The following is a 40,938-nucleotide window of genomic DNA, read 5'->3' on the forward strand; positions in this document are numbered from 1 at the left end:
TGTTTGTGGGAGAAGAAACAGTCGAGGAGATGGTTACGGTAGGAACTGTGACATCCACCGTCACCCCGTCAGACGTAACGACTGAGCTTGTGTTGCCTGCGGCGTCCTTGGCACGAACCGACACGTAATACGTCGTCCCATCTGTTAAGCTCAGGGAAGACGCCGAGGCGGAAGTGCTACTACCTGCGCTAGTCCAGTCCTGCACGTCTGTCCCACCGGAGGTTGTGCCGATGGCCCACTCATACGAGGTAACACCCACGTTGTCGGTGAAACCGCTCCAGTTCGCCTGAATCGTTGAGGCCGAGTTCTGGTAGTCAACGTCCGCAGCCACGCCGTCAGATACCACCGCGGAACCTGCCGATGGAGCACTCTCCTCCACTGGATTCAGCTTCAGCACGAAGACGTCGTCTTGGCCGTTGTGGAACCTATCATAGGCCCCGGACGTTGTCGGAAAGTCGGTCGAATACACATCCCCGGTCACGTACACATTGCCACTGGCGTCCAATGCCAGTGAATAGCCAACTTCGTTACTACCACCTCCTACAAGGGTGGAGTAGACAAGGCCGCTGCCACTTGAATTCAGCTTGGCTACGAAAACATCGGCCGTCCCGAAGAGAGTCGTGTCATAGGCTGCAGATGTGGTCCCGAAGTCTGTGGACTGTGTGGACCCAGTCACGTAGGCGTTTCCACTGGAGTCCACCGCCAGCGAACGTCCAGTATCTGTTGTGCTCCCCTTTAGGAACGTAGAATAGATCAGACTGGTGCCGGTTGAGTTCAGCTTCGTCACGAAAACGTCCCTGGGACCGCCGAAAGATGTCTGATAGGCCCCGGATGTGGTGGGAAAGCTTGAGGACTCGGTGTATCCGCTCACATACGAGTTTCCGCTTGTGTCCAATGCAAGGGAAAGGCCCCAATCTACACCACTCCCCCCCAGGAAGGTGGAGTAGGTCAGGCCAGTTCCGGTTGAGTTCAGCTTCGCCACGAAGACATCGTAGGCGCCGTTGTGGGACGTGTCATAGGCTCCGGATGTGGTCGGAAAGTCGGTGGAATTCGTATAGCCAGTCACGTAGGCGTTGCCGCTAGTGTCCAACGCCAGCGACTGACCAAGATCGTTACTGTTTCCCCCTAAGAAAGTAGAGTAGATGAGGCTCGTGCCGGTTGAGTTGAGCTTAGCTATGAAAACATCCTGACTTCCGTTGTGGGAGGTGTCATAGGCTCCGGATGTGGTCGGAAAGTCGGTGGAATTCGTATAGCCAGTCACGTAGGCGTTGCCGCTAGTGTCCAACGCCAGCGACATAGCAACATCGCCACTGCCGCTCCCTAGAAGAGTAGAGTAAATGAGGCTACTGCCGGTTGAGTTCAGCTTGGCTACGAAAACGTCGTACGACCCACCGTTCCAGGACGTGTCATATGCACCGGACGTGGTGGGAAAACCTGAGCCGGCCCAACCAGTGACGTAGACGTTACCGCTGTTGTCCACCGCCAGCGAACGACCGAAATCACTACCGCCGACCCCCAGGAAAGTGGAGTAGACAAGGCTGCCGCCGGTTGAACTCAACTTAGCTACGAAGGCATCGTAACTTCCACCCGGGTGCGACGTGTCATAGGCCCCGGATGTGGTGGGAAAGCTGCTTGAATACGTATACCCGGTCACGTAGACATTGCCACTGGTGTCCAATGCCAGGGACTGGGCCTTGTCGGATGCACTACTCCCCAGGAAGGTGGAGTAGATAAGGGGATCAATGACAAGAGCCAGATGTGGGTAAGCGGTCTCCACTTCAAATCCAACAGAACCATCCTCCCTCAACACAAACCTTCCTGGCACTTCTTCCTTTCCACCGCTTGCTTCCTGGTATGCCAATAGCTGACCGTGTATAACGACACCAAGGCTCGTGCCCAGAGCCAGGTCCCCTTCCCGGGTCATCCAGACATCCTCAGGCCCATCAAAACGCAGCCTCACCTGGGCCAGGTCCGCGCCTGGCTTTACCACCAAGTCATACCTCAGGTACCCACCGTCCATGTGTACCCTCGCACTGATGCCCGGGTAGACCTCCTCCATCACCACCTCTTGAAACAGAGGAACGAAACTGGCCCACCTGGAGGGGTCGTTGCCGATGAAGTAATTGTGATAGGCCTGGGAAAGACCACGGCCTGCAACCTCGCTAGCCAGCCCTCCTTCAAACTCCATCCTTACCACATGACCGACCCGGCGGATCCCCTCAAGAGTCTCACGTTCCCACGGTGGACTGTGCGAATGCTTTAGATCACCCGCTTCTCCTCCACTCTCCACACGGTAGAAGTCATACACGATTCCCGAATCGGTGATCCAGGCAACCATACCCCCAAGTCTAACCTGATATCTCACCACTTCAGGCCATTGGCCACGGTTTTCCACGAAGACAGGCCTGTTTGCATGACTCAACTGGTCCGTTACTTCAGGGATCACATCCCTAGGCCTTTCCGGTATGGACCATCTCATCGTCTCTGGGGGGATCCACCTGGGCTGCTTGATACCGAGTAGAGTGGGTAATGGAAAGTAGTTCTTCCCTATTTCCGCTGTATTGCGTAGGGCGTCCTGATCTGCCGGCTGCAAGAACGACAGGAACGCTTCGTGCGGGATGCTCGCATCCTCCGTCGATCCGAGCGCCATGGAACCTACAGTCAGGAGCCAGACGAGAACCGCTATCCTACCTTGCAACGATCACCCCCTTACCAAAACCCAGAATCTCGATAACGTCACCATCCTGATCTACGAGTTCACACACCTGGGTGTACTGAAGGGTCGACTCGCCCTGCGCCGTCGTGCCGAACACAAGGTTCGCCAGACTACCCGTGCCCGAAACAGAAGCGCTGTCGGTTCCCAGGTAGATCGTATGGATGTCAAGAATGCCTGATGCCGGGTCATCTTCATAGAAGAACAGCGGAGGGCCGCTTCCCTCAAGGAAATCCCCGGGCTTCACAGAGGTCAATGACAGGTTCGCATTGTCATAGGTTAACTGGATGTGAGCACCCGTCATGCTGTCTACCTCCATGGCAAACACCCGGATACTGACACTGTTGCCCGTGTTGACAGAGATACTATCGGGAAAGAAAACAAGAGCAGGGGGCAGGATCCCTTCTTCTTCAGCTGCCTCAATATCCAGAGGGTTCTCAAATTCCCCTGTGGGAACCTCGCAGCTGAGAATGAGAACCACCCCGGCCGGCAATGCCCACTTAATCCAGCGCAATGGACAGCCTCAGTTGTGCTTGTTGATGTTTGGGATCAAAGGCGAATTGAAGAGAGGTAGACGAGTTGGCCTGATCAGTTAATCTTGGTCCAACCAAATAGGCATGGATCACATTCCCCAGCCAAAGACCTGCTGCAGCGTACGCCAGCATCGTTATCTGGTCATTAGCTGTTGTCATCTCGTTAAGGCTGTCTTTTGCCTTAGCCTTGTAGTCGGCAACGAGTTGTGGGTCAGTTGCATTGTTATATTCGGTTTGAAAGACATCATAATCATCGTTTGCTGACTGATAAGCGGTGTAACTGACATAAGTAAGTCCACCTACAGCGAGCTCGGAGAGTATCCATCCAAACGCCCACATTGTCTTCTCTGCATAGAACTGTCCAAGCCCTGGGAAGACCAGCGATCTCATCATGGCTCCCATTCTCGTCTTTACCACAGGAACCGGCTGGGCACCTGCAAAAGATTTGGCTCCTAACTTTCGGCGTTCTATCAGCTCCTCAGGTGGCTCCATATCAACCATCTGATATGCAAGGAATTCAATCTCAATGATCAAACCATCCACCTGGCCTACGTAAGAGACATTTCTCGTGCGAATAGACTCACCCGTTTCTACTGAGATCATTCTGGCATCGATTGTGAAAGTCTCACCAACCTTCCCAATGGCGCCACCAAACATCTGCTGGACGCCGAGAAGTTGTCCCACTTCAACAGCGCATTCATCGCTAGTACAGCCCGTTTGCTGAAAGCCCTGCTCCTGAAGAACCTCCTCCATCATTCTCCGTTCGACTAACCGCACGCCACCGGTATTGGCGATTGAGCTCCTGAAGCGGTCCGTCAATGTCTGGGCTTCAAGCTGGGAGATACCCCTCCCCTCAAAATCCACCACAGCCACAGTGGGACGGGTATCTTGGGCACAAACAGCCGAAAAAATGAGTGTGAGCACAGGCAGAATGGACGTAGCTGGTCCGAGCGGGCCTCTCCAAAACACCGATGACCAGATGTCCTTGAAATATTTCATGAGATCAGAACTAATGAAAGCACCCTTAATTGAAGTTTAAACACGAGTAATTCAAACGCAACAAAAAACTGTCCGCACGATCGGTGCTAAAACACGCCAGAGTCACGGGAGAGATATGCAAAATCGGTGTATCCACGCGCCACAAAATCGATAGTCTTCGTGGGAGTGCTAACCTGCAACCCGGTGTGGTGTTCCCCAAAAACCGCTACAAGTCTGGCGTCATTACGAGAGGAAGGATCATTCCTTGTTTCTCTTAACGACCACCAGAGTAATATCATCCATCTGGGGGGCGTCGCCAGCATGGGACCGAACAGCCGAGACAATTCCATCAATGAGCTCCTCCGAGGAAACGTCCAAGTTGTCCTTCACAACCTCCTCAAGACGTTCTTCCCCGAATTCTTCCTCATGGGCATCCATGGCTTCAGTCACTCCGTCTGAATAAACCACAAGCACGTCACCGGGAGCAAAGGAGATCGAGTCTTCTTCAAAGGATGAATCCTGCATAAACCCCAGGACAATTCCCCCCGTAGCCAGACGTCTGGGATCATCCTTACGTGAAAAGAGAATGGGATTATCGTGACCGGCATTGACGTAACGCATTCGACTCTCTTCGGGATCGAGAATCCCGTAGAACAGGGTCACAAATTTTTGAACGTCTGTAGACTGCCAGAGCAGTTCGTTTGACCGCTCGATGCACTCAGCACAAGAGTGAGTGGGACGCGTGAGACCCCGGAGCGTGGCCTGAACGTTTGCCATGAGTAGCGCCGCTGGAAATCCCTTCCCGGATACATCGCCCAAACAGAGTGCCAGTTCCCGGTCATTCACGGGAATGAAATCGTAGTAGTCACCCCCCACTTCCTGGGCCGGGATACTCTTACCGGCAATGTCATACCCGGCAATTCGCGGATTTTCATGGGGCAGCAAATGCATCTGAATCTCATAGGCAACCCTCAACTCCTGTTCCATGCGGAGGAGCTGCTGTTCTTCTTCATATAAACGGGCATTCTCAATGACCTGCGCAGATTGGGTGGCAATGATGGATAGCAGCCGCTGATCTTCCGCACTGAAGCCTTCTTCCCCCCGCTTGTTGAACACATTCAACAGACCGATCATATGGCCTTTCAGCCGAAGCGGGACGCTCAATAGCGATCGAACTGGAAAGTCCTGTTTAGCCGTGCCACGAAAGCGATCATCCTTCTGAAAGTCAGTAACAAGAAGGGGGACCTGATTTTTCAGCATCCAGCCCGAAAGTTGAACGCCGAAATGGTAAGGAACTATATCTGACCTGGACTCCATCTTGCGGACCATGGTTCGGAAAGGACTGTCTGGTACTTCCTCGTCAAGCAATAAGACTGCACCCTGTTCCACCTTCAGGTGCTTCACACACTTCTGAATAATGAGTTCCACCACATCGTCCAGCTCCCGGGCGCTACCGACAGCAAGGGCGATTTCGTTCAATATGGCGAGTTCCTCTACTGCTTTGCGCAGTCGCTGGAGTTCGTCAAGCCGTGTGGTCATTTCCCTTCTCCCTGGTGAACGGGTCGCTCAACCGCCTACTCTTTCTTATAACTCTCCACAGCCTTCTCCACCGTCTCGAAGCTCTGGAACACCTGGATGAGTTGCGTTGCCATGAAGACGCTGTAGATCTTTCTGGTAGGACGGGCGATCTTCAAATCCCCCCCTGCATTACGCAGGGAAGTGTAGGAAGCAAGCAACGACCCGAGCCCGGTACTGCTAAACCATTTCACCTTTCCCATGTCCACCACGATCTCCTTTTGACCTTTTTCAATGAGATCCTTTATGTACGGATGCAAGAGGACGCTCTGCGGACCGTTAATCATCCTGCCGGAAAGGGTCAATACAGTAACATCGCCTTTAGTGCTCTCTTTTATTTTCATCCCGATCTCTTCCTCTCTTTTTTGGTCCTTGGCTTAAGGTATTTAATCAACGTGAGCTCATTTATGTTCTCTGGTTTTCTCTCATAGCGCACATCATCCATCAACACTTTCATGAGGGGAATTCCAAGTCCGCCATTCTTGTATTGCATGAAGTCCTGGTTGATGTCAAACGGTTCAATACTATCAAATTCAAATACCTCTCCCTTGTCTCTAATTACTGCCTTGATGGATTTTTCGTCGATCCGGATCTCCAGATGACACCGGGCTTGATCTTCCGTGGTGCTGCCGTGACGCAACACATTGTGACAGGCTTCCGACACGGCCATCTCCACCAGGTCCGCGTCCGAATTACCCAGACCGTGCTGCCTTGAGATAAAATGGATCAGTTCCCGGGTTTGATGGAAGTGCTTCCGGCTTGACGAAATGGTGATCCTGTAAACGGGACTAGCCGACATATATCACCTGGACCGTAATGTTGTCAGCCCCACCGTTCTGTCTGGCGAGGTCGATGAATTCCGCCACAGCATCATCAGGCCCCTCATGAGCCAGAATCTCATGGAGTCGATTCCTGGAGACTGAGCCCCATAGTCCGTCCGAGCAGAGGAGAAACCGGTCGCCGGGAGACAGGCTAAGGGACTCTTCCCTGATGTTAACATTGACGTCGGCCTGAGCCCCCAGCGCTTCCGTGACAATATTCTTGTTGGGATGACTTTCCGCCTGTTCTTTCGAAATAAGCCCCTCATCGACCATTTCCTGAACCAGGGACTGGTCCTTGGTAAGTTGCATCAATTCACCATCGTGTAAATAGTAAGCCCGGCTGTCTCCCACATGGGCAAGGTATGCACTCTCCTCCTGAATGACCAGCGCCACGCAGGTCGACGCCATCATAGCTTTACGGTAAACACCGACTTTTTCTCGGAAAATCGCTTCATTTATCTCTGTGAGGACTTTCTGGAGAAAACCGGGTGTGTCTTCAGGATCTCTTTCGGAGAATCTTTCTTTCAATTGATCAACCGTTGACTGGCTCGCAAATTGTCCCCCCTCTTCATGACCCAATCCATCGGCTACCACGAAGAGATCGCCCCAGTCACAGTGAATGTGGGACCACCGATCCTGGTTCACTTTCCTAACGAGACCGATGTCAGAATTGCCGGAAAACGACAGCCTCATTTCATCCTTGAAGTCTCATTATGCGCGATAGGCGCCTTCTGGTGTCCTGTAGTTCCACTATTTCCTGGTCTGCATACTGCCAGAGGCCCAGCAATTTTTCATAATTCTCTCTCGCCAGATCGAGCTCTCCCATTGCTTCGTAAATCCTCCCTCGCGCGTAGAACACTACGGGATAGACGAAGCTATGCACGTTTCGGGAGACGGACGGCTCCTCCATCTCCCGCGTTATGGTAAGAGCCTGACTGTAATTCTTTCTCGCCAGATGGAGCATAGCCTGTTTGTGAAGATAGAAGTCCCGCCAAACCTTGGAATTCTTCAGATTATCACATTCCAGGAGGGCCCGATCCACCTCCCCCAGAAGTTCAAAACGCTCTATGAGCAACGCATTGTATGTGAATTTGGTCCAGGAAGTAATGTCCTCTCGTTCAATGATTTGGCTTACCGTATCAATAACATCAGATAACGCCTTAACCTTTCCCCACCGTGCATGGAGTGCTCCTTCCCAGTAGTAGGCGAGAAGTACCAAATCAAGCCCCGGATTCACTGCCAGGGCACTGTCCAGCAGAGTTAGAGCAGTGGTTGTATCTCCCAGGAAATGGAATAACAGAGCCTGCCAGATAATTGTGTTGGCCTCAGTATCTTTACCGATAGATTTGGAAATGACAAGAGTTTCACTCAAATCCTCCAGTGCCTTCCTGTACTGTCCCTGTTCTTGATAGAGATCACTGATCGAGTTTCTTCCTGTTTCCTGCCAGGTGAGGGGAACTTCGGGCCGAACCATCCTGGCATACTGCTTCAGTGCCTGATCATACTGACCCGTAAGTTGGTACGCATAACCCAGGCCATTGATGAGAGAATACGCTTCCGGATCCAATGAGAGACCTCTTTGGTAAGCTTCGCGTGCCAATTCAAACTCCCCTTTGCCGCGATACATAAGGGCAACCTGACCGTAGCCCGATGGTTCGTCAGGGTACAGACTGATATAGTGCTCGACCACCTCGATACCCCGGTCAAACATTCCCGATTGGTAGTAAATATCAAAGATATGGCGGTACGCCAGCTTGAATTCGGGGTCTAATTTGAGAGCCTGTTCGAAGGCATCAAGTGCCTTCAAATTCTCTCCGGACCCGTGAAAATAGGCCTCGCCCAAACCATACCACCCCTCTTTCTCGTCAGGATAGTCCTTGACCAATGTCTTAAAGATGGACTCACCTTCGCTGATGCGGCGTCTTATGAATGCCAGCACTCCCTCAACAAGCAGTCTATCCTTTCGAGGAATGTCTCGGCTGCCGGAAAGGATGTGGGAAAGGGATTCTTCTGCCTGTTGGTCCGTGGCCACTCCTAATCCTGAAGCAGACCACCACTGGGCAATGGCCATCTTGTAGTATGCCTGATTGAAAGTGGCGTCGACGGAGACAGCTTTCTGGAACCGAACGATAGCATCATCAAACTCTAGTCTGTTGAGTAAATCAACGCCTTCCAGATAGTGTTGGTACGCCTCGACCGAGGAAGTTGTCTTTTCTTTCACGGCGACATCCACTCTATCCACCGTCGTAGCTGGCAGATTCAAATCGTTCCGTATCTGTACCGCCAGGTCGTCCACCATTGCAAAAATGTCGGTCCCGTCAGCCCGTTGGGACCTAGCTACTGTCCCCGTCAGGACATCCACGAGTTGAGAGGTCAAGATCAGTTCCCCGCCGGCTTGTATCAACTTTCCCATGAGCATCGTCTCCGCTTCGGCCTGTTTTGCCACCTCCGTGGCGATCTCTGGATCGATCTTCCTTCGATCTCTTGACCCCAATTGTTTCTGTATGTCAAAAAGCCGCTGACTGCTGAATACCTTCAGGGACGCGACTTCTGATAGATCGGCTATAATGAGCTCCTGCAGGATTTGACCCAGCCGCTGACTGTCTTCAGGATCTCCAAGGTTCTCGAAGTATAGTACTGCCAGAGAATTCTCTTGAATAGCAGTTATTGGTTCGACACCTCTCTTTAATAGTCTCTGTATCCCAAATATCAGTAGAACTGCAACCACAGCTGCAGCAAGGATATAGGCGGGAGCACGCCTAACTGGTTTTTTCTCCTCGACCCTGGGCACGGGAATCGCTGTGGTAATAGTAGTTGTTTTCCCCGTTTCAATGTCTTTTTTCAACTTCTTCAAATCTGCCGCCAGGTCGTCTGCGTGTTGATAACGATCTTCCGGATCCTTCTCCAACGCCTTGTGGATGATCCGATCGAGCTCATTGGGAATGTTGGGATTCAACGTACTGACAGGCAGAGGGGCCTCGTTCACAATCGCATAAAGAATAGCGGCATCATGCTCTCCTTTGAACGGAAGCTGACCAGTGGCCATTTCGTACATCACCACGCCAAACGAAAAGAGATCACTGCGATGATCTACTTCAGACCCTTCTGCCTGTTCAGGGGACATGTAAGCTAATGTTCCCAGAGTAGACCCTTCCTTCGTTACTCTTGTCTCCCCTTTCCGCCTGGCCAAACCGAAATCCATGATCTTAACCAGACCGTCTTTGGAAATCATAATGTTCTCAGACTTGATGTCCCGGTGGACAATCTCCTGGTTATGAGCCGCATTTAGACCGTCTGCCACAGAAATGGCAATCTTTAAGACCTCCTTAGTCTTGAAAGGCCCTTTTTCCAGCTTGTCTTTGAGAGTTTCACCCTCCACGTATTCCATCACGATGAATGTTTCCTCATCCACTTCGTCAATCTCATGAATGGTCATGATATTTGGATGACCCAAGGCAGATGCTGCCTGGGCTTCGTGAAGGAAGCGAACCCTATCGTCTTCACTGGCAAGAAGATGATGTGGCAAGAACTTCAGAGCGACGGCGCGCTTGAGTTTGGTGTCTTCGGCCTTGTACACTACACCCATCCCGCCACGGCCCAGTTCTTCTAGTATCCCGTAGTGGGATATTGTCTTACCGATCATAGATCATTATCACCGTGTTTCCTGCGGGGCCTGCGGGATCCCGCAACGGCGGGATTCCCCCCTCACCCAGCTTCTGGAGGATCTCATAATGGGAAACAGTTTTGCTGACCTGTCCCCTGTCTTCTTGGTGGATCATCGTTTCCGACCAGGGGTCCTCACCGTTCGCCACAGTCGGGCATCGGACCCTAATTGCATAATTCCTGGGGAAAAGTTTACAATGTTCAGAGGAAATATGGAACCAAGTCAGCTAAAACACAACAAATTCAAAGATGGTTTTCGCTTTCACGAAAAGCGTTGTGAGGGGTTCTTTGAGGGTAGGATGGAATAAAGGAGAGAGACTTAACGCATCATGCAAGATGTTGAGGTTTCGTTTTCATTGACACGAGGGCATAAGATACCCCGAGTACTTCAGCCAGCTTTTTCTTGCTGTGCTGGTATTTTCCCAGAAGGAATAAAAACAGATCAGCCTCAAACCTCTTGTTTGCCTGTTTCCAGGTGAGCGAGCCCAATGATTCGATATACTCATCGAAGTAGACATCCCCTTCAAAGGGGCGATCCAGAGGCTTCCCTCGCTTCAATCCCAACTTCTTCTGATAGAGGAAGTATGTGCGTGTATTGATCTTGAGAGTTCGACACAGCTCGGGAGCATGTTTTGTCCGGAGAAGCTGCAAACTGAAGAGATTCTTGTGGAACACGTTGCGAATTTCTTTCAACGTCTTGCCCATGGCGAAGTCAAAGATTTTTTCCTGCACGTCAATGCGTGGAATCTCTTGATTTCTCCTCAAGAATTTGACGTAGGTTTCCAGTAAACGTTTCCGGTAACCCAGGACGGGCAGTCCCAGATCAAGTTCTTTTTCCAGTTCCCTGTATCCCAGGGAATAGAAGTGATCAGCCAGGCCGATATCTCCTAACATTTCATGACAGAGCCCAAGCTTATAATAGTCTTCAAATGCCATATCGCGCATTTCATATCGAGTGGTAAGCTGGAGTGACTGGCCGTGGAATTTGATGGCTTCACGATAGTTTTGACGTTCGAATTCGAGGAAACCAGTATTCTGCAGGGCAAGTCCCAGGAGGTAGGGGGAAAGTCCATTACGAATATACTTTTCAAAAAGCGCCTTGGCCTCGTCATAGGATCCCTGCTGAATCAACATCCATCCTTTATCGTTGATGACTTCGTGTTGATGATCAGTCAGGCCGTGTTCCACGGCAACGGACATAGCTTCATCGAGGTACTTCTCCGCTTCCTTGAAGTCTCTAACGTGCACACATATTGACCCCATATGCCTCAGAACCGTACTGAGTCGGAAATTCTCACCGGTTTCCTTGTAATGGTCCACAGACTTCGCGAGTAGCTGTAACGACCGGTCGGGATCGGTGTAGTTGATGGACAATCCGATGTAAGTCCTAATGCGCCATTTCAATCTTGGATTCCTGGTCATCGTTAAGGCAGTTTCCAGAAGAGACACTGCCTCCCTCAAATACCCGAGTTTTCGTAACAAGTTGGAAAGCTCCGTAAAAACATATGCCTTTACATCATTCACGACCGATTGGTCCAGTGAAATATGAAACGCGGCGAAGGCCTTCCTGTAATTGCCGTTGAAGGTATGTATTCCCCCGAGACAAGCCCACGCAACGCCGCTGAGATTAGGATCGTCCAGTTCCAGCACATGAATTAGGTCACCCAGCGCATTTTCCTTCGTCAGAAGGTTTAACCGATAGGCTTCCTCCGTCTTATCCAGATACAGATTTATGTGAAATCCTTCGATCAATTCCTGGGGCGGAATGGTTACTTTTTTCCAGGGGATAAAGTTTCTGATATCACTAATGACGAGACTGTCCGTTGTCATGATTCCTCCTCGGGGTCTGGTATGACCCCGGTCTTAATTTACTCCCATAAACAGTGTTGCTTCTGTCACGCCTCTGGCGTGCTTTTTCCGCATAACTTCAAAAGTGCCATAGTATAACGAAAAATTAGTTTATGAACAAGCATCATGATAACCTTTGATTATCTCTTTCGCAGTCTAATGAAGAAATCCTTACGTCAGGACTTCTAACCTGGATAATCCACCAATTGGTCCCGCAGTTATGCGGGAGGTTAACCCCGCCTGTCTGACCGCCAGGCAGGCAGTCCCGAGAGTTTTCGGGACATGCGGCCCATCGAAGATCCCGTAGAATGCGGGGAAGGGTGATTAATTCATCCCGACGCTTCGGGATGAATTAATCAGGCTAAAGGAATAGGAATGCGACACTGCATACCTTTCCCGCACTGCCGGTCACGGAACCGCAAATTTACACCCTCTGTTCCGTCACAGAACGGCACATACTCGTCCCGCTGGGCGCCAGACCCTGGACGCAGACAGTTAAGCGGGCAAAGGGCCCAATTATCTATCTGTAGATAAAGACGTTATGGTGAAGATTTTACCACCGCTCGCTGGTACCTGAACTCATAACATCCTCCTCATAGTTTTTCCGGTAAGTTGAATTGTGACACGAAACATCGTTGCGCAATGCCCTCAAACTTGAGATCACCCGTTTTGGCTGGGTCCCGATCCATTCTGGCTTGGTCCTGATCCATTCTGGCTGGGTCCCGATCCATTCTGGCTTGGTCCTGATCCATTCTGGCTTGGTCCTGATCCGTTCTGGCTGGGTCCCGACCCGTTCTGGCTTGGACCTGAATCAAAGGTCTGAGAGGGATCGGTTGACAGTGGGTTCGCGAAATCGGAGCATGCCGTAGCTCCGAACAGTAGCGCCGATAGTACCACGATGATTCTTTTCTTCATGACTACCTCCTTTATGTATTTCAAGATGGGGGATAGTATTGCATAAGAAAGAATAAATCAAGTAAAATCATGTAAGTTCTTAAAAAACTATCTCTTATGATTCGTTATATTGCGTTGGTTCCTTCTCTTTCGCCTATCCAGACAGCTTCCTCCAGCTGTTGCAACTTTCTTGATTCCGCCGACCGACCGTTCAGACGGAAAAAGGTGCATTCCCGGCGACGGGTCAGCGTCCTTTTCTCAGATTTCTCGACCAGTTCGCTGGTGTAACTTTCCTTCATGCCATAAGGTCTTCGAGAATTGTGTTCCGAAGAAGAGGTGGCTCCAGAGAGGTTTCATGATTAATGTTGCACCGGAGTTCATCGTGGTTGAGGGATGAAAATGAAAGGGATGCTCATTCCGGCGTTAAGCCTGTCTCTGCTGACACAGTCTTCATACGCACAACTGGGATGGGCACATCATGAACCCGACCTGAACTGGCGAACCATCCCGTCGGAACACTTCTTCGTTCATCATCCCGCAGGTTACGAGGAATTGGGAATGAGGGTGACCGCGCTTTGTGAAGAGGTCTATCACCCTATTTCCCAGTCCCTCAATTACCATCCCGGCGTAACCCATGTGGTGGTGCACACGAGATCTGACATTCCAGGAGGGGTTGTCTCCTCTCTCCCCTGGAGAATTGAATTATATCCCCCGGAGCCTCATAGTAACACCTTCGGTTCAGGAAGCGATTGGCTCCGACTGCTCATCATTCACGAGTTCACCCATATCGTCCATCTGCGAAAACGGGAAGGCCTTTCCAATCTTGCCTATCCTCTCTTTGGCGATTTCGGTGCTCTCTTTCAGGAGACTGTGCCCAGATGGTTTACCGAGGGGATTGCCACTCTCAATGAAACGCGCTATACGACCGGAGGCAGGGGTAGAACACCGTTTCATTGGATGCAGATGGCGGCTCCCATAAGGGCTGGAAACCCATGGCCACTGGAAAACACGAGCTATCCCAGTCGTAAACGAGCCCCACAGACCTCTATGCAGTATATCTCAGGCTATTACCTGTCGTTCTATGTGACCCGGCAATACGGCTCCCAAGCATGGGCCGGGATACTGGATCGATATTCAAAATTCCCATTCTTGGGATTTGGCCACGCAGTGAAATCGGTCACAAAAAAAAGACCGCAACAGATATATGAAGAACTAATCACACAATTCCATGACCCTCAGGCTTTTAGAGAAACACGTTATCCGGAAATCGATATCTGGCAGCAGCCTACCATTCCTGAAGACCAGCTTTCACCCAGGTGGCGCGATGAGAACCATCTCGTGTTCTATCGAAGGAGTCTCGATGACTTAGAGGAGCTCACCGAGGTCAACCGCACCGGCATGAAGCGGCGGATCGTACAAAGAATTCTCGCCAAGCAAGACAATAGCTTTACCCTGGGAAAGGATGTCATCGTATGGTCAGAACTGCATCCACACCCTCGGTTTATGGCAACAGTCTATTCGGATCTCAGAGTATTTGATCGTGGAACCAAGGAGATGCAAACGCTGACAGAAAAAGCCCGAATATTCAATCCGGACCTATCGCCTGACGAATCTCAAGTCGTGGCCGTTCAAACGTTACTACCCATAACTCGACTCGTCTCAGTCGATCTGGAGAATGGGAATATCAAGACTCTTCTGGAGATTCCCGGCGCAACCCTTTTGAATCCCCGATGGTCACCCGACGGAGAACACATCACCCTGGCAGTAAAAGATTCCGCCCACAGACAAAATATCGCGGTTCTGAACACAAAAACAGGATACTGGGACCACCTCTATTCCCCCAATCGTCACCACGACAATAATCCTTGCTGGTCCACCGATGGTAAATACGTTTTGTATGCCTCCGACGAATCGGGAGTTTTTAATATCTGGGCCGTTGAGGTTGCTTCCGGGAAAAGATGGATGGTGACCGACGCCAACCTGGGAGCCTTTACTCCCGACGTCTCCCCTGGGGGGGATGAATTGGCCTTTTCAGTCTACACCCACACCGGTTTTACCATTGCTACCATGTCACTCGATTCCACGCGTTGGATCAAGAGAGCGAATGTTGAACCAGCGGCCAATCCCATGATTTTCCAGGGGAAGCTAACCTCTTATGAAGATTCCACTCGACCCGGAATAGTGAATAAGCAAACTTTGGCTTACCGGCCGTGGACACAGTTGGTTCTCCCACAGGCATGGTCTCCTTATTTTCTTAACCTCGAACAATTTCAGGCATTGTGCTTGTATGTGACGAGCAGGGATGTTCTTCACCGTCATGCCTGGCAAGGCAGTCTGGGCTTCACCGCCAATGAGTTCCGCCCCCTCATCGACTGGTCTTACACTTACAGTCGTTTCTGGCCAGAATTCCAGCTGAGAACATACGCGTTTCCAGAAGGGGGTAACCGAAACAATGACGACAAGTTGTGGGTGAAAAAAGGCGCTGAAGTGGCCCTGTCGTTGCCCCTGTTCCTCGAAAGAAATGTCTATACCACCTTTTTCCAACCCTTCTTCCGGATGAGGCACCAATCTCTGGAAGAATCACAAACCTACCGGGGGATACGACTGGGGCTCAACTGGACAAGAACCGGACAGGCTCCGCGGGACATCGCGCCTCACAAGGCTCTATTCCTATCCCTGTTTGCTGGATGGTCGATCCCCGCTTTGGGAAGCGATTTCACCGGACGACAATTCTTTAACCAGGCAGACATATTCTTTCCTGGCCCGGTACCCCATCACCAGATCCACCTGTCCCAAAGATATCACAATCGAGACAACAGGGGAGGAAACTTCAGTTATCCGTTCTACGGAGCTTTACCTACAGGGTACAATGACGATAAAAGGAGCCATCAACTCCGCTTGCGGCTTGCCTACGTCTTTCCGGTGGCCTATCTTGAATGGAGCATTCCTATTCTTCCCATATATGTGGACTTCCTGGATGCTGCGCTCTTTTATGATTGGGGATCGAGCTGGAACAAAGTGATGGAACCAGATGATTTACTTAAAGGAGAGCGGTCCTCGAAGGGGGTCCAGGCAACGATGGTCAGTTATCTGTTCCAGAAGGTGCGGGTGCGCCTGGGCGTTGCAGTTTTTTATCACTCGAAAGACCGGGAATGGAAAACTGTTCCGGTACTGCAATATAAGCTCGGGTTGTGAAGTTGATCTGAAAGTCCTACACCAGAAGAAGGGGACTCACCGCCGTGGCCATGAGATAAATGAAGATCCACCAATCGGCTACACCAACTCTGGTTTTTTGTCTGAACTGACTCATGAATTTCTCCTTCCTGCCAGTTAGACAGAAGAGGTCTCAAATAGTTGTCAGAGGAAAAGTAAAGAACAGGAGATCCAACCGGTCGCTGCAAGTGCTCTGAACTATCGTTACGTGAATTCTCTCCTCAAATATTTGTCCAGGGCAGACACACGTCTCTCCAGTTCTCCGTATTGGTGTTCGTCAAGGAGGGACACACAGATCCTTATCCCTTCGCGGACGGTGCCGGTGGGTTTGAGAGGAATTCCGGCAAGTCCGAAACAGAGCATGTGGTATAGCAGTTCCTCCCCGGTCATGTTTTCACGACAGATCGTGAAATAGAACCCATCTGCGATTGGCTCTCCCAGGTCGTCCTTATACAGGAGATCAAATCCGTAGGACTGAAAAACCTGCTTCGCCTTGTGGGCTCTTTCTCCATACTGCCGCACTTTCTTGAGGAAATTGTATTTTCTGTCACAGGCTGCCTCCATAAAAGCCGCAAAGGCATGTTGCGGTGCCTGAGGAACGCCGGCAGTGGTCGCGTAAACTCCTCCATAAATAAAGGCATATCCAAGTATGTCCGTATCATAGTAGTGCTTGAGGTTCGCGTATCTTCTATTCATCAATCCCGGTGAAATGATGGTGACTGCAATGCGTTGCCCTGCGTAGCTGAATATTTTCGAGCTCGAAATAATAACGAAATAGTTATCGGTGTAATGGGCCACCGTTGGCTGGAATGGAGGTTCACCAGGGACACTGTAATCGGACCGGAAATCCATTCCGAAATAGGCGGCATCTTCAATTCCAATAACATCATATTCTGTCAGGAGATTTCCTATTCCCTTGAGTTCCTCATCTTTCAGGCATGACCAGGTTGGATTGTTTGGATTTGACCAGAGAAGGGCCCCTATTTTCCGGGATGAAAGAGTCTCTTCCAGCTTTTTCAATAGCTTTGTGCCCCTGCAATCATAAAGATCGATGGATTCGGAATTCAATCCAAGAAACTTGGTCTGCAATTTGTTCACAGGGAAGCCCGGATCGATATAGAGAATGGTGCTGGATTCTTTCTTTCTGCGACCGGCAACGGCCTGACTGATAAAGCCTCCCTGCATGGCACCCACCGTTGGTACACAGTTCTCGGGGGAAACATCTATGTTAAGGAATTTCTTTGCGAAAACTGCCGATGCCTTTTTGAGCCGGGGAATTCCATCGAAGGGGGGATACGTGGAAGGGAGTCTTTCATTTTCCTTTAGTACCTTGATCTCTTCTTCAGGTCCAATCCTTTCCGCAGGAAGTCCCGGAATCCCGAACTCGAAGCGAAGATACTCGATCCCCGACTGCGCCGACAGTCTATCTACCAGTGAACGGAGTTCCCTTATTCCAATACGGGCAAGATCAACGGCTCCTTCCCCGAGCACTCCATCAACAAGAGATCGATCCAACGGAAGTGAAAAGTTGCCGGTTTTCATCCCCTTCTACCCGTCATCGAAATGCTTCGATTCCCGTAATATGGGATCCCAGGATCAATGTGTGAATCTCATGGGTCCCTTCATAGGTGTACACCGTCTCCATATTCATAAGATGCCTCATCACGTCATAATCTTCCATAATGCCATTTGCTCCAAGGATTTCCCTGGCGGAACGGGCAATGTCGCGGGCCACGGCCACATTGTTCATCTTCGCCATCGATACCTGCTCGTGTTGCGACCGGTCTTGATCTTTGAGCCTGCCCAACTGGAGGACCAGAAGCTGAGCTTTGGTGATCTCCGTGACCATTTCCACAAGCTTCTTCTGGGTGAGTTGAAAAGCGGCAATGGGCTTGTCGAACTGAATTCGATCCTTGGCATAGGACAGAGCCGTTTCATAGCACGCCATGGCAGAGCCCAACGCTCCCCATGCGATGCCATACCTCGCCTGTGTCAAGCATGAGAGGGGACCCTTCATGCCTTCCACTCCAGGCAGCATCTGTTCTTTGGTAACACGGCAGTCGTCCAAAACCAACTCCGCCGTATCGGAAGCCCGCAGAGAAAGCTTGCCCTTCATCTTTCTCGCCGTGAAGCCCGGCAATTCCTTCTCCAAGAGAAAGCCGCGAACCGTATCATTCTCGTCTTTCGCCCACACCAACGCTATGTCGGCAAGACTGCCGTTGGTAATCCACATCTTGGAACCGTTCAAGATGTATGACGACCCGTCTCTTTCTGCCCGGGTCATCATGCCGGCAGGATTGGAACCGTAGTCTGCCTCTGTGAGTCCGAAACATCCCACAGCTTCCCCGCTTGCCAGACGAGGGAGCCAGCTATTCCTCTGCTTTTCACTGCCATATTGGAAAATGGGATACATGACAAGAGCCCCCTGGACTGAAGCGAAACTCCTCAGGCCGGAATCCCCTCTCTCCAACTCCTGCATGATGAGGCCGTATGCCACATTATTAACTCCCGCGCATCCATACTCCTGAGGGAGATTCGCTCCCAGGAGTCCCAGTTCACCGAGCCTCGGTATGAGGTCTTCGGGAAATGTTTCATTTTTGAAATGATCATGAACAAGAGGCATGAATTCCGTCTTTACGAAATCATATGCCATCTTCTGAATGGCCAATTCTTCCTCAGACAAAAGGTCCTCAAGTTTCATAAAATCAGTGCCTATGAATTGTGTCACGACACGCCTCCTTTTGTCCCCCTCATCGCCCGGAGCAGTTTCTCTGGCGTAATAGGAAGCTCGTTAATTCTGACGCCGATGGCATCGTGAATGGCATTGGCAATGGCACCGATGACCGGAAGTGTGGATCCTTCTCCCACCTCCTTTGCCCCGAAGGGTCCCTCCGGTTCGTACGACTTCACGGTGCTGCTATCGATGGGGGGAACATCTTTCGCCGTCGCCACAAGATAGTCATGCAGATTGGGGTTGAGAATTTTCCCTTTTGTATCGAAGACCATCTCTTCCAGCAACGTTTCACTCAACATCATTGAGACAGCCCCTTCGGCCTGACCTTCCACTGCCATGGGATTAATCGGTGTTCCCACATCGTGAGCATCTGTAAACTTCACGACTTTCACGTGTCCGGTTTCCAGATCCACTTCGACTTCACAGACACACGCCGAGAAAGAATAGGCGGGAGACGTACCCACCGTCGCCCCTTTGAAAGTCCCTCCCAGACCTTCTGGAGGAGAATAATTGCCGCGACCCACCAAAGGACCGCTTTCTGCAAAACAGTTGGCGGCTACCTCCTCCCAGGCAAGCTCCCCCGTACCACTGGCCTTATCATAGACTCGATTCTGCTCTATGTCAAGGGAACTCACCGGAACATTCATCATATGGGAAGCCATTTTCAGGATCTGTTTCCTGATTTCCTCCCCCGCCATTTTGGACGCATTCCCGCCCATGAGGGTGACTCTCGACGAATACGATCCAAATCCTAGCGGCGTTGTGTCTGTATCTGCAAACACAACTTTTATTCGATCATAAGTGATTCCGATGGCCTCGGCCGCAATTTGAGCCAAAACCGTGACAGACCCCTGCCCAATATCTGTCTCTCCCGTATAAAGGATCACCGTATTTCCATCCTCACTTACCTTGATGGTGGCATTGGAATGGGGAAACTTTGAGCGGTAGATGGGGTATCCGGCCCCACTCACAAACCCACCGCATCCCACGCCAATTCCTTTCCCAAAAGGAAGCCTTCCCTTTTTCTCATCCCATCCACTTTTCCTCCTCACTTCCTCAATGCAGGCCCTCAATTCGCAAGAACCGATATTCAGATCGTTTACGGTTCGAGTGTCCGGGGTCATGGCATTCTTCAGTCGCACGTCGATGGGATCGAGTCCCAGATTAAGGGCCATATCTGTTATGAGACTTTCGAATGCAAATCTGGGGTGGGGACACCCGTGCCCTCGCATGGCTCCGCATGCGGGAAGATTCGTGTTGACACGAAAACCGTCATACTTGAAATGTGGTATCTTGTAAAGGGTGGGAATCATGGCACCGGAATAATAGGCAGCGATAACACCGAAGGAGCTGTAAGCTCCGCCCTCGAGGATTGATTGTTGCTGAACAGCAGTGATGGTACCGTCCTTTTTCATTCCTATTTTCAGGTCGATCAATTGTTTGTGCCTACCGCGGCAGTGATAAAACATCTCTCCCCGCGTGTATCGCATCTTCACAGGTCTGCCCGTTCGCCGCGCCAGGAGAGCCGCGCAAATCTCCAGTGGATTGATCTCCGCTTTGCCACCAAAGCCGCCGCCGCAGTAGTTCCCAATAACACGGATGTCACCCTGAGGCATGTCCAGCAGCCGGGCAAGCTGATAGCGCACATAATGAACCACCTGCGTTGAGGTATATACGGTGAGCCTCCCATCACCGGCCCACTCTGCAATTGCACAATGGGGTTCCATCGGATTCTGATAAGTCCGGTTCCCCACGTATGAATCCGAAAGAACAAGATCGGCTTCCTTGAAGCCTTTCTCCACATCCCCAAAATGCCACTCAACTTTTGTATTGATGTTGTTCGGATACCGCTCAAGAATGATCGGAGCACCTTCTTTCATCGCCTCCCTGGCATCAAAAACGGCGGGGAGTTCTTCATACTCTACCTCTATGAAATCGAGCGCGTTCCTACACGTTTCCTCATCCACCGCGGCCACCGCGGCTATTTCATCTCCCACATAACAGACTTTCTCCTTCGCCAGGATATGCTCATCATAACGGGCCGGACTCACGCCATAAAGTACATCCGGCACATCATTTCCTGTCAGAATGGCCTTCACACCGGGAAGTGCTTCAGCCTTTCTTGCGTCGATCTTTACTATTCGGGCGTGGGGCAGGGTACTGGTGAGAATCTTGCCATGAAGCATGTTGGGCAGACTGATATCATCGGTGAAGGTTGCCCGTCCCGTAACCTTGACCAGGGAATCTTTTCTCGGCAGCCGTTCTCCCACCACGGCCGGGTTCCCTTTCACTACCCCGGGCGCAAAGGTGGAAACTTTCTGGTAAGCCTTCCATCGCTGAATCGCCTTCACTATCTTGGCGTAGCCCGTGCATCGACAGAGAGTTCCCGCCAGCGCCTCTTCAATCTCATCTCTTGTAGGATCAGGATTCCTGTCAATCAATGCCCTGGCCGTAAGTACCATGGCCGGCGTGCAGAAACCGCATTGAATGGCTCCTTCCTGTATGAATGCGTTCTGGAGAGGGTGCAGCTCCCCATCAACGGATGTTCCTTCGATGGTGACAATCTCCCTCCCTTCGGCTTCCAATGCCAGCAGAAGACACGAATTGGCCGGTTCTCCATCGAGAAGTACAGTGCACGCGCCGCAATCACCCACTCCACATCCGATCTTCGTTCCGGTTAAATTCAGTTCTTCCCTTAGGATGAATGCCAGGGTCGTCGTCGCCGATACCAGCACACTATGCCTGTCGCCGTTTACCACCAGCTCGACGACATACTCTTTACCGCCACCCGTTTCCTTCATTCCCTTTCCTCTCACCACAAACAGACGCTAGCAGTCAAACACCTGAACATTTTCTAACGGCTCTTTTCGTAAGAACGTATACGAGTTCTCGCCGGAACTCTTCGGTTCCCCTCAAATCGGTGATAGGCTTGCATTCCTTGCTGGCCAGGGATGCCGCTTCGGAGATTGCCGCTTTGTCGACAGTTTTCCCTTCAAGCGACCCGGATGCCCTTTCCGCCGTCATGGGAATGGGGGCTACCGCCCCGAGCACAATGCGAGCCTGACGGCAGATGTTTTCCTCAAAACGGAGAAATACCGCAACACTCGCGACGGCCAGGGAATTAGACGCCCGTCGCAGAAATTTCAGATAGGTGGCAGCGGAGTCAGCGGGCTTTCTGGGAATCAAGATCCGGGTGAGGATCTCACCCTTTTTCAGAACCGTTTCCCTGTTCCCCAGAAAGAAATCTCCAAGTGCGATAATCCGGTTGCCTCCTGAAGATACCAACTCCACTTGCGACCCGAGGGCAATGAGGATAACAGGAAAATCCCCACACGCCACCGCACTACAGATGTTTCCGCCAACGGTGGCTCGTGTGCGAACCTGCGGAGAGGCAAAAGTCGGAACCATCTGACAGATTTCCGGGAAAGAATTTTGGATGACGGATGAGGATTCGATCTCATTCGCCGTACATCCTGCGCCCATAATCACCCGCTCATCCTCTTCCTCAATGCCGTTCACCCCGGGAATTCTTGCGAGAGAAACCAGATGGCGAGCTTTTCGAATGCCCGTATCCACATCAACCAGCAGATCGGTGCCCCCCGCCAGAAGCGCCGCCTCCGGCAGTTCCTCCAGCAAATGACAGGCCCCTTTCAAGTTTTCCGGTCGATGATACTCCAAGATTCTACCTCCCGTGAAACCGGGGTGGTTTTCTCCCAACAGATTTCAGTCCCAAAAGGGCGTCTTCCGTGGAGAACACAGCGTTGAGATTCTTCAGCTCTCCATCAATCCCGCCACTTTCGTCCAGAAGTCCTTCGGCCATTTTGAGTGCCACAGGTGCTTTCATCTGAATCACCCGTTCCGTCTCTTTGGCCTCCTCTGGGGATAACCCTTCGGGAACTACAGCTTTTCCGGTAAGGATGGACTCCAAGTTATTCGCAGAAAAATAGTCTGCAATTGCCTGCCACCGTTTCGGCAGGGTCACTCTTCGCTTATGTGGAAGGAGGCGTTGCCCCGACATCATTTCATCAGCGTCGTCGAAATTCACAACGGCATCCACCAACCCGATCTCTTCAGCCTCCTTTGCTGACAAAAACACACCCGTGTAGATGAGATACTTGCTCAACTCCCTCCCAATCCTTCTAGGTGTTCTCACCGTCCCACCCAGCCCAGGGTAAATGCCAAGGCCCGTTTCCGGAAAGGCCACAACTGCTTTTTCGGTCCCCAGAATGACGTCCGCCGTCAAAGCAAGCTCGAGACCTCCGCCCAGAGCTAATCCGTTAACGACAGCCACCACGGTTTTCGGTGACTGGTCGATCATGGTGAAAACCTTGCTTGCGAGCTCTGTGAACGACCGGATCTCATCAAGATCATTTTTTTCCAAACATTGAATGAAAAACTTGATGTCCGCGCCCGCCATGAATGCCTTACCCTCGCCAGTTATGAAGATGGTGCTCACATCATCATTTGTTTTCGCTGCTTCGTACCTCTCCTGCAACTGGTTTAATAGTTCTCCGTTCAGGGCGTTGAGTTCTTCCGGTCGTGTAAGTGTCAAGACGGCGGAACCGTTGAGGTTGCTCAACGTCACAAATTCCATGGTCCACGCATTACGGGTTAGAGAGGCTGGTGGTCTCACTCCCCATTTTTCAGATATCCGTGCAACAAGCTCCCTGACCCGCTGCTCGCCCTCATCTTCCATCAGATCGATGGGGCCCTTTTTCCACCTGAGACCGATGCGCGCACCTCTATTCAACTCTCCCGGAGTCGTTACCCGTTCATGAAGAATTTGCCCACAAGTCGTGAAAACTACACCCAGCATCCGGTCAATGATGACTCTCGACTTGGATTTTTCCACTTCTGGGGAGTGTTCGGTTAGAATCCACTTCCTGTCAGATTCGGCCTGTTTCTTCAGGGCATCAGCCGGACGATAAAAGGACCCAAAGCCGTTCTCCAATGTTTTCTGAGCATGGTATGCTACAACGATGCCTGTCGCGTTCATGAGCGTAAATGGCCCCATAGGAATCTGAAACGCCAAGCAGCAAACGCTATCGATTTCCTCGGGGGACGCCACACCTTCCTCCGAAAGCCGTACCGCTTCGTTCAACCAGGGAACGAAAAATCGATTTACGGCAAATCCGAAAGAATCACGACAGACGATGGGATCCTTACCTATGCGTTTCACAAATCTCATCACCGTTCGATAGGTTTCATTCGATGTTTTCGCACCACGAATTACCTCCACCAGCCGGTTTTTTGTCGCATGATAGAAAAAGTGAAGGCCGATAAACCGGCCGGGAAATGACGTCGATTCGGCCAGTTGAGAAATGGAGAAGGATGAAGTATTCGTCGCAACTATGGTGTCTTTGCCTATGAGTGTTCCTAACAGGGAAAAAAGTTGTGACTTCGCATCAAGATCTTCGTAAACGGCCTCAATTACAAGGTGACATTCCCTGACTGCATCGAGGTCTGTGGAATGGTCAATACGACCCATGATTTCCTCAACTTGGTGGGACGTGAAAAGACCCCTCTTCACTCCCTCTTCCAGGACACTGCCAATATTATTGAGGCCCCTCTGTATGAAGCGTTCCTTCATGTCAATCATGACCACGTGAAATCCTTCCTGTGCGAGTTTCTGGGAAATGCCGGAGCCCATTGTCCCGGCGCCTATCACCCCCACGCTCGATATTTCACTCATGAATCTTCCCATTCCGGCGGCCGCTTCTGGAGAAACGCCGAAATCCCCTCATTGGCATCGTGAGTAGCCATAAGTTTTTCCACGTACATTTTCTCAAGTTTCGGAAGCTCGAGCCTCACAGTCTCATTGAAAACCCGGCGAGCTGCCATCACACCCAATTTGAGTGACGATGCGCTCTTTGGTACAATCTCCCGTTGGATCCACGCGGTGACCCATTCTTCCATGGTATCCCGTGCTTCGAATACCTCATTCACCAATCCAGTGACCTTTGCCTCCCGGGCAGAAATGGACTGGCCGGTAAGCAACAATGAATCGGCTCGGGCACTGCCAATCTTGAGGGGAAGAATGAGGGAAGCCAACGGTGGATATACACCCAATTTGATTTCTGGCTGGCCAAACTCCGCCGTCTCGTCAGCATAGACAAAATGGCAGCTCGCTGCCAGCTCCATGCCTCCCCCAAGGCATTGACCAGATACCAAGGCCGCGGAAGGAATCGATAGATCAATGAGCTCATAAAAAACGCGGTGAAACAGTCTCAGCATATTGACTACCATTTCCCCTTGATGCTCTTCCACACTGGCACCAAAAGAAAAGTGATCTCCCGCGCCCTGAAACATAACAAGTTTCACAGATCTTCTGCTTTTCAGGTCTTCAAGGACGTGCAACAACTCCTTCATCATGTCGCCGTCAAGAATATTGCCCTCAGGAGCATTCAAAGTAATCTTGACGACTTGCTCCCCCAATAAGCGTTCCATCTCAATTTTGCTCATGGTCCTGTTAACCTCATCTATTCACTTACCAGCAGCCACTAAGTTCGCGAAGATACTCTAATCATTTCAGCCTGAATGTTCATGTGTTCAAGAAATATGAAAAAGGAAAAACCCTCAAGACCCAAAAACTGGAACACTTGAATACCTTAACACTTTAACACCTCATCCTTGGCGTTCTTCTCCCTCCGTAGGAGACCCCACGGGTCACAGGGACTCCCTTTGAGGTGGCGAATCTCATCTCAAGATCCTTTGGAAGATCCTGTGGATAAACCAGCCTTACAGGTTGAATCCTCATTTCCGATACTGGGGTGAAATCGCTCGAATGAGCTCATCGTCCCAGGAGTGATTTTCGGCAAGCAGTTGCCTCAGCTTTATGAAGTCCACCTCCCGATTCCCTTTCGGACCTTCGTTGAACGCCTTGAATCCAGCTTTCGCTTCGGTCATCATGTTGAGGGCCAGCCAGTCCCGGTTGCTTTGTTGATTCAGGTTCCAGTGCTCAAGCTTCTTCTTCCGGAGACTGTTGAGAGTCTTGCTCAAGCATTCGGGCATGGTGAGCATCAGTTTAGTGGCGTACGTTTCCACCGTTTGATCGAGCAGGGTGAAATCTATGCTTCCCGACTTCAAGATCGCTTTCCCTTCATTCAGCGCTTTACCTTCCTTTCTTCTTCCGTAGACAATCTCCCCTTTTTCGTTCAGCCACGTGTCCGTGATGACGAGAGGATTGGGGGTCCACTCCCCGTTCACTTTCAGCACGGGAACGGCTTCCGATATGAGCCCCAGTCTTAGAGCCTCATGGGCCGTCCACATGTCACACAGGGTACAGCTCTTTATGGCCTTCTCAATTCCAACATAAAGATGGAGAAAATCGGTGCTTCCGCCATCGGGCGCGCTGCCGTGCTTGGGGCCGGCTTGACCGAAAACTGCAAGATCACTGGCAACCGAAAAATCGCACGCCATCCCTATTTCCTGTCCCCCGGCGATTCGCATACCATTTACACGATTGATGACCGGCTTGTCACAATGAAGAATCGACGTCACCATGTCGTTAAATAGACGCATGTACTGTTTGTATTCCTGGGGATGGCCGGCATAGTATTCGGCATATTCCTTGGTGTTTCCTCCCGTACAAAAAGCCTTCTCACCCACCGCCGTGAAGATGACCGCCACAACACCCCTATCGTTGGACGCCTTCCGGAAAGCGAGAATAATTTCTTTCACCATCTCCGTGGTGTATGCGTTGTGCTGTTCGGGATTGTTCAGGTATATCCAGGCATTGTAAAGACCCTCAACAGGATCTCCGTTTTTATCCCTGCAGGACTTTCTCTCGTATTTGATCCCTTTGAAATCTCCAAAGGGAGCTTTTGAAACATCTACCAGATCATGATTCCTCAACACGGTAACACCTCCTTTTACCAATCAGCCACAAGAACACTAAGTACTTCAACCACAGAGAAGATATTTTTGTGATCTTAGAAACCCTAGAAGGAGTAATCTCTGCCTTGATGAGAAGGTGTGTTGCTCAATGTTATCTTCTTCCAATATTATTCTTTTTTCTCTGTGACTTCTCCGGTTCAACACAAGCTATTAGTGTACTTCGTGTAATTCGTGGTTTATCACTGCTCTCTGTGACCTCTGTGGCTATGTGGTGGGTTAGAAATCTGGGATCATGACTGCCCGTTTGTTCAGACGCTTCTCCATCATTTGCGAGAAAACTTCATTTATCTGAGACATGGGATATGTCTCTGTGAATGGACTCAGCTGTACTTTCCCCGCAGCAACAAGATCCAGAATTTCTGGATAGAGGTCCGGACGGCATCCCCAAGTACCAATGGCCCGTGCGTCGAATGCCATGAGATTGCTGAGCCTCAATTCGAGCTTGTGCATGGTGAACCCCACCACCGAAAGTGTGGAAGCATATCCTATAAGAGCGTAAGCCAGTTCCTGACCCTCCTTCGTCCCGGACATTTCGAAGATTTTCCAGCACTCACCGGGGCCACCTATGTCACGACACATCTCCCTGACCGTGGCTTTCACCTCTCGGGGTGACTTTCCCCTGACATCCAGGACTCCATGAACGCCCACATCGCTGGCTCCCTTCAGACGGTTCGCATCGACATCAATTGCCACCACTTTTGCGCCTGTAACGAGCGCCAGCTGTGCCCCGTAGATGCCGATTCCGCCTACTCCAATAATAACAGCAAGATCACCTTTTTCGAGTCCGCTTCTTTTTACTGCCTGGTACGGCGTGGAAACGGCATCGGCAATCACCGAGAGTTCTGCCAGAGAATAAGGACTGAGCAGAGACTCAGGGATCTCGCAGAGAAACCGGTGAGGGACTTTCATATGGCTCGCGAATCCTCCGTCAAAATCGTTCCCTGGCATTTTCTGACTTCGACAGATGTTGGCCCTGCCACGGTGGCAGAGGTAGCACTCACCGCAAGGCAGTACGGCGGGGACTATGACTTTCTTGTCCTTCCAATCCGGGGGACCCTCCGCCACAATTCCGCTGACTTCATGCCCCAGGACCAAAGGAAGAGGCTTTCTGGTTCTAATCCCATCGTGCCAGAATCCTATATCGGTATGGCATACACCGCATCCTGCCACTTCCAGTAGAACGTCTCCTTCATCCAAGGACTGCAGAGGCTCTTGCACCAGCTCAAAAGGTTGATTTGTTGCGGACATCTGCCAACTAGACCACATTACTACACCCTATTGCTCTAACAGTTAAACATTCCACACATTCAGGTTGCCACGAGTTTTTCAGTCTCTCTTCTGGCAATGAGAGAGGCCCCGTAGGCACTCACGTACTGGGGCTCTTCCGGAATGACCACCTCCACTGGTAACCTCTCCTTCAACAATTCCCCTACGTAGGGATGAAAGCCAATAACCCCTCCGCATAGAATAACAGGGAAACCGGGATCGTAACTTAACTTCATGATACGGCTTACCAGAGACAGATAGATCCCCCTTGCAATATCTTCAACTGGCACATCGGCGAATTTCCATTGGAGGATTTCAGTCTTGGCGAATACCGTGCAGAAACTGTTCAATTCCCGCTTCGACGAAGAAGAACTGGCCAGCCGGGACATTTCCCCAATCTCCAATTCCGCCTTTTCCGCCACCTCCATGAGAAAAGCCCCCGTTCCTGCAGCACACTTGTCACTCATATAGAAATGCTCCACCTTTCCTGCATCTTCACAAACGATCACCTTAATATCCTCCCCTCCAATATCGATGACCGTCTTTCGGTAAGGAAAATCCTTCGAAGCACCAACCGCAGAACAGACAAGCTCGGTCTTCTTGCTTCGGGCTTTCTCAAAGGACATTCGTCCGTATCCCGTGGCGCACGATGATTGAATGGGGAAAATGTGGTGCACATGATCGAGGTTCTGCTGTAGGGATTCTTTGTCTCTACTCAGGGTGGGAAACACAGTTCTGAAAAGGACGTCACCTTCCCCGTTCACCACGCAGAGCTTAGTGAAAGAGGAGCCGAGATCGATGCCCAGGAAACAATCAGTCACTGTATTTTGACTCCAGCAGCTTTACTATAGTCCCCAGGGTCGAATTGAGAGGAACGGGAATGTCGTGCTTTCGGCCGTATTTTTCAATCTTTCCGTTGAGGTAATCGATCTCAGTGGGCAACCGATTCTCGATATCCACCAGCATGGTGGGTTTGTGTTTTCCACCCTTTTTGAGATAGCCCATGGCCGATTCAAGAAATGAACTGCCAAGATCCAGTCCATCCGCCTCCGCCACTTTTATGGATTCCCGGATAACACCCTCCGCGAGTCGGACGGCGGGACCGAAAGACATGACGTCCTCCATGGTCTGTCCGGTGATGGCACAGAGAGGAGACAGGGTAGCATTCAGAATGGCTTTCTGCCAGACGTGGATCTGCAGGTTATCGGAACTCTCCGTTGTAAGGCCAACAGAGTTCAGACGTTGCACAAATCTCTCCTCCATTTCCTCTCCTTCTTCAGATAGAGCGGAGACATAGTTGGGGGGATTGAAGAACGTCACGTTGACAGCGTCCTCACCGGAGGACGTCCGGGTCAAATTGCCGGCGAAATTGATGACCATTCGTAACGTCCTTTCCCTGGAAAACGTGGAAGCGATATCAAGTTCCGTTCCAATGCCATTCTGAGCACTCATAAGATAGAATTTGCCGTTATCGATTCCCTGCGTCTCTTCAAGTGCCGGCAGCAGGAAAGGACATTTCAAAGCATAGACCACCAGGTCAAGATCGTACGCGGCCAAATCGCGGATGGAATTGACAGATTCCCGAACCGGTACAGTCTTTTCAATGGTATTTGTCAGAATAATCCCATCTCGTCTTAAAGCATCAATTCGTTTCGGACTGATGTCACACATAACGACCTCAGCACCCGCCTCAATGAGATGAGCTGCAATAATCGACCCCACGGGACCGGCTCCCACTACTGACACTCTTAATGAGTCCATATTCACCTCAAAACCTTAACGCCCCAACACCTTAGTACTCCTGCCCCGTTATCTGCTCCACAAAGGTCTCAATTTTGGTCCTGTTTTGCGCATCGGAGAAAAACCTGAGGTCGTTCAGATCCCCTTCCACAATGAGACCGGGTATACCTGTTTCTTCTTCCAGTCGCTTTGGTAAGCCAAAACGGGTGTTGGAATTATTGAAGCATGTTTTTGCATTGTGAAAAATGACACCGTCAATATCAAAATCGCTGATCCATTGCTTCAGCATGGACAGCTTTGCCTGTTCGCTACGGTTTATGAAGATTTGCGTGTAGGCTAAGGCCAGAGATTCCATGGGATCCTTCTCGTCAAAGGAGTCAAAAATCCAGCTATTGCAGTAAGTGGACGCAATAACGGCAGCGCGGTTATCGTGAAACAAGTCGGCAAGAGCCCTCAAGCGCCCCCAGACGGGCATTCCGTCCCAGAATATTCGGCACTGTTCCTTTTCCACGGCACCTACGCCTTTCTCCATTCGCTCCTTCAATTCTGAAAGGAGTACCTGGTAGTAATCGACGCACTCTTGAGTGCCCCTCAAAAGCACTATGGGACCCATGTGGATGGTTCCGTCGAAAAACGTAAGGGGAGAAGGATGCGTCCTGGCAGTTTGAAGCACCTCCTGCCAGAGCCGTGTCCCCTCCTTACTGAGACTCACTACTTCCCCGAAGCGATCCTCGTCAAACTGAGTCCCAGAGACTCTCTCACACGTAGAAATCAAATCTCCCAGTTGCCTCACCACCAACTCAATTTCCGGCTCTCTAATCCGGTCAAGGTGTCGAGGAGGGTGTATACCGTGAATGGGTGAGTCAAACTCTCCGGCGAAAAAGGTGAACCAGTCTTCCACTTCACGGCACTGGTTGGTGTTGAAGACGATGAGATCGGGCTTTGGTACTTCTTTCAATCCATAGGCCCTGGTAAGGGGTGTCTCTCGTTTCAGGTATGCCCCGATATCGCTTGTGAGGTAAGAGCAAATCTCACCCGAGTAACCGGCATTCACCGCCAGCGGGATGCAGTCGTTGGCTCTCCTTGTGGCTCCCAGGAGGGCACCGTGGTTTTCGGGGAAGTAGACGGAAAACCCGAAACTCCGGAGAAGTTCGGCAGGCCCGGCGCTCGTACACCAGGCCACAGGAGAACTCATGGACTTGTAGTAGTCAAACATTACCTGTTTCAACAACTGCGCTGATTTAAGTGGATTCATCTTTCAAGCCTCACTACGTAAACATCATCCCTTATTTTCTCTTCCCCACCGTACAGACTTTCGATTTCTGCTTTGAATGTCTCCCCGATCACATTGGGTGCCAGTTTCATCGAAGGGGTAAGTTCGTCCCGTTCAAGTGAGAGTTCCCGGTCCAGGAGCATGACAGCACCGGGACGTTCATACGGAACGTCCATGGCTCTGTTCAATCCATTAAGGCAAAGAGACAGGCAGGATGCCAGTTGATCCATACTCGTGGGTCGCCGGCATTCCTCACTCAGATCGTTCGGGTCGGGCATTTTGTCAAACAAAGCGCTGTTTGGAAAAAGGAGTACCACAGGATAGTTCTCCCCACTTCCCGCAACATACACATGCGACAGATAGCAGCAGGTTCCGGCTATACGGTTCTCAATTTCCGCGGGAAACACTTTTTCCGCATTGCTCAGTTTGAAAATTCGATCTTTCCTGGAAATGAGGCGCAGCCCATCAGGCGTGAAGTCTCCCACGTCACCCGTGTAGAACCACCCATCTTCGGTGAGGACCTTCTTCGTCGCCTCTTCATTTTTGTAATATCCTTTCATTACGTTGGGACCGGCGACCATGATTTCATTTTCGGGTGAAAGCTTTATCCGAACGCCTGGGATGGCGGTCCCAACCAGGCCAGGTTTTCTTTTCCTGGATGGATCGGTCACTGTAGAACAGGGAGACGTTTCTGTCAAACCCCATCCTTCAATGACAGGAATCCCACGGGATTCAAACATATCCGAAATGGTTTGGGGCAGGGGAGCAGCTGCCGTGAAGATGAACCTGAGACCCGTCCTGAAAATCAGTTCCTCAACCTCGGAATCCTCCATGGCGCGTGAGGTAAGTTCCTGATATATTTTCGGCACACTGAAAAAGACGGTGGGCTTAACCTCCCGCCAGTTCTCCACCAGCAATCCGGTGTCCTTTCCGAAGCCGTGTTCCAGGGAAAAGAGAGCACCGTTCGTGATGGCAGCAAACATTTCAAAGATGCCACCAAAACTGTGATGCCACGGAAGGTATGAAAGGAAACGGTCTTCCTCTGAAATACTCCACAAAACCTTCATGGCGGCCTGCTGCGAAAGAATATTGCCGTGGGTGAGCATGACGCATTTGGGAGTCCCCATGGTGCCTGATGTGAACATCATCAGGGTAACCGTGTCCGGGTCAAGATGGAACGCGAGACCGCCACCTTTGTCATCCCGGGGAACGAGTAATTCCGAGAAGGGGATGAGATTCGCAATATGCTTTCCTTCAACAGGGTCAAAATGGAAGATCGCTTTCAGATTCAATTCCTCTTCGATGCGATCCAGTTGACCCTGATCGGACACAGCCAGAAAATCGGCGTCACAGAACTCGACGAGCCGACTGGCAGTGTCTTTCGGGTATCCCGCAAAGATGGGAACAGCGACACCTCCCGATGCCATGACGGCAAGCTCCATCTGGAGCATCTCGAGACGGTTTCGCGAGAAAATCGCCATCCTGTCGCCAATGTTGAACCCAAGGCGTGAGAGATTCCGGGAAATACTATCGATTGAACCGTAGAAATCCCCCCACATCATGGGCATATAACCTTTCCCTCTATTCTCCTGGTAGATGGCCCTGCTCTTGAATTGCGAAGCATTTTCCTTCAGCATGGTGGCAATATTGGGAGAAAACTCCGGAAGTTTCTGGGGTGAGGACAATTGATTATTGATTATTGACAATTGATTATTGATTATTTGAAAACCGGAAACGGGAGAATTGGAGAAATGGAGGAATGGAGAACTGGAGAAAATGATGCGTGAGGACAATTGATTATTGACAATTGATTATTGATCATTTGAAAACCCGAGACGGGAGAGTTGGAGGAATGGAGAAAATGATGCGTAATGCATGACTGCCAACTGGTGACTGGTTCACTGGTTACTTGATACTTGATCCCCCGACATGCGTCGGGATTTCGCTTTGCTCAACTCCGCTCAACTTGATACTTGATACTCGATACTCGATACTTGCTAATTCGGTGAAATCAGGACATGGTTTACACTGCCGACTGCCAACTGGTGACTGGTGACTGGTTCACTGGTTACTTGATCCTTGATACTTGATCCTTGTTACTTGACCCTTGATACTTGGTTCTTCCTGCCTGAGTCTCAGGTGCCGGAATCCTCCCCACAGAGCGGCGCCTATGGCACCGGCTAACGGAGAATCTCTGTGAGACACGATTTCCAGATCCATATTCCTGGAGTCTGCCACTTCCCTGATGGCGGCCACCAAACCCTCATCCTGGGCCATTCCTCCCGTCAAGACCACAGGCGACTCCGCCTTCAATTTTGACAGCAATTTCACCGCGCGAACCGCTATAGTCAGGTGAATACCTTTTATGATATCTTCAATCTTCACCCCCCTTGCCACCATATTGATAACGTCCGTTTCCGCCAGAACGGCACAGACGCCACTGGGTCGTTCAGGGTCCTTCGACTGGAGAGACAGGGATCCCACCTCACTCAAGTTTAGTCCCAGATACCGGGTGATATTCTCCAGAAACTGGCCCGAACCGGAAGCACACTGGCCCGTCATGGTGTAGCTCAACACGCGGGCATCGTCACCGACTTTGATGGCTCTGCAGAACAGGGCGCCCAGATCAACCACCGTTTTCACCCGGGGGAAGCAGAAATGGCCCCCCTTTGCATGTGTTGTCATACCGTAGAAATGACCTGTTTTCTGCTTCACAAGCTCGCCTTCTCCCGTGGATGAGACATAGTCCAGGTCGCGGTATGTCAGGTCGTGGCGATTCAGAATCGCCCGCGTAGCGGTTTCAATGACCGTCCGGGGGTTTCGCTTATGTATTTTGTCATTGGACTTTTCCAGAATTGTTGGACTGTCGCTATAGTCCATAAGGACCGTCTTCACATAGCTGCTTCCTACATCGATTCCGAGTGTATGGATCATTTCTCAGGTGTTTATGTGTTCACGTGTTAGGGTGTTCAGGTAATGAGTCTTCCGATTGGACTTCCACATTTATGAAATCTTCAGGAATATCCTTCGACTTGTCTGTACTGCCCTTCTGTTTGTATGGTTCGATCGGTTCACGGACGGCGCCTGATTTCTTCTCAAGTGTTCTATCTACATACTTCAAGAGGCCAAGTGTCATGTTTCTCACCTCATCCGCCAAATCCTGGACTTCTCTGACTCGACTGAATGAGACGTATTGTTGATCAATAACCACATACAGCAAGCTCTTAACCTCCGTGGTTGAACTCTGGGATATGTCTAGGAACCTTATGAAATCCCTCTGATGAAACCTTGCAAATCCTTCGGCAATGTTGGACATCGCTGAAACTGCCGCACTTCGGAGCTGATCTCTCAGTTTGTAATCTCTCGACAAAGCACCCTGTTTGCCCATATGGTAAGCTTCTTTGACCAATTCTCTTGCCTTCTGTCAACACACCAAATCTTCGAGTTTATCCACTTTCGACATGATGACCCTTTCAGCTGTATCGACCTCACCCGGTTGAAAGACCTAAACACTTGAACACGTGAACACCCGAACACTTCAACTTCAACGCATCCCAAGCAGCGCTGCTCCGAACGCTCCCATGAAAATGGAATCCGTATGGATGTTGATGGTAAGGCTTCCGTAGTTGTCTTTCATCATTCTCGATACATAATTGACCACCGCCTGATTCCTGGCAACGCCTCCGGTGAAAGTGAATTCATTACTCACACCTCCCGATCGGGCCAGAAGGGAAAAAGCCCGTTGGACGATTGCCTGATGAAGCCCCGCCAGGATATTCTCCTGTTTCTCCCCGATATTGAGATATTCCCTCAACTCTGCCCCCGCGAAAACAGTGCAGGTGCTGCAAATATTGGTCTCATAGTCTGACAGAAGGGCCCGTGGCCCCAGTTCGCTCACGCTCATGTTGAGTTCATCAGCAATATACCCGAGATAGCGGCCACATCCCGCCGCGCACCGGTCATTCATCTGAAAACTGGTAACCAGGCCGTGTTCATCCACCTGAATCGCCTTGGTGTCCTGACCTCCAATATCGAGAACCGTTCTTGTCCCCGGAAAAATGGCATGTGCGCCAAGAGCGTGGCAGAGGATCTCTGACTTAATATGCTTCTCATCAAAGGGGAGAAGCTGCCTGCCGTAGCCTGTGCCCACGTAGTTCTCCGGGGTGAGATCCACTAGGGAGAATACCTCCAGATCTGCTTCGAGACTGTCCAGTAGACCGTTCTGTTGCTGGTCAAGGAACTTCACGGAATTCATTACCATTTCGGAGAAATCGAACTGAAGCATTTCATTCTCAACGGGAATTATTGAAGTATCATACAGGGCCAGCAGTGAATCGAATACTCGGGGATCCAGTGACTCAATTTTGTTAAGATAATGATGACTGAACACATCCCGGAAGAACTGGTAAGCGGTGCTGATGCGGTCTGAGAGAAATTCGTCCCTGATGTCTCTTTTTATGTCTGAAAAGATCCGGGACAGCTTAGCCGGGATGTCACTGCCGTCTGTTTCGTCACTCTTTTCTTGCGCCAGGTTCAACATATTCCTGACCAAAAGGTCGAACCGGCGGCTGAACCTCAGGTACCGGAAAGCAGTCTCAATCCTGTCCAGCAATTCCTGAAGTTCCGCTGAGTTGCGGTTCTTTTTCAACAGGCCCTGGCGCAGCAGGTAAAACCGGGCATCGTATTCGGCTCCCAGCCTTGCAATGTCTGCTGCAATTTTATAGTTTGCCCGGGTATTGGTAATCCCCCGGCCGATGATATCGCCCTCTCCATCCACCATAACTGCCTTGGAAGTGGTGGAGCCGAGATCGATGCCCAGATAGTACTTCAATCCATCACCCCCATCTGCTTTCTCTGATCCAGCATCTGGAAAAATGAATCGATCCTGTTCTTGATATTTGAATAGGAATAATACCGGGGATCGACAAGGTCTGATTCAATAAATCCCACAGGTATACCGAGACGTTTCTGTAGTTCACGCATAATCACCAGTTGCCCTGCGGAAAATGAATTGCAGCTCTTAATGGAATTCACGAGAAGTCCATCCGCCTGATATTCTTTCAACAGCCTTCCCAGAAGATCAATTCGCTGGGGAAGACTCAGGTTCGTATAGCATCCCATGCAGTATTTCGCCATGCTTTTCAAGGGATCCGAGGATTCATGCCGGAAACCTTCGTCATAAATGCCTCCAACACGGGTGTAGGAGGACGCAACGAAGACTGCACCGAGATCATAGAAGATTTTCCAGAATTCCCGGAAATGGGTCCAGTTAGGGGGACCTTCCACCACCACCCGGAATCGTTCGTCAATCTCCCCTTCCGGACAGATGGGGCCCTTCCCCTCCTTACGCCTTGTTTCCACCTCCTTGTACAGTTCATCGTAATATCTCACACAGTCTTCGGTGCCCCGGAAAGCGGTAAAGATGGGCCCTACATAATAGACACCGCCAAAGTAGGCATCCACCGGCGAGGGAACATGCTTTGCGGATTCAAAAACCTTCACCATCAGTTCTTCTGCCTCTGCCGATTGCTCCATCATGGTCTTCAGCCTGTCTGAATCGAATCGTTTGCCTGATACCTGCTCCAGTTTCGGGATGACCTCCGCTTCCAGCTGTTCTATCACATAGTTAACCACGGTATCATTCATCGCTCCGCCTCCCTGATACGGAACGTGTAACATGGCCACGGGAACGCCGTCGTAAAGCGCCCTCAGGTTTTCGAACCACTTCATGAAGACAAAACAACCGGTGTAACTCAGAAGAAGCAGATCCGGGGGAGGAAGTTTCTGTCCCGTAGGACCCACGTTACCGCTTACCATCATTCCTATGTCACACTTCACATACGAACAGACATCTTCAGAGTATCCCAGTTCCTCTGCTTCTGAAATGTAATCTCCAGATTTCTTACGCATTCCCGACTGAAGGGCGTTGATTTCAGGATAGACGGGAAGCATGTCAAAACTCAAGATCAGTTCGGTCAGATTTCCCGGAACGAATGTGTAGACCACCTTTTTCCCTGTCTCCTTCACCTGGGAGAGTTCCAAAAACTGTTTCGCCAGCATCTGCTTCTGGCGAATCATGCTGTCTTCTTTCCGAATCGAAGTTGATTTTCCCATCTGTACGATCCCAGGCTCTGAATTCACATTACTCACTTATCCCATTCACGTTAGACACCTGACTTTCATTCCCACAGTTTGATAGAGTCGGAAAACGTACCCACCTGTTCCTTAATGACCTTGAACTGACCCAGGTTTTCGTGATACTGAAAGCTCAAGTGCTTCATGTGACCCCTGTCAAGGGCCTTTTCGAGTTCGGGTTGGTCGAGGAGGGCAGGGTCGCAAAAACTGGGGGCGCAGAAAATGACGCCGTCAGCCCCGCGCTTTCTTGCCAGCTCTGCCAGATGAATCCCTTTTGAACCGTTCCCATCATAAACACTCGACGAAAATGTGGCTTGGCGAACGTACGCTTCTGCAAGGGCTTGAAGAGGATCTTCGGAAGCATCGTCAATATCACCATCGATCCAGAAACAGCCAAGTTGAAAGTCGTCTCCCACGATATAACACCCTGCATTTTCGATAGTCCTTATCAGGCCCATAGGGGGTTGTTCACAGAACGCTCCCGAAATAATCACCCGGATTCTGTCTTCCGGCTGGTGGTCCACCTCCCTCAAATGCGCCATAATCCCGGTCAAAAAATCGTTATGTTCCTCTGGATCCATCACATACCCGGCTCGCAGGACAGCGTAAAAATCGGTCGCCGATATTTTCCACGGTTCCAAACTGCGTCCCTCAATAAATTGATTCACAAGGCGGCGATTCTCATTGTAGAGGGAAATGGAATGATTCAGCTTCTCCGCGGATTCCTCCGCACCGCTAAGTTCATGCAGTTGATCCTGGAACTCACGGAGACTCTCAGTCAGAAACTTGCCCCCCACATCCGAGCTGAAATTCTGCGGAAAGTCCAAATATTGAATGAACCTGTCAGGAAACTCGATTCGGAAAATGCCGGATAGATTCCGGATCACATCACAGATCGCCGGAAAGATAAACCCGTCAAAATCGTCAAAATGTCCGTCCAGGGCCATCTCGATCACACTTCTGGGAAGGTGGCAGATATACGACTGAAAATAGGCGTCTCCTTTCACCACCTGAATCCGGTCGCCACCACCGAATATGCCCACGGGCAGCATTCCAGCGGCGTGGATGATTTCTCTGGGCACGTAGATGGGAAAGTAGCCAATAACCCGGCGCGTGGGATCTCTCTTTTTCCACTTGGAAACATATCCGAAATGGAGATCCCCTAGAAGTTTCCGAGCCTTCTCCAATAATCTTTCAAGCTCCCGGGAGGTCTTTCTGTCAGCTACATTTCCCATTTACGTCACTTGAACGCTCTAACACCTGAACACTTTAACACTCAAACACTCTCTTTCTGTCCATTGGCCCTATCCCATATGCGGTTCAACATACTCCTAAGGGTCTTCCTTTCTGTGTGGGAAAGAACGCTCATAACGTCCATATCGAGATTCGTGGCGATTCCGTCTATGGTATTCAGGATACTTTTCCCTTTTGTTGTCAGATATATGTTAATCACCCGCCGATCCGAGGAGACTCGATGCCGCTCCACCAGACCGTCCCTCTCCAGACGATCCACTAGGCCTGTGGTGGCCGGGTTATCAAGAAAGACTCTCCTGGCGATCTGAGTGAGAGACAATCCATCTTTGTAAGCAAGAGCACTTAAGACGGCGTGCTGTGACGCTGTGATACCTATATCCGAAAGTTCATTGTCCAGGGCACGCTTCATCCCGCGGGCTGCCCGGACCAGAAGAAAGCCCATACTGTGTTCAAGCTTGGTCATTGATCAATCTTAACCCTTAGATACAAATAGTTTACATACAAATATTACGTATACAAACAATTTATTGGCGGACGACCCTGGAGTCAAGAACCAAATGAATGTCCATGGGGCTACTTGGCCGTCAGGGTCCAGACACCAGCCCAGTCATCGCCGGGGGGGGTTTCCTTGAAGAATTCGCATCTTTCAATATAGACGCGACTGGGATTGATGGGTCGCATTGGGAACATTTCTTCCAGTGTCTCAGCTTCTTTGAATAACTTCAGAGCTTTGTCCCATTTCTGGGCGTTGTAGAGTTCTATACCCTCATGAAAGACGGGTACCACCTTTGAATAGGACTCGCTCAATTCACCCTTTCTGGCGAGAAGTTCGTATGCCTTTACAGGACGCTTTTTTCCCTTCACTCGCACGTTATCCAAAAAGCGCCACTCAAACCTCTCCTTTACCGAAGAATATGTCGATTCAGCCACCTGAATATAGACGCCATACTGCTTCGCCGATGCTTCCAAACGGGACGCCAGATTCACCGTATCCCCCATCATGGTGTAATTCATTCGCATAGTTGAACCCATGTTCCCCGTGACCATCTCACCTGAACTGAGTCCCACCCGGTGGCGCATGTTGTGCACCAACTCGGGCCATTCATCGTCGTGGGACCATTTGTCTCTCAGATTCCGAAGCTTATCTTCCATCTCCAGAGCCGTGGTGCATGCCTCATATTCATGATCCTCCACAGGCATGGGAGCCCCGTAAAACGCCACTATGGCATCTCCAATATACTTGTCCAACGTTCCGCGATGTGACAGCAATACCTCTGTCATTTCGGTCAAATATTCGTTCATCAGGGAGACCATCTTCTCCGGTTCGAGAACCTCCGAAAATGAAGAGAAACTCTGTATGTCCGAAAAAAATGCGGTGTGGTATCCCGCATCACCTCCCAACTTGGGTTCCTGTTTTGTCTCATACATCTCATCGATCAAGTCAGTAGAAAGGTAAGTCCCGAATGTATGTTTCAGAAAACGTTTGTCTTTTTCCGAGACAAGAAAGTTGTACAGAAAAATACTGAGATAGGTGACACCCAGGCTGATGGAAGGTCTGACGATCTCCCACATGACAAGGCTTCCCAGGAATTGACTGTAGGCAAAAATGATCCAACCAATCACTCCGATAACGGGAATGGGAAGAGAACGGAGGGGACGCTTGGGAATGCTCACCAAGGCACCAAGAATTACGCTCGACAAAAGGATAGCAATGAAATTGGTCCTGGCGCCGGTTCGGGAGACGAACTCATTTTTCATCAGGCTGTGGATGACATTACCATGGATCTCTACCCCGGCAAAGCTTTCCTGAACCGGGGTATTCCTTAGATCCATCAAGCCTGGCGTGGAAGTCCCCACCAGAGCAATCTTGTCCTCCCAGTACTCCGGAGGGAGCATCTCGGGATCAAAGCAGTAAGCGTACGGCAGGTAGTAGAATGTCTTGAAATGTCCATAGTAATTCACATACATCCTGCCGTCATCATCGATAGGAATCTCACGAGCGATCTCCCCGGAACGATTTCTCAGCCGAAGAATATGCTCTTCGAAGTTATAGTCAAAGCCGTCCTGTGGAACGTCCAGAATATCCATGGCGGCCGCCATGGTGAGCGATGGATAAACATGCTGTGGGCCCTCGAAATAGATGGCGGTGGGAACTCTTCGGATGATTCCATCCTCATCAGGAGGGAAATTGGGACTGCCTACTTTCCTGGAGGCTGAGAACAGCTCCACATAAGTGTTCCCAAGCCGCTCCCCGACAGGAAGCCTCCGGGTATGACCGATCCAATAGCTGACATGCTAACCCGCGTGAGAAATGCGGCAAGAGCTGGACATCCCAGGGTGGATATCCCGGCATCGAAACTCAAACTGGAGGTCGCGAAAATACTTCGCGATCACCATTACAT

31 protein-coding genes and 1 pseudogene are annotated in these 40,938 nt (G+C 50.7%); 2 read left to right on the forward strand and 30 right to left on the reverse strand.

Annotation, left to right across the window (positions count from 1 at the left end):
- From V3U24_08555 to V3U24_08605, 11 genes are all read right to left on the reverse strand, one after another.
- Positions 1 to 2,698 (reverse strand): SBBP repeat-containing protein (locus V3U24_08555; protein MEE9167490.1); only part of this gene is annotated, 2,698 nt, incomplete at its 3' end.
- A complete protein-coding gene (locus tag V3U24_08560; GenBank protein ID MEE9167491.1) occupies positions 2,688 to 3,227 on the reverse strand; it encodes a cohesin domain-containing protein in 540 nt (179 codons plus the stop codon). The genes V3U24_08560 and V3U24_08555, both read right to left, overlap by 11 nt.
- Positions 3,214 to 4,245 carry a DUF5683 domain-containing protein gene (locus V3U24_08565; protein MEE9167492.1) on the reverse strand — a complete coding sequence of 344 codons (1,032 nt, stop codon included), beginning with the start codon at positions 4,243 to 4,245 and terminating at the stop codon, positions 3,214 to 3,216. Before V3U24_08565 ends, V3U24_08560 begins: the two co-directional genes overlap by 14 nt.
- 237 nt (positions 4,246 to 4,482) lie before the next feature.
- Complete coding sequence (locus tag V3U24_08570; protein MEE9167493.1) at positions 4,483 to 5,763, reverse strand: GAF domain-containing SpoIIE family protein phosphatase; 1,281 nt, start codon at positions 5,761 to 5,763, stop codon at positions 4,483 to 4,485.
- 35 nt (positions 5,764 to 5,798) lie between these two features.
- Positions 5,799 to 6,143 (reverse strand): STAS domain-containing protein, encoded by a 345-nt coding sequence (locus tag V3U24_08575; GenBank protein MEE9167494.1) that lies wholly within the window; start codon positions 6,141 to 6,143, stop codon positions 5,799 to 5,801.
- The gene (locus V3U24_08580; protein MEE9167495.1) at positions 6,140 to 6,598 is read right to left on the reverse strand and encodes an ATP-binding protein; all 459 of its coding nucleotides are present in this window, start codon (positions 6,596 to 6,598) and stop codon (positions 6,140 to 6,142) included. The genes V3U24_08575 and V3U24_08580 overlap by 4 nt, the downstream gene beginning before the upstream one ends.
- The gene (locus V3U24_08585; protein ID MEE9167496.1) at positions 6,588 to 7,313 is read right to left on the reverse strand and encodes a protein phosphatase 2C domain-containing protein; all 726 of its coding nucleotides are present in this window, start codon (positions 7,311 to 7,313) and stop codon (positions 6,588 to 6,590) included. Before V3U24_08585 ends, V3U24_08580 begins: the two co-directional genes overlap by 11 nt.
- A gap of 1 nt (position 7,314) precedes the next feature.
- Positions 7,315 to 10,263: a protein kinase gene (locus tag V3U24_08590; GenBank protein ID MEE9167497.1), complete on the reverse strand. Its 2,949-nt coding sequence runs from the start codon at positions 10,261 to 10,263 to the stop codon at positions 7,315 to 7,317.
- Positions 10,253 to 10,399 (reverse strand): hypothetical protein, encoded by a 147-nt coding sequence (locus V3U24_08595; GenBank protein ID MEE9167498.1) that lies wholly within the window; start codon positions 10,397 to 10,399, stop codon positions 10,253 to 10,255. Before V3U24_08595 ends, V3U24_08590 begins: the two co-directional genes overlap by 11 nt.
- A gap of 211 nt (positions 10,400 to 10,610) precedes the next feature.
- Entirely contained in the window at positions 10,611 to 12,113 is a 1,503-nt protein-coding gene (locus V3U24_08600; protein ID MEE9167499.1) for a hypothetical protein, read from the reverse strand.
- A gap of 1,037 nt (positions 12,114 to 13,150) precedes the next feature.
- A complete protein-coding gene (locus V3U24_08605; GenBank protein ID MEE9167500.1) occupies positions 13,151 to 13,324 on the reverse strand; it encodes a hypothetical protein in 174 nt (57 codons plus the stop codon).
- Positions 13,325 to 13,418: 94 nt separating this feature from the next.
- Here V3U24_08605 and V3U24_08610 point away from each other — a divergent pair, with 94 nt between their 5' ends.
- Positions 13,419 to 16,220 (forward strand): hypothetical protein, encoded by a 2,802-nt coding sequence (locus V3U24_08610; GenBank protein ID MEE9167501.1) that lies wholly within the window; start codon positions 13,419 to 13,421, stop codon positions 16,218 to 16,220.
- Positions 16,221 to 16,442: 222 nt separating this feature from the next.
- On the opposite strand, the gene V3U24_08615 is transcribed toward V3U24_08610, so the two are convergent.
- The 19 genes and pseudogenes from V3U24_08615 to V3U24_08705 all read right to left on the reverse strand — a co-directional run bounded on the left by V3U24_08615 (position 16,443) and on the right by V3U24_08705 (position 40,765).
- The gene (locus V3U24_08615) at positions 16,443 to 17,780 is read right to left on the reverse strand and encodes a pyridoxal phosphate-dependent aminotransferase (protein ID MEE9167502.1); all 1,338 of its coding nucleotides are present in this window, start codon (positions 17,778 to 17,780) and stop codon (positions 16,443 to 16,445) included.
- Positions 17,781 to 17,793: 13 nt separating this feature from the next.
- The gene (locus V3U24_08620) at positions 17,794 to 18,939 is read right to left on the reverse strand and encodes an acyl-CoA dehydrogenase family protein (protein MEE9167503.1); all 1,146 of its coding nucleotides are present in this window, start codon (positions 18,937 to 18,939) and stop codon (positions 17,794 to 17,796) included.
- 23 nt (positions 18,940 to 18,962) lie between these two features.
- Positions 18,963 to 21,773, reverse strand: a complete 2,811-nt coding sequence (locus V3U24_08625; protein MEE9167504.1) for a molybdopterin cofactor-binding domain-containing protein — start codon at positions 21,771 to 21,773, stop codon at positions 18,963 to 18,965.
- A 34-nt stretch (positions 21,774 to 21,807) separates the two neighbouring features.
- Positions 21,808 to 22,650, reverse strand: a complete 843-nt coding sequence (locus tag V3U24_08630) for a xanthine dehydrogenase family protein subunit M (protein ID MEE9167505.1) — start codon at positions 22,648 to 22,650, stop codon at positions 21,808 to 21,810.
- 4 nt (positions 22,651 to 22,654) lie between these two features.
- Entirely contained in the window at positions 22,655 to 24,664 is a 2,010-nt protein-coding gene (locus V3U24_08635; protein MEE9167506.1) for a 3-hydroxyacyl-CoA dehydrogenase/enoyl-CoA hydratase family protein, read from the reverse strand.
- Complete coding sequence (locus V3U24_08640; protein ID MEE9167507.1) at positions 24,661 to 25,434, reverse strand: enoyl-CoA hydratase-related protein; 774 nt, start codon at positions 25,432 to 25,434, stop codon at positions 24,661 to 24,663. Before V3U24_08640 ends, V3U24_08635 begins: the two co-directional genes overlap by 4 nt.
- 291 nt (positions 25,435 to 25,725) lie before the next feature.
- A complete protein-coding gene (oah, locus tag V3U24_08645) occupies positions 25,726 to 26,829 on the reverse strand; it encodes a 6-oxocyclohex-1-ene-1-carbonyl-CoA hydratase (protein ID MEE9167508.1) in 1,104 nt (367 codons plus the stop codon).
- Positions 26,830 to 27,084: 255 nt separating this feature from the next.
- Positions 27,085 to 28,134: a 6-hydroxycyclohex-1-ene-1-carbonyl-CoA dehydrogenase gene (had, locus tag V3U24_08650; protein MEE9167509.1), complete on the reverse strand. Its 1,050-nt coding sequence runs from the start codon at positions 28,132 to 28,134 to the stop codon at positions 27,085 to 27,087.
- 41 nt (positions 28,135 to 28,175) lie between these two features.
- Positions 28,176 to 28,955 (reverse strand): acyl-CoA dehydratase activase, encoded by a 780-nt coding sequence (locus V3U24_08655; GenBank protein ID MEE9167510.1) that lies wholly within the window; start codon positions 28,953 to 28,955, stop codon positions 28,176 to 28,178.
- Complete coding sequence (locus tag V3U24_08660) at positions 28,948 to 29,895, reverse strand: ketopantoate reductase C-terminal domain-containing protein (GenBank protein MEE9167511.1); 948 nt, start codon at positions 29,893 to 29,895, stop codon at positions 28,948 to 28,950. Before V3U24_08660 ends, V3U24_08655 begins: the two co-directional genes overlap by 8 nt.
- Before the next feature lie 31 nt (positions 29,896 to 29,926).
- Positions 29,927 to 31,129 (reverse strand): 2-hydroxyacyl-CoA dehydratase family protein, encoded by a 1,203-nt coding sequence (locus V3U24_08665; GenBank protein ID MEE9167512.1) that lies wholly within the window; start codon positions 31,127 to 31,129, stop codon positions 29,927 to 29,929.
- Positions 31,126 to 32,832, reverse strand: a complete 1,707-nt coding sequence (locus V3U24_08670; GenBank protein MEE9167513.1) for an AMP-binding protein — start codon at positions 32,830 to 32,832, stop codon at positions 31,126 to 31,128. The genes V3U24_08665 and V3U24_08670 overlap by 4 nt, the downstream gene beginning before the upstream one ends.
- Positions 32,833 to 33,208: 376 nt before the next feature.
- Positions 33,209 to 34,081, reverse strand: coding sequence for a BadF/BadG/BcrA/BcrD ATPase family protein (locus V3U24_08675; protein ID MEE9167514.1), 873 nt, complete (start codon positions 34,079 to 34,081; stop codon positions 33,209 to 33,211).
- A 19-nt stretch (positions 34,082 to 34,100) separates the two neighbouring features.
- A pseudogene (locus V3U24_08680) lies at positions 34,101 to 34,559 on the reverse strand (four helix bundle protein).
- Between the two features lie 132 nt (positions 34,560 to 34,691).
- Positions 34,692 to 35,978 (reverse strand): BadF/BadG/BcrA/BcrD ATPase family protein, encoded by a 1,287-nt coding sequence (locus tag V3U24_08685; GenBank protein MEE9167515.1) that lies wholly within the window; start codon positions 35,976 to 35,978, stop codon positions 34,692 to 34,694.
- Positions 35,975 to 37,261 carry a benzoyl-CoA reductase subunit B gene (gene bcrB, locus V3U24_08690; GenBank protein MEE9167516.1) on the reverse strand — a complete coding sequence of 429 codons (1,287 nt, stop codon included), beginning with the start codon at positions 37,259 to 37,261 and terminating at the stop codon, positions 35,975 to 35,977. The genes V3U24_08685 and bcrB overlap by 4 nt, the downstream gene beginning before the upstream one ends.
- A 65-nt stretch (positions 37,262 to 37,326) precedes the next feature.
- Entirely contained in the window at positions 37,327 to 38,517 is a 1,191-nt protein-coding gene (bcrC, locus tag V3U24_08695; GenBank protein ID MEE9167517.1) for a benzoyl-CoA reductase subunit C, read from the reverse strand.
- Between the two features lie 41 nt (positions 38,518 to 38,558).
- A complete protein-coding gene (locus V3U24_08700) occupies positions 38,559 to 38,999 on the reverse strand; it encodes a MarR family transcriptional regulator (GenBank protein ID MEE9167518.1) in 441 nt (146 codons plus the stop codon).
- Between the two features lie 110 nt (positions 39,000 to 39,109).
- Complete coding sequence (locus V3U24_08705) at positions 39,110 to 40,765, reverse strand: adenylate/guanylate cyclase domain-containing protein (GenBank protein ID MEE9167519.1); 1,656 nt, start codon at positions 40,763 to 40,765, stop codon at positions 39,110 to 39,112.
- Positions 40,766 to 40,807: 42 nt separating this feature from the next.
- Here V3U24_08705 and rpsH point away from each other — a divergent pair.
- On the forward strand, positions 40,808 to 40,938 hold a 131-nt coding region (rpsH, locus tag V3U24_08710; protein MEE9167520.1), incomplete at its 3' end, for a 30S ribosomal protein S8.

The organism is Candidatus Neomarinimicrobiota bacterium (assembly GCA_036476315.1).
Taxonomy (GTDB): domain Bacteria; phylum Fidelibacterota; class Marinisomatia; order Marinisomatales; family S15-B10; genus JAZGBI01.

Excerpts from the sequence above, each read along its gene's own strand:
- V3U24_08610 (MEE9167501.1), top strand. The coding sequence starts at position 13,419 with ATGAAAATGAAAGGGATGCTCATTCCGGCGTTAAGCCTGTCTCTGCTG.
- V3U24_08660 (MEE9167511.1), bottom strand. The coding sequence starts at position 29,895 with ATGGACTCATTAAGAGTGTCAGTAGTGGGAGCCGGTCCCGTGGGGTCG.
- V3U24_08620 (MEE9167503.1), bottom strand. The coding sequence starts at position 18,939 with ATGAAACTTGAGGACCTTTTGTCTGAGGAAGAATTGGCCATTCAGAAG.
- V3U24_08570 (MEE9167493.1), bottom strand. The coding sequence starts at position 5,763 with ATGACCACACGGCTTGACGAACTCCAGCGACTGCGCAAAGCAGTAGAG.
- V3U24_08605 (MEE9167500.1), bottom strand. The coding sequence starts at position 13,324 with ATGAAGGAAAGTTACACCAGCGAACTGGTCGAGAAATCTGAGAAAAGG.
- V3U24_08565 (MEE9167492.1), bottom strand. The coding sequence starts at position 4,245 with ATGAAATATTTCAAGGACATCTGGTCATCGGTGTTTTGGAGAGGCCCG.
- V3U24_08600 (MEE9167499.1), bottom strand. The coding sequence starts at position 12,113 with ATGACAACGGACAGTCTCGTCATTAGTGATATCAGAAACTTTATCCCC.
- V3U24_08585 (MEE9167496.1), bottom strand. The coding sequence starts at position 7,313 with ATGAGGCTGTCGTTTTCCGGCAATTCTGACATCGGTCTCGTTAGGAAA.
- V3U24_08700 (MEE9167518.1), bottom strand. The coding sequence starts at position 38,999 with ATGACCAAGCTTGAACACAGTATGGGCTTTCTTCTGGTCCGGGCAGCC.
- V3U24_08640 (MEE9167507.1), bottom strand. The coding sequence starts at position 25,434 with ATGAGCAAAATTGAGATGGAACGCTTATTGGGGGAGCAAGTCGTCAAG.
- V3U24_08625 (MEE9167504.1), bottom strand. The coding sequence starts at position 21,773 with ATGAAGGAAACGGGTGGCGGTAAAGAGTATGTCGTCGAGCTGGTGGTA.
- bcrC (MEE9167517.1), bottom strand. The coding sequence starts at position 38,517 with ATGGGAAATGTAGCTGACAGAAAGACCTCCCGGGAGCTTGAAAGATTA.
- V3U24_08675 (MEE9167514.1), bottom strand. The coding sequence starts at position 34,081 with ATGATCCATACACTCGGAATCGATGTAGGAAGCAGCTATGTGAAGACG.
- V3U24_08595 (MEE9167498.1), bottom strand. The coding sequence starts at position 10,399 with ATGATCCACCAAGAAGACAGGGGACAGGTCAGCAAAACTGTTTCCCAT.
- V3U24_08635 (MEE9167506.1), bottom strand. The coding sequence starts at position 24,664 with ATGAGTGAAATATCGAGCGTGGGGGTGATAGGCGCCGGGACAATGGGC.
- V3U24_08580 (MEE9167495.1), bottom strand. The coding sequence starts at position 6,598 with ATGTCGGCTAGTCCCGTTTACAGGATCACCATTTCGTCAAGCCGGAAG.
- bcrB (MEE9167516.1), bottom strand. The coding sequence starts at position 37,261 with ATGGGAAAATCAACTTCGATTCGGAAAGAAGACAGCATGATTCGCCAG.
- V3U24_08590 (MEE9167497.1), bottom strand. The coding sequence starts at position 10,263 with ATGATCGGTAAGACAATATCCCACTACGGGATACTAGAAGAACTGGGC.
- had (MEE9167509.1), bottom strand. The coding sequence starts at position 28,134 with ATGTGGTCTAGTTGGCAGATGTCCGCAACAAATCAACCTTTTGAGCTG.
- V3U24_08665 (MEE9167512.1), bottom strand. The coding sequence starts at position 31,129 with ATGAATCCACTTAAATCAGCGCAGTTGTTGAAACAGGTAATGTTTGAC.
- V3U24_08575 (MEE9167494.1), bottom strand. The coding sequence starts at position 6,143 with ATGAAAATAAAAGAGAGCACTAAAGGCGATGTTACTGTATTGACCCTT.
- V3U24_08615 (MEE9167502.1), bottom strand. The coding sequence starts at position 17,780 with ATGAAAACCGGCAACTTTTCACTTCCGTTGGATCGATCTCTTGTTGAT.